The organism is Campylobacter sp. IFREMER_LSEM_CL2194, from assembly GCF_025771685.1.
GTDB lineage: Bacteria > Campylobacterota > Campylobacteria > Campylobacterales > Campylobacteraceae > Campylobacter_D.
On sequence record NZ_JAKMQS010000006.1, the window covers coordinates 1 to 55,868 of the forward strand.

Here is a 55,868-nt window from a genome sequence, read left to right on the forward strand (position 1 = left end):
ATTAAAAACTTTAAAATATAAACTATAACTTTGCTATAATTATATTTTATATTTTAGAGGTGTAAATGAATAAAATTTTATTACTAGCTGATGGGATTTTTGCTAAAGATTTTTTAAGGAAAATTCATAGCAATAAAACTTTTAAAGAGTCTTTGAGTGTTGTTTATTATAATGATGAAAGTGTGGATTTGGATTTAGAAAATGAACAAATATCTTTTTATAAATTTGATCCTACAAGTTTGGTTAAACTAGAAAATTTATTAAAGGAAGAATTCCATCAAGCTATCATCTATATGCAAGAAGAAGCAGATATGTTAGCTTGCTATAAAAATTTAAGAAAATTACACCCAAGATTAAACATAGTTATCATGGATTTGTGGAATAGTCAAATTGATGATAATTTTTGCGAAGTGATTAATATTTATGATACTTTAAGCACGAGATTAACAGGTTGTTTAGATAACATGCCTTCTATGGCACAATTTATAGGGCTTGGGCAAGGTGAGATAATGGAGGTAAAAATTCCTGCAGGATCAAGTTTTGCTTATAGACATATAAGCTCTATTAGCCAAAAACGCTTTAAAATTGTAATGGTTTATAGAAATAATGAATTTATCCTAGCAAGACCTGGGCTTATTTTAATGCCAAATGATAGTATTTTAATCGTAGGTGATCCTAAAGTTTTACAAAGTGTTTTTACTAATGTTAAAACAAGCTTAGGACGCTTTCCATCGCCTTTTGGTGATAATATACTTTGTATTATAGATATGAAAAAAATGAGTGAGTTTGCTATAGAAAAGCTTATTTTTGCAAGTTTACTTTTACATGTAAGGATTAATAGTAAAAAGCTTTATTTTAAAGTGATTAATCCTACTTTAACTCCTATGTATTATAAACTTAAAGCCTTGCATAAAAATAGCTCTGAAGTGATATTTGACTATGAAAGTACAAATGTAAAAAATATTAAGCCTTTTGTGGAAAATACTAGCATAGGTTTACTTGTAGTGGAAGATTATCTTTTTGAGAAAGAAAAAAGTTTTCTTTTTACTTTAAAAATTCCTGTGTTAAAAGCAGGTAAAGGGGATTTTGCTGACTTAAAATCATCGGTGGTTTTAAGCTCAAATTTTGAAGATGTGGAAGGTATTGCTTCTATTATGCTTGATTTAAATAAGCAAATCCAACTAGGGCTTGCTTTGTATTATTATGATTTAAAACTAAATAAAGCTGAAATTTTTGAGTACCATCAATATTTTGAAAGCCTTTCAAAACTCCATGATGAAAAATTACTTTTAATAGAGGAAAAAGAACATAACCCTATCAATAAATTTTCTTACAAACAAAATGTATTGCACTTTGTGCCATTTAATGAAAAAATTTTAGGAAGTAATTTCAATAAAATTTTAAAAACAGATTTAAATACGATATATTATAAGATGAGTAAAAATTATCAATTATTTATACCATCGCTGTGAGAAAACAATGCAAGTTAAGGTAAATTTAGAAAATAATACAAGTTATAATGTCTATATAAATGAGCTAGAAAAGTTAAATTTTGATACTAAAGTAGTGATTTTAACTAATGAATTAGTAGCAAAGCTGCATTTAGATACGCTTTTGGAAAAAATTCAAGCTAAAGAACTTTTTATCATAAAAATTAAAGATGGTGAAGAGTATAAAAATTTACAAACTATAGAATATATCTTAGATCAAATGTGTACTTATAAGTTAGATAGAAAAAGCTTGCTTATAAGCTTTGGTGGTGGGGTTATCTCTGATATGGGTGGTTTTGCAGCAAGTATATATCAAAGAGGGATAGAATTTATTAATATTCCCACAACCTTACTAGCTTGTGTGGATGCAAGTGTGGGTGGTAAAACTGGAGTGAATAATAAATTTGGCAAAAACTTAATAGGTGCTTTTTATCAGCCAAAAGCGGTGTATTGTGAAAGTAAGTTTTTAAAAACGTTGCCTTCAAGAGAACTAGCTGCGGGCATGGCTGAATTTATCAAAATGGCTGTGGTTTTTGATAAGGAAATTTTATCTTTTTTAGAAAATTTGAACGAGGATAAATTTTTAAATGCTAAATTAGATGATATTACCTTGGCTCAAATCATCCAAAAAAGCATAGAGCTTAAAGCTAGTGTGGTTTCGCAAGATGAAAAAGAAAGTGGTTTAAGAATGCTTTTAAACTATGGACACACTTTTGCTCATGTTATAGAAAATCAAACAGGATATAAAAAATACTTACATGGTGAAGCTGTGGCTATAGGTATGAATATGGCAAATATTTTAGCATTAAATTTAGGATTATTAAGTGAGAAAGAATGCCAAAGAGTGCAAAATTTACTTGTGAAATTTAAATTGCCCGTATCTTATAAAATTTCAAATACACAAGAGTTTTACAATGCCTTTTTCTTGGATAAAAAGACACATTTTCAAAAGATTAATTTCATTTTAGCTTGTGGTTTGGGAAAAGCTTGTATAAAAAATGATATAAACAAAGAAGATATTTTACGCACTTTAGAGGTGTTTGCATGAAAAAGATTTTTTTACTTTTATTTTTACCTTTTTTGATGCTTTTAGCACAAGATGATATAAAACATTTAGAGCAAAAACTCAATGAATTACATAATAATTTAACATACAATACTTGGGTGATTAAATATAATAATTTTAATATTTATAGAAAAACTCAAAATGAAATTTTAGCTTTAGAAAAAGAAAGTTTAAAGGCTAATGAGCGCAATAAAAGCATTATAGAAAGGCAAATTTTAATCTTAAAAGAAAGATTAGAGCTTTTAAGTGAGTATAAAAGTGCAAATTTTTCCAAGATGGTTTTAGCTCCTGAAGAAGTTGATAAAATAGATAAACTAACTAATCCTTTAGCCATCATTTCAGCATACTCACACATAAAAAAACTAAGACGTGATAAAGAAGAATATGTTAATCTCTTAAATAGTTTTAAGCAAACCTTGGATGAGCTTATAAAAGAAAATGTTTTAGTGGCTGAGATAGCTAAATTGGCCCCTAGTAAAGAACATGATGAGTATTTAAAAATATCCAATCAAATGGTAAGAGATTTTTCGCAAACCTTGCGTTTTGGAGAAATTTCTTATTCTGTTTATGAGAAAAAAATACAAGAAGAAATTGAAAAAACAACAGCTTCTATTAAAATTCAAGGTGTAAGAGCTTTTAATATAGTTTTGGCTATTATTATCGTTATAGCCATAGCATTTTTACTCAAATTTATAGCTAGAAAATACATAGGCGATAATGATCGCTTTTATACAGCAAATAAAATCATTAATTTTATTAATATCAATGTGATTATTTTGATTTTGCTTTTTGGATATATTGAAAATATTAGTTACTTAGTGACTGTGCTTGGTTTTGCTTCTGCTGGTTTAGCTATTGCTATGAAAGATATGTTTATGTCTATGCTTGGTTGGTGTGTGATAGTTTTTGGTGGAAGTTTTAGAGTGGGTGATAGAGTTAGAGTTTTTCAAAACAATACACATTATATCGGTGATATAATTGACATTTCGTTTTTAAGAATAACCTTATATGAAGATATTTCTTTGCTAACTTATACAGATAATCGAAGAAGTGGTAGGATAATTTTTATACCAAATAATTTTATATTTACTAATCTCATATCAAATTATACCCATCATGGTATGAAGACAGTTTGGGATGGACTTGATATTACTTTGACTTTTGATTCAAATCATCAAAAGGCCTTAGAAATAGTGGAAGAAATCGTTATAAAAGCTTCTAAAGGTTATACAAAAATAGCAAAAGAATCTATGAGTAAATTAAGAAATGAATACAGCATTAGAAATCCTAAAGTAGAGCCTAGGTTTTTTACATTTTTAGAAGGTTATGGTATGAGAATTTCTGCTTGGTATATGACAAATTCTTATGCGGCTTTGATTTTAAGAAGTAATATTAGCAAAGAAATCATTAATGAATTTAATAAGCATGATGATATAAAAATAGCTTATCCATCGCAAAATTTATATATGGCAAAGCATGAATTTATAGAAAATAAGGAAGATATTTGAAAAAAAAAGTATATTTTAAAACTTTTGGTTGTAGAACTAATATTTATGATACGCAATTATTAAAAACTTATATTAAAGATCATATTGTCACACAAAATGAGCAAGAAGCTGATGTGATAGTGATAAATTCTTGCACTGTTACAAATGGTGCTGATAGCGGGCTTAGAAGCTATATTAATAGTGTAAAGAAAAATGGAGTTAAGGTTATACTTACAGGCTGTGGTGCTGTAAGCAAGGGAAAGGATTTTTTTGATAAAAAAGAAATTTTTGGAGTTTTAGGGGCTTCTAATAAAGATAAAATCAATGAGCTAATCTCGCAAGATAAAGCCTTTTATGAGCTTGGAAATTTACGCTTTATTGATACAAAAATCGTAAGTAATTATGAAAATCACACTAAAGCTTTTGTAAAAATTCAAGAAGGATGTGACTTTGCTTGTAGCTATTGCATAATCCCAAGTGTTAGGGGTAAATCAAGAAGTATGCCGAGTGAGGAAATAATAAAGCAAATCAAACTTCTTGCGCAAAATGGCTATAGTGAAGTGGTTTTAACGGGTACGAATATAGGAAGTTATGGTTTAAAAGATAAAACTACACTTGGAAAATTATTACAAGAAATAGGTAAGGTTAGTGGCATAAAAAGAGTAAGACTTGGGAGTTTGGAGCCTGCTCAAATTGATGAGAGTTTTAAAGAAATTTTAGATGAGTCTTGGCTTGAAAAGCATTTGCATATTGCCCTACAACATACCCATGAAAAAATGCTACGCATAATGCGTAGAAGATCGCATACGCAAAATGATTTAGCACTGTTTAATGAGTTAAGTCAAAAAGGTTTTGCTTTAGGAACAGACTTTATTGTAGCACACCCTGGAGAAAGTGAATTAATATGGCAAGAAGCTTTAGAAAATTTCAAGCAATTTAAACTTACGCATATTCATGCTTTTATTTTCTCACCGCGTGATGGAACGCATTCTGCTTCTATGAGTGAGCGAATCAATGGTGAAATAGCCAAAGAAAGATTAAATATTTTAAAAGATATAGTTGCGCAAAATAATTATGAGTTTAGAAAAAATCAAAAAAATACTTTAGAAATTTTAGTTGAGAGTAAAAAAGATGGTTTTTATGAAGGCTATGATCAGTTTTTTAATAAAATCAAAATTACAAGCAAAGAAGATATTGCTAAACAATGGATAAATATTGAAAAATATGAATGCAAAGAAGATTGTAATTATGTAAGGTTAGGGGATGAAAAATAAAAAGATTATCTTAGCTTCATTTTTATTGCTTTGTGTTTTTGTAATAGTTGCGTTTATAAAAAATCAACCTGATTATATTAGCAAGGCTGCTTATGAAGAGCTTTTAGAGCAAAATTTAATCCAAAAAGCCATAGTAGAAAATAATGAAATATTATTAAAAAGCAAAGAAGGAAATTTTTTAATAGCTAAAGATGTAGTGGATTTAAATGCTTTGTGGCAAAAAATTCCTTTAGAATATGCTAAAGATTATAATTTAAGTGAGTTTTTTTTCATATTTATTTTGCTTGCTTTTCTTATAAGTTTTTTACTCTTTCTTAATAAAAAAAATAAAGATAGACAAAATTTACTTTCTTTAGAAAAAAATATTTTAGAAAAAAATGAACAAAATAACACTATACAAGATGTAGTAAGTGAAGTTAAATTTAAAGATGTAGCAGGTGTTGATGAGGCTAAGGTAGAGCTTTTAGAAATCGTTGATTTTTTAAAAAATCCTCAAAAATATAAAGATTTTGGCGTAAAAATGCCAAAAGGCGTTTTACTAGTAGGCCCTCCTGGAGTGGGAAAAACTTTGATAGCAAAAGCAGTAGCAGGCGAAGCTGGGGTGCCATTTTTTTATCAAAGTGGGGCTAGTTTTGTAGAAATTTATGTAGGTATGGGCGCAAAAAGAGTTAGAGAGCTTTTTTTAAAAGCTAAATCAAAAGCTCCAAGTATTATTTTTATAGATGAAATTGACGCAGTTGGTAAAAGTAGGGGGGATTTTTCTAATGTAGAAAGAGATAATACTCTAAATCAACTTTTAACTCAAATGGATGGATTTGAAGATAATAGTGGGGTTATAGTAATGGCCGCTACAAATAAAATCGATCTTATGGATAATGCGTTATTAAGATCAGGGCGTTTTGATAGAAGAATTTTTATATCTTTGCCTGATTTTAAAGATAGAATGCATATTTTGCAAAATTATATGAAAGAAAAAAAATCTAGCGTAGATTTAGAAAAAATTGCAAAAGCTAGTGTGGGTTTTAGCGGAGCAGCTTTAGAGACTTTAGTTAATGAAGCGGCTATTAATGCTATAAGAAGAAAATCAGATTTAATAGAAGAAAATGATTTTTTTGCAGTGCTTAATAAAGTTTTAATGGGTAAAAAAAAGATTTTCTCTCTAAGTGATAAGGAAAGAAAAATTCAAGCCACATACCAAGCAGCTAAAGCTTTGTGTGCTTTTTATTTTGATGTTAAATTTGAAAAAATTACTTTGATAGAAGATAGATTTAAAGAGTATGAAAATACCATCAAATCAAAATCAGAATTGCTAAATAAAATAAAAGTTTTTCTAGCAGGCTCAGTTGCCATGGAACTTATTTTTAATGAAAGCTATACTAATGCACAAAGTGATCTTTTGAAGGTTAAAGAATTGCTTACTTTCATGGAAACTTTTGCTATGGCAAATGAGGGTTTATTGCAAGAGCAAAAGCAAGAAGTGAAAGAATTTTTAGAATTAATGAAAGAAAAAGTAGTGAGATTAGCTAGCATTCTTTTAGAAAATGAAAAAATAGAAAAACAAGATGTAGAAAAAATCATAATGGAGTAAAAATGGTAAAAATAGGAATTTTAGTACTTTCAGATAGAGCAAGTAGTGGAGTTTATGAAGATAAATCCGGAGTAGAGATAGAAAAAATTTTAGATTCTTATATAAAAAATGAAAAAAGCTTTTATTATGAGCTAATTCCTGATGAGTATGATTTAATTATAGAAAAATTAGCTTATTTGGCTGATGAAGTAAAATGTGATTTGATTTTTACTACAGGGGGTACAGGGCCTGCTTTGCGTGATGTGACACCAGAAGCAACACAAGCAGTGTGCGATAAAATGCTTCCAGGTTTTGGGGAGTTAATGCGTGCAAAAAGCTTAGAATATGTACCAACAGCTATACTTTCAAGACAAAGTGCGGGTATAAAAGGAAAATCATTGATTATCAACTTACCGGGTAATCCAAAAGCTATAAGAGAATGCATTGAGCCTATATTTCCTGCTATTCCTTATTGTGTGGATTTGATAGGTGGAGCTTATATTGAAAATAACGAAGAAGTAATTTCTGTATTTAGGCCAAAGAAAAAGTAAGTCTAACTAGACTTACTTTGAGGTTTCATAGCCTTGTGATAAAAGTGCGTTCATACCGCCTTTTAAATTAGTAACTTCTATGCCATTTTGATCTAGTAAAGCAGAAGCTTTAGTGCTTCTTGAACCACTTCTACAAACTATAGCGATAGGTTTATTACTTGAAATCTTTTTAATTTCCTCAACGAAATTTTTATTTACACTGCCATCTTCATTATAAAAGCTAATTTTAATGGCGTTTTTTATTGTACCAGTTTGCGCCCATTCGCTAGGTTTTCTAATATCAATTACTTGATAATTTTCCAAAATATCCGCATTAATATCGATATTTTTAACTTCTGCTAAAACAAAACTAGCACAAAGTGCCAAAGATAAAAATATTTTCTTCATAATTAACTTTCCTTTTTTGTAGCTTCATAGCCTTGCGATAAAAGTGCTACCATGCCACCATCTAGATTAGTACATTCTATACCTAGAGCATCTTCTATCATCATAGCAGTGTGTTTGCTTCTTGAGCCTGTAGCACACACAAAGGCTATGTTTTTATTTTGATAATCTACTTTTTCTTTAAACTCTTGGATGAAATTTTCATTCATAAAGCCATTATCATCGCAAAGTGCGATGAGTATAGCTTCTTTTATGACTCCGCTTTTCCATTCGCTTGGGGTTCTTACATCTATAATACAAAATTCGTGCAAAATATCTTTAGAAATAGCTATATTTTTCATTTTTCTAAAGCCTTAGAAACGATTTTGCTTAAGGCATTGTTAAATTCGCTAGGGTTATCTATACCCATACCTTCACTAAGTTTAGCCATATTTAAAAGAATATGTGCCATTTCATTAACTAAGGCATCATTTTCTTTTAAGGCTTTTAAAATTTCATGATTAGGATTGATTTCAAGTATAGGTTTAACTTGTTGTTCTTGCCCCATTTGTTTAAGAATTTGTTGCATAGCAAAATCAGGTTTATTTTGATCATAAACAATACAGCTTGGACTATTTGAAAGTCTTTGGCTAAGTTTTACCTCTTCAACTTCATCTTTTAAAACTTCTTTTATTTTGATGAGTAAGCTTGCAAATTCAGCCTTTTGTTCTTCGCTAGTTTCTTCACTAGCTAAATGATTGATAGCACTAAATTTTAAACCTTCAAATTCATTCATCATAGGCATAACTATGGTGTCAATTTCCTCATCAAGCAATAAAACATTGATATTTTTTTGTTTATAACTTTCAAGAAGAGGAGAGTTTCTTAAAAGTTTTTCATTTTTTCCACTAATATAAAAAATTTCATTTTGACCTTCAGCTAAGTTTTGTTTATACTCTTCAAGATCAATTAATTCTTCTTTATTTGAGTTTTTAAAGTATAAAAGCTTAGCTATAGCGTCTTTATTTTCGCCAAAACCATATAAACCTTCTTTTAAAACTTTTCCAAAATTCTCATGGAATTTAAGATAGTTTTCTTTATCTTTTTCTTTGAATTTTTTAAGTTCAGCTAAGATTTTTTTAACACTTGCTTCTTGAACGCTTTTTAAAATTTTATTTTCCTGTAAAATTTCACGACTTACATTAAGCGGTAAATCTTCTACATCAATAATCCCGCGTACAAATCTTAAATAAGTTGGTAATAATTCTTTATCATCATCGCTGATAAAAACTCTTTTTATATAAAGTTTTAAACCACTTTTATAATCTACTCTATATAAATCAAATGGAGCTTGTGCAGGTATAAAGAATAAAGAATTATATTCTATAGAACCTTCAGCTTTTGTGTGGATATAAAGCATAGGTTTGTTTGAGTCATGGAAGTTTTGTTCATAAAATCTTTCATAATCTTCAGCTTTTAAGCTGGCTTTATTTTGTCTCCATAAAGCACTTGCTGTGTTAATTTGAGTGTTTTTTAATTCTTTTTTAGGTTCTTTTTCACCTTCTTCTAATGGCAAATATTCTTCTTTTTTCATAAAAATAGGAAATTGTATGTGATTTGAGTATTTTTCTACTATACTTTCAATGCGGTATGAGTTTAAAAATTCTTCATCTTTTAAATGTAAGGTTATGCAAGTGCCTTGCTCATCTTTATTTGCATCTTCTATTTCATAACCACTAGCATCAGAAGTCCAAAGATAAGCTTTATCATCTAATGCCTTTTTGCTTAAAACCTCTATTTTAGAAGCCACCATAAAAGCAGAGTAAAAGCCTACACCAAATTGTCCTATAAGTTGTGAGTCTTTTTTAGCATCACCACTTAAGTTTTCTAAAAAGCTTTTTGTACCACTTTTAGCAATGGTTCCAAGATGATTGATCAAATCTTCTTTATTCATACCTATACCATTATCACTTATGGTTAGGGTTTTTGCTTCTTGATTGAAGTTGATTTGAATTTTTGGTTCAAATTTTAAATTTTTATAAGCATCATCACTCACGCTTAGATAACTAAGTTTATCAAGTGCATCGCTCGCGTTAGAAATAAGCTCTCTTAAAAAAATTTCTTTGTTTGAATACAAAGAATGAATCATAAGTTGTAAAAGTTGATTGACTTCAGTTTGAAATTGCATTTATATCTCCTTTATTTAAAAATTAAAAAACCAATCCATACTGCCAAAAGACAAAGGATAACATTTAAAATAATATTTAGAAAAAAGTGAAAATAATCACCACTTTGCAAAAATAGCAAATTTTCATAAGAAAAAGTTGAAAAAGTCGTAAAAGCACTTAAAAAACCTGTGCTAATTAAACTTTTAGTAAAAATATGCACACCTTTAGAGTTTGCATAAGAAAAAAACAAGCCCATTAAAAAAGATCCTATGATATTAACAAGTAAAGTACCATAGGGAAAATCATGTGGAATGATTTTATTAAAAAAGCTACTAGTAAGCATTCTAGATATAGCCCCTAAAAAGCCACCAAAACCTACAGCCAAAACCGTACTAATCAAGCTTTTGACCTTTCATTATCTAAGATTGTTTGCATTTTTTCTCTAGTTTGCTCAAGCCAATCATCTTTACTTATATCAACAAGATCAAGAAATACTACTTTTAAAACGCCACTATTTGCACTAAAGTTTTGTGTGTCTAAAATTTTAGCTGAATCAACAATTACAACAGGTTGGACTTTTAGATTAAGTTTTTCACTTAAAATTTTAGCTCCAACTTTAAATTTTAAAAGTTTTTGTGTTTTAGATCTTGTACCTTCTGGAAAAATAGCCAAAATTCTATCTTCTTTTAGTCTTTCTTTGGCTTCTTTTAAAAGTTTTACTAGACCTTTTGGACTTCTATCTATACAAATAATTTTAGGTTTTTTAATCAAAGTTTTAAAAACGGGGAGTTCACCAAGTTCTTTTTTTGCTATCCAAGATATATTTTTTGGACATAGATCTTCCAAAACAACTATATCTAACAAGCTTTGGTGATTGATTAAAAGTAAATTAGCTTGAGGGTGTATAGAACCTTGAGTTTGGATTTTATAATTTATTACATATTTTTGCAGTTTTGACCATGCTTTTCTGATTTTCCAAATTTTTTCTTGTGATTGTAATAATAAAAAGGCAATGCATAAAAATATAATAGAAAAAATAAATTCAATCCAAAATATTAAAGCTTTAAATCTTTGATAAATCTTCACTTTTTACCCAGCCTATTTTTCCATTATTAAATAAAATTTTTTTATATTCATCTCTTGAATCTAGCACTTCTACTTCTTGTTTATATTTTCCAGAATAAAAATGAGTTGAGTTTAGAGTTGGTAAAATTTGCACTTTACTTTCAGCTTTTAATATAGCTTTATATATGTTATTTTGGGCTAAAAAACTTGCTATTAAAGCTAAAATTGCTAAGCCTAAAGCTACGTAGCTTTTCTTAAATACAAACCATAAAGCAAAAATACCACACAAGCTCCACAAAAACACTTGTTTATAAAAATTAAAATCATTAGTTTTTGGATTTAAATCACTTTGTGTGCTTATACTATCTTCTTTAAGTTCTATTTTTAAGGAAAAATCTTTTAGTTCTTTAGAATTTAAATTAAAATAAGAAAAATCAAAACGCGTTTTGCTTTTATCTAAAATAGCATAATAAAATCCACTTTGTTTTTCAAAATCGCCTTTAATAGCCTCTACACCTTGTTTTTGAATATCTTTTATATTAAAACTTGCTAGGTTTGTGTTTTCTCCTGCAAGTTCTATAAATAAAATCATATTATCATTATCAAAATGGCTTGCTTTTACTTGTTTTACTTCTAAATTACTTGCAACTATGTGTGAGTATTTGTTAGAAGGAGCGTCGATTTTTTTAAGTCTAATAGGTTTTATAATTAGTGATGAGCTTTGAAAAATATGATCATTTCTGCTTAAAGAAACGATGATTTTATTTAAATTGGCATTTAAACTTTTTGCTTCAAACCATAATTTTGTGTGATATGAATTAGCCTTTTGCTCCCAAATAGGATTAGGATTAATCCAAAGCATATCATCATTTTTTTCAAAGCTCACATTTAAATCAAAACTTACATTAGTTGTGGTGATAACCTCAAGATCTATAGCAAAAGCTTCATCTATATAAGCTTCATCAGTGTATTCTTTTGCATTTAATACTAAAGAACCTTGAGGAATAAAATTTTCATCATTGATTTTACTTTCATAATTACTCTCATCGCTTGGAGCGATAGTTTGATAAATTTGCTTAGCTTGATCGTCTAATTGATTGTAATTTTTTTCTAAGGTGTTGTAATCTTCAAAAACGCTATTTTCTTGAGCATATAAATTAAACGCTAGTAAAAAAACACAAAAAACTTTGAAGGTTTTTAGCAATTTAAAAATCCTTCAAACATTTTAAGTCCTACTTTTGAGCCAAGTATATCATCACACATTCTTTCAGGGTGTGGCATAAGTCCAAAGACTTTTTTATTCTCATCACAAATTCCAGCTATATCGTTTAAAGAGCCATTTGGATTATTGATATATCTTAATAAAATCATATCTTTATCTTCTAGCATTTTAATACCATCTTCGCTATTAAAATAATTTCCTTCTCCATGAGCAATAGGCAATTCTATAATGTCATTTTTTTGGAAATTTTTCAAAAAAGCATTATTGTTTGATACTACTTGCAATGCTTGCATTTTAGAAATAAAACTTAAGCTATTATTATGTTTCATAGCTCCCTTTAAAAGACCAAGTTCTAATAAAATTTGAAAACCATTGCAAATACCTAGGACATATCCACCTTTTTGTACATGTTCTTTAAGTGTTTTCATAGCAGGAGCAAGTTTTGCAATGGCTGCACATCTTAAATAATCTCCATAAGAAAATCCACCTGGTAAAACAATTAAATCTGCGCTAAAATCTTGTCTTTCATGCCAAATGATTTCAGTTTTTACACCTAGTTTTTCAAAAGCATAAGCTGTATCAAACTCGCAATTAGTTCCGGGAAAACGAATAATAGCTACTTTCATAATATTATCTCATAATCTTCTATCACAGTATTTGCAAGCAATTCTTTACACATTAAATCAACATGTTTTAAAGCTTCTTCTTTATTATTACAAGCTATATCAAAACTAATTTGTTTTGAGGTTTTAACATTTGATATGTTATTAAAATCTAAAGAATGCAAAGCCTTTTCTATGGCTTTGCCTTGAGGATCTAAAACCCCATTTTTTAGTGTGATATTTACAATTACTTTCATTATTTTTCCTAACTTAAAATTCTTTTTAATACTTCTTCATAGGCCATTTTTACATTACCTAGGTCTTGTCTGAAGCGGTCTTTGTCTAATTTTTCATTAGTTTTGCTATCCCAAAATCTACAACTATCAGGGCTAATTTCATCAGCTAGTATCATATTTCCTTCACTATCAATACCAAATTCTAATTTAAAATCAATTAATCTTAAACCTTTAGATTCAAAGAATTTAACCAAGATAGAATTGATTTGTCTTGCAATGTTTTTTATTAATTCTAAATCTTTTTCACTTTTTACTAAATTTAAAATCAAACAATGCTCATCATTGATAATAGGATCGCCTAAATCATCATTTTTATAACAAAACTCAACTACAGCAAAAGGTAAAATCGTACCTTCTTTAATGCCCAATCTTTTTGTTAAAGATCCTGTGGCTACATTTCTAGTAATAACTTCAATAGGTATAATATTGCATTTTTTTACAATTTGTTCTTTATCGCTGATAGTTTCTACTAGGTGTGTTTTAATACCTTCTTTTTCTAAAAGATGAAAAATTTCAGTACTAATTTTACAATTTAACGCACCTTTTCCCGCTTCATTACCTCTTTTTTCTGCATTAAAAGCAGTTAAATCATCTTTAAATTCCGTGATGAGTAAATTCTCATCATCAGTTTTAAACATTTTTTTACCTTTTCCCTCGTATAAAAGATCTAGTTTTTTTGCCATTTTACTCTCCTTTTGTGATGTTTAAAATTTTGATTGTATCTATTGCAGTTTTTAATTGTATATCATTATCAATTTGTTCTTTGGTGATGATATTTTTATCTTCTTTATTATCTTTTTTCTTTTCTTGATGTCCGATTTTATCAAGTTCAGCTTGTAAGTGTTTTTTTAGATCGCTTTCTTTGATTTCAAAGCCATGATTTTCTTCTTTACTTACTTTTCCTGGGAATACTTCTATATCAGGACTAACCCCGACAGCTTGTATGGTTCTACCACTTGGTAGATAATATTTTGCTATAGTAAGTCTTAAGCCTTCTTTGCCTTTTTCATCCATAGGTAATATAAGTTGCACACTACCTTTTCCAAATGTTTTTTCGCCTATGATAATAGCACGTTTGAAATCTTGTAAAGCTCCGCTTACAATCTCACTTGCACTCGCACTACCACCATTTACAAGCACTACCAAAGGTGCGTTGGTGATTTTTTTACTAGGATTTGCTTTAAATTCTACATTCTCATTTTCTATTTTTCCTTTTTGTGAGACAATGACTCCTTTATCTACAAAAAGATTTACTAAGCCTACAGCTTGATTTAAAATACCACCTGGGTTGGTTCTAAGATCTAGTATAATTCCTTTTACATTAGAATGTTTTTTGATAGCTTTACTAGCTTCATCTACGACATTTTTATCAAAATTAGTCACTCTTAAATAAAGCAAGTTTTCATTTTCGATTAATTTTGTATAAACGCTATCTACTTTTATGATATCTCTTTTTAAATTGACATCAAATGGTTTTGCATCGCCTTTTCTATAGATAGTTAGAGTGACCTTTGTCTTAGGTTCTCCGCGCATTTTAGAAACAGCTTCATTTAAAGTCATACCTAAGGTTGATTCGTTATTAATTCTTAAGATAATATCATCAGTTTTAATGCCTGCTTTATCTGCTGGACTTCCTTCTATAGGAGCTACAACGCTAATTGCTCCATCTTTTTGCGTAATAGTAAAGCCAAGTCCACCAAATTCTCCATTAGTTTGCTCTTTAAGTTCTTTATAACCTTTTTCATCTAAGAAAGAAGAATGAGCATCTAAATTTGTTAGTAAGCCTGCTATGGATTTATCAACCAAATCTGTATAATTAACATCATCAACATAGTATTGTTCTATGATGGACATGGTTCTTGTGAGTTTAGATAAAGCTTCTATTTTCTTTTCTGCTTCACTAGGAGCGGGGTTTTTAGCTTGTAAATTAGTAAAAATAAAAGAAGCGGTTACTAAACTACAAATGCTAGCTGCGATAATAAGATTTCTTTTTGTCTTCAAAGGAAAAACTCCAAAATAAATATGAATTCATAAAATAATTATCTAATTTTAGTTATTTTTGCTTAAAAAATCGTAAATAAAGTAAATATTTTTATTATATTAGTGTGTTTATATAAAAAATTATTTATAAATATAACTAAATAAACTTGACAATAATAGACTAAAGTTATATAATACATCTCATATAAAAGTAAAAAAGGAGTAAAAATGGCAAATATACAAGATTTTTTAACAGATTCTATGCTTTCAAATATAGAAAGTGCGATTTCTTTGGCCATTCATTCTAAGAATAGTGAAATAAAACCTTTGCATTTATTATGGGCTTTAAGTGTTGATAGTTCAAGTTTGCTAAATCAAGTTTTTAATAAATTAAATGTTTCTAAAGAGGCATTTGAGTTAGAAGTAAAAAGTAAAATTTCATCTTTTCCTACTAGCTCAAATGTAAATAAAGATAATATTAAATTTTCAAATGAATTTATTAATTCTCTAGAAAAAGCAAAAGGCTTGGCTCTAGAAAACAAAGATAGCTATTTGGCTGTGGATATGTGGCTTGTCTCAGAAAGTACGAGTGGGGTTATTAAAGAACTTTTATCTAAATTTGTAGATTTAAATGAGTTTAAAAAAGAATTAGAATTCATTAGAGCTGGAGCTAAAATAGAAACCAAAACAAGCGATGAAACGCTTGATTCTTTGTCTAAATTTGGTATTGATTTGACTATGAAAGCTAAAAACAATGAACTTGATCCTGTCATAGGCAGGGAAGAAGAAATTCAAAGATTAATGCAAATTTTAATTAGAAAAACTAAAAATAATCCTATTTTATTAGGTGAGCCAGGGGTAGGAAAAACTGCTGTAGTAGAAGCTTTAGCACAAAGAATAGTAAAAAAAGATGTTCCTACTTCATTGCAAAATAAAAAAGTCATAGCCTTGGATATGAGTGCTTTAATAGCAGGAGCAAAATACAGAGGTGAATTTGAAGATAGATTAAAAGCTGTTGTAAATGAAGTAATAAAACACAAAAATATAATTTTATTTATAGATGAAATTCACACCATTGTAGGTGCAGGTGCAAATGAAGGAAGTATGGATGCGGCAAATATTTTAAAACCTGCTTTAGCAAGAGGTGAGCTTCATACTATAGGCGCTACAACCTTAAAAGAATATAGAAAATATTTTGAAAAAGATGCGGCTTTGCAAAGAAGATTTCAACCTGTAAATGTAGCTGAGCCTAACGTGAATGAAGCTTTAGCAATACTAAGAGGTATAAAAGAGAAATTAGAAATTCATCATAATGTAACTATTAATGATAGTGCATTGGTAGCAGCTGCAAAACTATCTAAGCGTTATATAGCTAATAGATTTTTACCTGATAAGGCGATTGATTTAATTGATGAGGCCGCAGCAGAATTAAAAATGCAAATAGAAAGTGAGCCAAATTCTTTAAGAAAGGTTAGAAAACAAATTGAAAGCTTAGAAGTAGAAAATGAAGCTTTAAAAATGGAAGAAAATGAAACTAATGAAAAAAGATTAGAAGAGATTAAAAAAGAATTAGCAAATTTAAAAGAAGAGCAAATCAAACTTAATGCCAAATTTGAAAATGAAAAAGCAGTATTTAATGGTATAAGTGCAAAGAAAAAAGAAATCGATACTTTAAAAAATGAAGCTATTTTAGCTAAAAATAAAGGAGATTTCCAAAAGGCTGCTGAAATAGAATATGGCAAAATTTTAGAGTGCGAAAAAGAGGTATTAAATTTAGAGGAAAAATGGAAACAAATGACCCAAGAAGGAGTTTTGCTTAAAAACCAAGTAGATGAGGATTTAGTAGCTGGTATTTTAAGTAAATGGACAGGTATTAGCGTGCAAAAAATGCTTACTTCTGAAAAGCAAAAATATTTACACATTCAAGAGTATTTACAAGAAAGCGTCGTAGGACAAGATGAGGCTTTGAGTGCCTTGGCTAGAGCTATTAAACGTAATAAAGCAGGGCTAAATCAAGCAACTAAGCCTATAGGAAGCTTTTTATTTTTAGGGCCAACTGGAGTAGGTAAAACAGAAAGTGCTAAAGCTTTGGCTAAATTTTTATTTGATGATGAAAAAGCTATGGTGCGTTTTGATATGAGTGAATTTATGGAAAAACACAGCATATCAAGACTTTTAGGTGCACCTCCAGGATATATAGGGCATGAAGAAGGAGGGGAGTTAACTGAAGCTGTTAGAAGAAAGCCTTATAGCGTGATTTTATTTGATGAAGTAGAAAAAGCCCATAAAGATGTATTTAATATACTTTTGGGAATTTTAGATGATGGTAGGGCTACAGATAGTAAAGGCGTAACGGTTGATTTTACTAATACTATTATTATCTTAACTTCTAATATAGGTGCAAATTTTATTATGGAGTTAAAGGGCGAAGAAAGAGAAAAAGCTATCAAAGAAGCCCTTAGAAGCTTTTTTAGACCCGAGTTTTTAAATCGTTTAGATGATATTATTACTTTTAATCCTTTGGGAGAAAGTGAAGCTGAAAAAATAGTTAAATTACTTTTTAATACCTTGCAAAAAAGTCTTGAAAATAGAGGTATTAAAGCAAGTTTGAGCGATAATGCTGCTAGGTTAATAGCAAAGGTTGGTTTTGATGTAGATTTTGGTGCAAGACCATTAAAAAGAGCTTTATATGATATGGTAGAAGATAAATTAAGTGATATGATATTATCGGATGAATTAAATGAAAATGATGAGATTATTATAGATTCTAAAGATGATGAGATTGTCATCATTAAACAATAAGCAAGTGCAATACTTGCTTATTTTAGAGTAAAATTATCCTATTAACATTAAATTGTAAATACTTCGTATATTTGTTTAAAAAAATATTATTTTTTTATCTATTCTTAACAATAAATGTTTTAAAATCTTTAATGATATTTCTATATTTAAGGAACAACAAATGAGTGATTTAGATATTTTTAATCGCCGTTTAGACGCATTAGAAAAACTTCCTCTTTTGAAAAATGAGATTTCTATCTCTAAAGCCTTAGAACAATCAGGTTTTTCAAGAAGAGATTTTATGAAATGGGCTAGTGCAATGACTGCATTTTTGGCACTACCTGCTAGCTTTACTCCAGTAGTTGCAAGAGCTGCTGAGCTTAGTGATAGACTTCCAGTGATTTGGCTTCATATGGCTGAATGTACAGGATGTTCTGAGAGTTTATTAAGAAGTGATGCTCCTACTATTGATAGTTTAATTTTTGATCATATTTCTTTAGAATATCATGAAACTATAATGGGTGCAGCAGGTTGGCAGGCTGAGCATAATCTTGAAGCTGCTATGGAAAAATATAAAGGTAGATATATTTTAATGGTAGAAGGTGGTATACCAACAGGTGCTACAGAAAACTTTTTAACCATAGGACCACACGGTAAAACAGGTAAGCAAATAGCAGTTCAAGCTTGTGATAATGCTTTGGCTATTTTTGCTATAGGTACCTGTTCAGCTTTTGGTGGTATTCAAGCTGCTAGACCTAATCCAAGTAATGCTGTGAGTTTAAGTAAAGTTACAAATAAAACAGTTATTAACGTTCCAGGTTGTCCTCCAAGCGAGAAAAACATTATAGGTAATGTGATTCATTATATATTGTATCAAACATTGCCAGCACTTGATGCTTATAATAGACCAAAATGGGCTTATGGATTAAGAATTCATGATCTTTGTGAAAGAAGAGGACGCTTTGATGCGGGTGAGTTTGTGCAACAATTTGGTGATGAAGGGGCAAAAAAAGGATATTGTCTTTATAAGGTAGGTTGTAAAGGACCTTATACTTTTAATAATTGCTCAAGAGAAAGATTTAATCAGCATACTTCATGGCCAATCCAAGCTGGACATGGTTGTATAGGTTGTTCTGAACCAGATTTTTGGGATACTATGGGGCCTTTTGAAGAAGTGATGGCAGGAAGATTATTTGATACTGTTTATGGTTTGGGTGCTGATAGTATTTCAGATAAAATTGGTATAGGTGTGCTTTGTGTAACAGGTGTTGCTGTTGCTGCGCATGCTGTGATTGCTTCATTAGAAAAGAATAAGGATTAAGAATGTCAAAAAGAATTATTATAGATCCACTTACTAGAATAGAAGGACACTTAAGAGTTGAAGTGGTGGTTGATGAAAATAATGTCATTAAAGAAGCATATTCAGGATCAACTCTATGGAGAGGTTTGGAAACTATTGTAAAAGGTCGTGATCCAAGAGATGCAGGCTTTTTAACTCAAAGAATTTGCGGTGTTTGTACTTTTTCACACTATAGAGCAGGGATTATTGCGGTAGAAAATGCTTTAGGTATTACCCCGCCATTAAATGCTGTTTTAACCAGAACTTTAATGAATGCAGCTTTATACATGCATGATCATGTGGTGCATTTTTATCAACTTCATGGGCTTGATTTTGTTGATGTTGTAAGTGCTTTAAGTGCTGATGTAAAAAAAGCAAGTGATGAAGCGTTTAAATACACTGATATGCCTTATGCAACAGGTGCAGATAAGCTTTTAGAAGTACAGCAAAGGCTAAAAACCTTTGTAGATAAAGGAAATCTTGGACCATTTGCAAATGCTTATTATGGACACGCAACTTATCGCTTTACTCCTGAGCAAAACCTTATTGCGCTTTCACATTATTTAGAATGTTTAAGAATTCAAAGAACAATAGCTCAAGCTATGGCGATTTTTGGTGCTAAAAATCCTCATCCACAAAGCTTAACGGTAGGTGGTGTGACTTGTGTTATGGATCTTTTAAACCCATCAAGAATGGCTGAATATATGACTAAATTCCAAGAAGTAGCTGATTTTATTAATCGTGCTTATTATCCAGATATCATAATGGCTGCAAAAGCTTATTCTAAAGAAGCAAGTGTGTTAAATGATGTAGGGGTAAATAATTTCTACACCGAAAAAGAATTCCAAGTTTCTAGCGATGAGTGGCTGTTTGAAGGTGGTATTATTAGAAATGGTGATTTGAGTAAGGTTGAAGAAGTAGATGAAGCTAAAATCACTGAAGAAGCTACAAGATCATGGTATGCAGACAATGAAGCTTTACATCCTTATGATGGCAAAACTAATCCAAACTATACAGGCTTAATTGATGGTGAAAGCATTGATGATAAAGGTAATATGGTTCATAGTAAGGTATTTGATACTAAAGGTAAATACAGCTGGATTAAAGCTCCAAGATATGAAAATTTACCTATGCAAGTTGGACCATTAGCAAATATTTTAGTAAATTATGCTAAGGGTAATAAAATCGTAGTAGAAGCAGTTGATTCATTCTTAAAAACCACAAATTTACCACTTAAAGCACTTATGAGTACTTTAGGAAGAACAGGTGCTAGAGCGATTGAAGCTAAAATCATTGCTGATCATGGTTTAAAAGCATTTAATTCTTTAGTTGAAAATTTAAAAACAGATGAAAGCACTTGTGCTACTTATGTAATCGATAAAAATAAAGAATACAAAGGTAGATTTATGGGAAGTGCGCCTCGCGGTGCGTTGAGTCATTGGTGTAGAATTAAAAATGGTGTAATTGAAAATTGGCAAGCAGTGGTACCTTCTACTTGGAATGCAAGTCCAAAAGATGCAAATGGAGTAGGCGGTAGCTATGAGCAATGTCTTATCGGTATGAAACTAGCTGATGTTAAACAACCTTTAGAAATAATAAGAGCTATTCACTCTTATGATCCTTGTATAGCATGTGCTGTACATGTAATGGATACTAAAGGTAATAATCTTAGCGAGTATAAAGTTAATGTAAATTTATAAGGAAAGGACTTTAGTATGGATTCTAAACATTCCTTAAAATCAAACAGAAAGGCTGAATACGAATTTAGTATTGGCCTTCGTTTTACACATTGGTTAAGAGCAGTTGCGATCGTGATTTTAGTAGGGACTGGATATTATATTTCTTATGTGTTTCAATCTCCATCTATTTCATCTGAACCAACTTTATTTATGCAGGCAAAATATCGCATGGTACACCAAATTTTTGGTTTTATCATGATAGCTTGTGTGCTTTTTAAAACATATTTGTTCTTTTTTGATCCAAAAAGTGCAAATGAAAGAAGAAGTATCAAAGATATTTTTAATGTAAAATTATGGATAGATCAGGTTAAATTTTACATTTTTTTAGGAAAGCACCCGCATTTACAAGGTGTATATAATCCTTTGCAATTTGCAACTTATTTTTTCTTTTATCTTGTTATGTTTGGGCTTATTTTAACGGGATTGATCCTTTATATGCATGTATATCATGAAGGCTTAGGAGGATTTTTATACAATATCTTAAGACCTATTGAGGTAATGCTAGGTGGATTAGCCGATGTTAGAACCTACCATAGAATTTTAATGTGGGTTGTGTTGATTTTTGTTCCAGTGCATATTTATATGGCTGTATTTAACTCAGTTAAAGGTAAAGATGGTGCTTTAGATGCTATCTTTAGTGGTTATAAATTTGTAAGAGAAAATCATTGAAACTTCTAATCTTAGGCATTGGTAATATTATGTTTGCAGATGAGGGCTTAGGCGTTCATCTTTGCAAACTTTTAGAAAAAAATTATAAGTTTTATCACGAAAAAGACTCAGTGAGCTTTGTAGATGGTGGAACTTTGGCTTTGCAACTTAGCTATATTATAGCTGAATATGATGAAATGGTTGTGATTGATTGTATTGCAGCAGATGATGCTAAGATCGGAGATATTTTTTTCTTTCCTTATGATGCAATGCCCAAAAAAGTTAATTGGAGTGGTAGTGCACATGAGGTTGAAATGCTTCAAACTTTACAATACATGGAGCTTATGGGAGATTTGCCTAAAACTCAAATTTTAGCCTGTGTGCCAAAGCGCATAGAACCATTGAGTTTTGAACTTTCAAAAGAAGTTTTGAATGCTTTAGAAAAAATGGAGAAAATTTTACTTGATTTTTTAGAGAAAAAAGGCTTTACTTATGAGAGAGTTGCTAATTATAATATACAAGAGCTTGCTCTAAATTCTTATAAAAGCTAAGCAAAAGCTTAGCTTAATCTTTAATCATCAAATTTTTGTCCTAAGAAATTTCCATTTACATCAGTATAAATTTCCATCATATTATTTAGTTTAAATTTATAACCTTGAATTTCTTTTTCAACTTTAATTATACTTGCATTTGGATGCATTTTTTTAATCGTTGCTAAAACATTTGGACTTAAAAAAGAAGTATCAATTGGTCTGTATTTTGCATCAATTTCTTTCCAATCTCCATTGATGAAAAACTCAAGTTCAGTTCCATTGTCCAAATAAACATCAAAACTATCAATATCTTGTTTAACTAAAGCTATGTTTGAGCCTGTAAAGTGTTTTTGTATAAAATTTTTAGAATTTGCTGGTAAAGCATTTATACCTACAACCATATCTCTTGCAAAAACACAACTTGCTAGAGCTAATGCCATTAAAGCTATTTTTAATTTCATTTTTTGTCCTTTAAATTGAATTATTTGTGAAATCATATAAATATTGAGTGAATTTTGTGTGAACTTTGTTTTTTTAAAATAAATAGCAAGTATTTAATTGTATAATGATAAAAAAGTTTTAAAAGGATAAATAATGTATAGGTTTGCACCATCGCCTACTGGAGATATGCATATTGGAAATTTAAGAGCAGCTTTGTTTAATTATATTAAAGCAAGACAAGAAAATACAGATTTTATTTTGCGTATTGAAGATACGGATAATGCTAGAAATATTGCTGGAAAAGAAGAGGAAATAAAAGCTATTTTGAAAGAATTTGGTATAACTTGGCAGCATTATTATGTACAAAGTGAGAATTTGAAATTTCATCGTCAAATGGCTTTAAAGCTAGTAAGTGAAAAAAAAGCTTTTGCTTGTTTTTGTACTGAGGATGAGTTAGCGCATAAAAAGGAATTAGCTAAAAGTAAAAATCAAGCATATAGATATGATGGCACTTGTGAAAAATTAGCAGATATTGATGTGTTAAATTGTGAAAAACCTTTTGTAATTCGTCTTAAAAAACCTCAATCTCAAATGAAATTTACTGATTATATTAAAGGCGAGATTAGTTTTAATCCTGAAGATATTGATAGTTTTGTGATTATGAGAGCGGATAAAACCCCAACTTATAATTTTGCTTGTGCGGTTGATGATATGCTAGAAGGCGTTACTTGTATTATAAGGGGAGAAGATCATGTTTCAAATACTCCTAAGCAAGAGCATATTAGAGCAAGTTTGGGTTATGATAAAAGCATGACTTATGCACATTTACCTATCATTTTAAATGAAGAAGGTGTTAAAATGAGTAAAAGAGAGGCTCATTCTAGTGTAAAATGGATGCTTGATAATGGATATTTAGCAAGTGCTATTGCAAATTATTTAATCCTTTTAGGTAATAAAACTCCAAAAGAGATTTTTACTTTAGAAGAAGCTATAGAATGGTTTGATTTGAAAAAAGTTTCAAAATCTCCTGCTAGATTTGACACTAAGCGCTTGATGCAAATTAACCGTGAGCATATAAAAATGCTTGATAATGATAAATTAAATTCTTTGTTAAATTTAGGCAAAGATGTAGCAGAGCTTGCAAAATTTTATACTCAAGAAGCTAGCACGCTAAATGAGATAAAAGAAAAAATACAAGCTATTTTTGCAGTCAAAAATTATAATGAATTTGAAAATGAGTGTAAGTTGATTAAAGAGATTTTAAAAGATTTGGATTTACCTCAAGAATATGATGAGTTCAAAAAGATTTTAATGGAAAAAACAAATTTAAAAGGTAAAAATTTCTTTATGCCTTTGCGTTTAGTATTAACAGGGGTTACTCACGGACCTGAAATGAGTGAAATTTATACTTTAATCAAGCCTTTTATTAAAGAAATTATAAAGGAGTAAAATGGGAGTTGGAACAAGTTTGATTGTGTCTTTGGTGCAAATTTTTTCTTTAGTGATTGAAATTTATGTATGGATTGTAATTATTGCTGCTTTAATTTCTTGGGTAAGGCCTGATCCGTATAATCCTATAGTACAAATTTTATATCGTTTAACTAATCCTGCTTATGCTTTTGTAAGAAGATTTATCCCTACTACTATAGGAAGTATTGATTTAGCACCTTTGATTATTATTTTAGGGCTTAAATTTATACAAATATTTTTATCAAATTTAATTTTAGGAAGTTTATAAGTGTTGAAAAAAAGTGTGGTATTACTCTTAGCTGGAGTAGTTTTTGCAAATAGTGCTATGTATTCTTATAAAGAATTAGAGCAAAAACCAAATTCTTTAGCTAAGGATTATTATTTATATCGTTTATTAGAAAAAAATGAATTTAAAAAAGAAGAAGTTGAAGGTTTAAAAGAGCATATTTATCGTTATGCAGGGCGTATTAAAAATGCTATTGAAACGATCATTCCACCTTTGGGATATAATAAAGAATATGAAGTTTGTTATAAATTTAATGCGCAAAATATCTTAGATGCTAATGCTACTTGTCAGCTTATAAGATTAAACAGTTTAACTTTTATACAAGATCTTAATACTTCAACGCGTAATGAGATGAAAAAAATTATTCCACAGGATAACCCAAATTTAGTAAAGCTTTTAGAAGCTTTTAATGCTAAAGATCCTCTAAGTTATGCGGTTTTAAATTATGATAGTGCAAATTTTTATAAAATTTATGGCTTTTTAAAAGATAAAAAGGATTTTTTCTTAGAAAAAGATTTTGCTGATGAATTAGCAAAAGAAAAAGAATTTACAAATTTTGTAAAAGAAATCATCATTAAGAAAAAAAGTCCATTGATAAGAAAATCTTTGGTTAATGTAGATGCAAATTTAACTTTTCAAGATAATGCTTTTTACTTAGGTGTGAATGCTATTTTAGAAAATGATGATAAAAAAGCACTGGAATTTTTCCAAGTAGCAAAAGATACTTTTAAAAGTAAGCCTTTAGTAGATAATGCAAATTTTTGGATTTATTTAATCACTCAAGATAAAAAGTATCTTGATGAGCTTGCTCAAAGTGATTCTTTAAATATTTATAGTCTTTATGCAAGGGAGTTAAAGGGCTTGCCTTTGCCTAAAATAGAAGAATTAAGTCCAAAAAAACAAAAAAATGATTTTGATATGAAAGATCCTTTTGCTTGGCAAAAACTTGCAAAAGAAATTGCAAAAGGTACTCCTAATGAGCTAGAAAAGCTTGCAAAAGATTTTTATACTAAAGAAAATATCGCTATTTATGCTTATATTAAAGAAAGAGCTGAGGGTTTTAAAAAACATTATTTTATTATGCCTTATTTTGAGTATTTAAAAGATTATTCTACACAAAGAAAGGCTATGATTTTAGCTTTAGCTAGACAAGAAAGTCGTTTTATACCAACAGCAATTTCAACTTCTTATGCTTTGGGTATTATGCAATTTATTCCATTTTTGGCTAATCATATAGGCAATAAAGAGTTACAAATTCCAAATTTTGACCAAGATATGCTTTTTGATCCAAAAACAGCTTATACTTTTGCAAATCATCATTTGGATTATTTAGAATCTAAACTTAATTCTCCAGTATTTGTGGCTTATGCTTATAATGGAGGTATAGGATTTACCACTAGAATGCTCAAAAGAGAAGATATGTTTAGAGCAGGAAAGTATGAGCCATTTTTATCTATGGAGCTTGTTCCTTATGCAGAAAGTAGGGTGTATGCTAAAAAGGTTTTAGCTAATTATATTGTGTATTTGCATCTTCTGAACGATAATACACCGATTTCGAAATTTTTTGAAACTTTAACTCAAAACACTGATTCTCAAAACACAAATCAAGTTTCAAAATAGGTTTTTGTATTAACTCATCAAGGGTGATTTTGTAATAACTTGCATAATCACTTTTGATGATATACTTAAACAATTCATCATTTTGATCTAAGGTTTTTAAGTTAGTTTTTTCTCCATCTATGAGTATTGAAATTTGTTCTTGTTTGATATTGATATTTGGTAAAAAACTAAGCACAAAAACTTCTTGTTGACTTTTTTCATCTAATACAGGATTTAGATAACTTAACAAAGCAACTACTCTATTATCTTTATAATTAAAATTGATTTTTTGTGCATACATAAGAGTTTGGCTTTTTAAATCGATTTCACTTTGTTTTTGGGTTTTGTTTGAACATGCAGTAAAAATAAGTGTTAAAAAAATAATCATATAAATTTTTTTCATATTTTATTCCTAATTTTTTTATAATTATAAGCTTTTAACTTTTAAAAAGATATAATTTTGTTTATTTTCTTTGATTTAAGGAAGTTATGAAAAGATTAGCAATGGCTTTTAGCGGGCCTTCCAATTCAGGTAAAACAACTTTAATAACTCAAGTTGCTAAGTATTTTATGGAGCAAAATTATAAAGTATGTATTATAAAACATGATCCAAAAGATAAAGCAAGTTTTGATATAGCAAAAAAAGATAGTTTTAAATTTTTTCAAAGCGGTGCTGATGTAATGGTTTTAAGTCCTACGAGGACAACTTTATTTACACATTCTCCAAGCACTTTAGATGAAGCTATTTCTAAACTAGGGGATTTTGATTTTTTATTTATAGAGGGCTTAAAAACCTTAGATATGCCAAGAATTAGTGTTTTTTGCAAAGAAGTAGATGAGAGCTATTTTGCTTATTCTAAGGCTATTGCAAGTTATGAGAAAATCGAAAATGAAAATTTAACTTGGCTTTATTTGGATGATTTAGAAAGTATTTGTGATTTTATATTAAAAAATTCAAAAAAAGTATAGGGGTAAAATATGCAAGAATTAATTAACGATATACAAAAAGCAGTGATTGAAATTTCAAAAGAACTTAGATATTTAAAAGATTTCGATTATACTACTTCTCAAAATGCAACCGGAGATAATCAATTAAAACTTGATGTAAAAAGCGATGAGATTATCACTAGAATTTTAAAGCAAAGCAAAGGTATAAAAAGCTTAATTAGCGAGGAAAAGCAAGAACAATTATTAATCAATGAAAATGAAAAATACATTGTTGCTTATGATCCTTTAGATGGCTCATCTTTGGTAGATGTAAATTTTGCTATAGGTTCTATTTTTGCTATTTATGAGCAAGAAGCTAGTGTAAAAAATCTAAAAGCAGCAGTTTATGCTATTTATGGTGTGCGCTTAGAGCTTATAGTATGCATAGATACTCCTAAGCTTTATAGGTTAAATGAAAATGATGAATTTATTTTTGTTAAGGATTTAAAATTAAACGAAAAAGGCAAATTAAATGCAAGTGGTGGGACACAAAAAAATTGGTCAAATACTCATAGAGCTTTTATAAAAGCTTTATTTGATGAAGGATATCGCTTAAGATATTCAGGTGCTATGGTGAGTGATTTACACCAAATTTTACTCAAAGGTGGAGGATTATTTTCATATCCCGCAACAAGCGATGCACCAAATGGAAAATTAAGAGCATATTTTGAGGTATTTCCTTTTGCTTTTATTTTTGAAAAAGCAGGAGGGCTTTCTACTAATGGAGAAAATAACTCTTTACTTGATTTAGAATTTGAAAAAATCCATGCAAGTACACCATGCTTTTTGGGCTCAAAATATGAAATTGAAAAACTAAAACAAGCTTATAAAGGGCTTTAATGACTGAAGTTAAAGATGAATTTGAACTAGCTTTAGAAGTTAAAAAAAACGAACTTCAAGCTTGTCAAAATGATAAAAACTTAAAATCTTGTTTACCTTGCTCTATGATTTTTGAGTGCTCTTTAAGAAAAGAGTATATTGATGCAGTTTATAAGAGTATGTCTAAAGGTAAAGAAGGTGGATTTGATTTTTAATTAAAGGTTTAAAATGCGTTATATTACTACTCCGATATATTATGTAAATGATGTGGCACACATTGGTCATGCTTACACTACGATTATAGCAGATACTTTGGCTAGATTTTATCGCTTGCAAGGAGAAAAAACATTCTTTTTAACAGGTACAGATGAACATGGCCAAAAGATAGAGCAAGCTGCTAGTGCTAGAAATTTTACCCCTAAAGAATATGCAGATGAAATTAGTGCTAAATTTAAAAAACTTTGGGATGAGTTTGAGATTTCTTATGATTATTTCATTAGAACTACAGATGAAAATCACAAATTAAGCGTACAAAAAGCATTTAAAAAAATGTTTGATAAAGGTGATATTTATAAAGGAACTTATGAAGGCTTTTATTGTGTTTCTTGTGAGAGCTATTTTACCCAAACTCAGCTTGTAAATGAGTGTCATTGTCCAGATTGTGGTAAAAAAACACAGCTTTTAAAAGAAGAAAGTTATTTTTTCAAGCTTTCTAAATATCAAGATCAAATTCTTAAATGGTATAAAGAAAAAGAGCCGATTTTACCTAAAAATAAGGCCAATGAATTAATCCACTTTGTAGAAGGTGGTTTAAAAGATCTTTCTATTACAAGAACGAGTTTTGAATGGGGTATAAAGCTTCCAAAAGAACTAAATGATGAAAAACATGTGGTATATGTTTGGCTTGATGCTTTGATGAATTATGTGAGTGCTTTGGGTTATGGACTTGATGATAAAAATATGGATCTATGGCCTGCTCATATTCATTTTGTAGGTAAAGATATCTTGCGTTTTCATGCGGTGTATTGGCCTGCGTTTTTGATGAGTTTAGAACTCCCTTTGCCTAAATTTGTAGCAGCGCATGGCTGGTGGACTAAAGATGGTGAAAAAATGAGCAAATCTAAAGGCAATGTAGTAGCACCTAAAGAAGTAGCAGATACTTTTGGTTTAGAAGCTTTTAGATATTTTTTACTCAGAGAAGTTCCTTTTGGCAATGATGGGGATTTTTCACAAAAAGCATTAATCACTAGAATCAATGCAGAATTAAGCAATGAGCTTGGAAATTTATTAAACAGAATTATCGGTATGAGTGCTAAGTATTCTCAAAATATTATTGATTGTAAAGATGTGAATTTGTATTTTAATCAAGAATTAAATGAATGTAAAGAGTATTTAGATAATGCAATCAATGCTTTAGAAAATATCCAGCCAAATCGCTATTTAGAAGAGCTTTTTAAGGCTTTATCTTTAGCAAATTTAAGTATTAGTAGGTATGAGCCTTGGAATTTAATTAAAAATGATCAAATGCAAAAAGCTAATGCCTTAGTAGCTTTATGTGCTAATATTTTAACAAAAGTTACTATTTTACTTTCAGCTGCTATGCCAAAAACAGCTTTAAAAATCGCCAAAGCTTTAAATTTTGAAATTTCAAACGAAAACTATCAAAAACTAATTTTAAATAATCAATTATGCGATTTAAAATCAAGTGCATGTGAAGCTTTATTTCCAAAAGTTGAATTAACCCAAGAAAACAAAAAAGAAGAAAAAGTAGAAGAGAAGCCAAGTTTAGCTCAAATTAAAATTGATGATTTTAAAAAAATTGAAATTAAAGTAGCACTAGTAAAAGATTGTCAAAATATAGAAGGCAGTGAAAAGCTTTTAAAATTTCAACTTGAACTTGAAAATGGCGAACTAAGACAAGTGCTTTCGGGTATTGCTAAATTTTATAAAGCTAGTGAGTTAATAGGTAAGCAAGTTTGTGTCATTACCAATCTAAAAAAAGCTAAAATTTTTGGCCATGAAAGCCAAGGTATGATTTTAAGTGCAGAAAAAAATGGTAAATTAGTTTTAATTAGCCCACAAAGCTTTATCGAAAATGGAGCTTTAATAGGCTAGATGAATATTTCTAATTTTATTGAGCTTATTAATGCTCAAGTTTTAAACTATGGAGCAACTTCTAGTGTTTATGATTTTAGTATAGATTTAAACAAAGTCAAACAAGCAAGTGTATTTTTTGCTAAGAATAATGAACAAGCTAGTTTTGCTATAAAACTTGGAGCTTATGTTATAGTAAGCGAGGAGAAATTAAATCTTGAAGATAAAGATGTGTTTTATCTTCAAGTTGATGATCTTGAAGAAGCTATTTTTAGGCTTTTTAGATTTTTATGTGAAGAAAAATCTTATGAATTTATATATTGCAATCATGTAGAATTAAAATTTGCAAAAGCCTTTAATTTTAAAGTCTTAAATTCAAATATTTTATTAGATTTTGATCTTTTAAAAAATTCTAAAGAAAAAACTTTCTTTTGTTCTGATGATGAAAAATTTATTTTAAAATTAAAATCAAATTTTCATACCTTAAAAGCTTGTAAATATGAAATTTTAGGCTCAAAATCTTTATTTCAAACGAGCTTACTTTGTAAAAATTTGTATTTTAAAGATTTAAAATTTGCATTTTTTTATGCAGATATTTTTGCTAGTTTTATTGAATTTATAGAAAGTCAAAAATTACCCTTTAGTTTTAATGATAAAAAATTAGAACTTTTTAAAGCCTATTTTTTAAACTCAAAAAATGAAATTTGTGTTTTTGGAGGTAGCTCTAGGGTGATTTTACTCGTGGAAAATGATGAGGATTTTGACTTTATAGCACAAAAACTTCAAGACACTAAGGGTTTTAAAACCGCATTAAAAAATTCTTTATTTTGTGATTTTTCTTATACAAATTTAAAAGAATTAAAAAATTTTCTTGACTTTAGATATTGCTTGATAAAAGAAAACATAGAAGACTTTTTAGAATGTTTTTTTGTCTATGAAAAAAATATTAATTTATTTGATTAAAAAAATATATACTTTAAAAAGCTATATTTCTAATTTTATTTTATTAATTTAAAGGAAAAATATGAAAAAATTTTTATTTTTAAGTTTATTTGCTGCAGCTGCATTGAATGCTGAAATTTTAGTTTATGGCCCAGGCGGTCCAGCTCCTGTTTTAAAAGAACTTGCTAAACAATTTGAGGCAAAAAGCGGAGAAAAAGTTATCGTTAATGCAGGGCCAACACCTAAATGGATCAAACAAGCCAAAATGGATGCTGATATCATTTATTCTGGTAACACATCTATGATGGATGGATTTGTTAAAGCTATGTCAAAACAAATCAAAATACAAGATGTTCAGGTTTTAAATGCTAGAGGATCAGGTATGATAGTAAGAGCTAATAACCCTAAAAAAATTAAAAAATTTGAAGACCTTTTAAAAGATGGTGTTAATGTTATGGTAGTTGATGGAGCAGGGCAGGTTGGCTTGTATGAAGATATGGCTTTAAAAACAGGAAAAATCGAAAACCTAGAAAAACTTAGAAAAAACATCAAAGTGTATGCTAAGAATTCAAAAGCAGCAGTTGATGAGTGGAAAAATAATCCAAATATCGATGCTTTAATTATTTGGACACATTGGATTAAAGCAGTTGGTGAGAAAGAAAATAAATTTATAAAAGCAGATAAAAACTCAATTATTTATAGAGCTGCTGAAATAGTACCAACACAAAAAGGTTTAAAAAATCCAAAAGTAACTGAATTTATAGAATTTACACAAAGCAAAGAAGCGCAAAAAGTATGGGAAAAAGAAGGTTGGTTAGCTAAATAAATTAAAAGCATTTTACTTTAATGTAAAATGCTTTTTAAATTATTTTTCGTTAATTTCTGCTTCTATATTTATTTGCACTTCATCGCTAAGTGTCAAGCTAGAGGTATCTGGAGCAAATTTAAAATCACTTCTTTTAATTTGTCCTTGTAAAGTAAATCCCGCCTTTTCTTTACCACTATCTGTTTTAATAACCCCACCAATTTCAGTATCTAAAACAATATCTTTACTTACACCAGCAATATTTAAAGAGCCATACATCTTACCTTTTTCATTAGAAATTTTTTCATATTTGCTCATAGTAAAAGTGATGTTTGGGTGAGTTTTTGCTTTGAAAAAATCATCTTGTTGTAAATGGGCATCTCTTGCTTTATTTTCAGTATTTATAGAAGCAACTTTTACATTTGCTTGAAGTTTATTAAATTCAAATTTAGTACTATCAAAATCAACCACTGCATCATAGTCTTTAAAATTTCCATTTACATTACTAATTTGTAAATGCTTGATTTTAAAAGCTACATTTGTATGAGCTTTATCTAGAATAAATTCTTTACTTAAAGCATTGCTTGCTAAAATTGAAGCAGCTAAAAATGAACCAAGTAGTATTTTTTTCATTAATTCTCCTTTTTTAATTTGTAAAATCTATTATACAAACAAAAATAAAATGAAAGTAAATTTTAAATGTACTCTATAAAATCTTTCATATGGGCTTCTTTAAAACCTTTTAATCTTAATAAACAACTATCACATTTACCACAAGCTTTATCTTCTCTTTCATAGCAAGACCAAGTGTATTCTAAGGCTACCTTTTCTTTTAAGGCTAATTCAACTATTTGTCCTTTGCTTAGATGAACTAATGGGGTTTTAATTGTAACATTACAAGTTTTTGTTGTGCCTTCATTGATAAACTCACTTGCTTTTTGTATGAAATTTGCACTACAATCAGGATAACCACTGCTATCTTCTTGCACTACTCCTATGAAAATACTTTCGCATTTTTCTTTTTCAGCTATGGCTCCTGCAATAGATAAAAAAATGCCATTTCTAAAAGGAACATAAGTATTTGGAACTTCTTTTTCGTGTAGCTTTTCTTTAGGAATTTCTAAATTTAAATCCGTTAAAGAATTACCACCAATATTTGCTATAAATGAAACATCTAAAATATATTTTGTTTTTATATTAAGTTTTTCACAAATTTTATTAAAACATTCTCTTTCTTTAAGCATGGTGCGTTGATTGTAATCAAAATGCAAAGCAATGATTTCATATCCTTCTTTTTTGGCTAAATATGCACATAAAGTACTATCCATACCACCACTTATAATACAAAGAGCTTTTTTCATACTTTTCCTTAATTTTGATATAATTTGAAATTATAAAATCAAAAGGATAATAATGATTTTTTGCGAAGAAGAAATGGATATTTCTTTTCTTGAAAAAATTGCTCAAAAAATGAGTGATCAAAATATAGAACTTGTTTTAGTAGATGAAAAAACCATGCATGAAATTAATCTTAACCAAAGAGGAGTAGATAAAACTACAGATGTTTTGTCTTTTCCTTTAGTGCAAAATTGTGAAAATTTGCTTGGCAGTATTGTGATAAATTTAGATGAAGTAAGTAAAAAAGCAATGGAATATAAACACAGCAACGAAGAAGAGATGGCATTGCTTTTTATACATGCTATGCTTCATTTGCAAGGTTATGATCATGAGGTAGATCAAGGACAAATGAGACAAAAAGAACAAGAATGGATTGAGTATTTTAAACTACCAAAAAGTTTAATTATAAGAACACAAGAAGAGGGGATTGAATGATTAAAAAAATAATATTAAATTTAGGTTTATGTGTGAGTTTATATGCATATAATGAAAATACATTTACATTAAATATTTTAAAAGGAAAGGAATTTGATATTCACTTATATAGTTCCATTAAAAGTAACACTAGTTATGGTTTTGTCCAAACAAAACAAAAACAATACAGTTTTTGGGGTAGTGCTAAGAATGATGAGTATTATATAGATATAGCAGATTTTGGAACTTGCGTTTTAAAAGATATGCATAAAAATAAATTTGATGCTTTATGTAAAATAGATGAAGTAAAAAAAGAATTTAGTTTTTTAGCCAGCAAGACAAATACGATGATTAATCAGCTATCACTTAAAGAACAAAAACAACTAGATGCTAATAAAACTATAGAATTTGACTTTAGTGAGGATATTTTAAAATTAACAAGTAAAAATGAAAAATTAAATAAAATTATTGATGACTTTAATGAGAATTTAGATAAAAATTCATTAAAACAAAAAGCAAAAGAAAGCTTCGAAAAATGGAGTAAAGAAAACATTTCTAATAATGAGTTTTTTTCTCAAGCTTATATGTTTTACCAAGATGAGCATATTATCTCTTTAGGAAAAAATATTTATGAATATAAAGGTGGCGCTCATGGTATGACTAATTTTTTAAGAAAAACTTATAGTATTGATGATATGAAACTTATAAATATAAAAAATGAGTTAAAAATAGAAAGTGAAGATTTTCAGAATATGATTAAGCAAAAGATTTTAAGTTTATACAGTGAAAATGAATTATTTGATATTAAAGAACTTAAAATGAGTGAAATTTTTGAAGTAAGAAAAGATGGATTAAATTTTATATGGGAACCTTATGAGATAGCTCCGTATTCAACAGGAGCAGTTGAAGTTTTTATAAGTTTTGATGAATTAAAACCTTTTTGGAAGAAAAATTCAAAACTTGCTTATTTGAGTAAAATCAAATAAGCATTTAATCATCAAATTTTTGTCTTAAAATTGTTCCATTATCGTCTATGTAAAGCTTCATTTGATTGTTTAGTTTGATTTTATAATAAGAAATTTTTCTTTCTATTTCTATGATTGCTGTATTAGGGTAGATATTTTTGATGGTATTTTGTATTGTTAAAGGTAAAATCGCATAATTTAACGAGCTAAAATTTTCAGCCTCTTTAAATTCTCCATTAAGTGAAAACTCAATCTCGCTTCCATCGCTTAAATAAATCTCATAAGAATAACCATCTTGTTCTACTAGGCCTATTTCTGCATTAAAATAATCTTTGATAAATTGTTTGATATTTACCGGTAAAGAATCAGGTGCTATAACTATACCTGCATTAAGGGTATTTAGAGTGATCAAAAAAGCAAAAGCTAGTTTTTTCATTTTTAACCTTATTTTATTTTTTGACGATATTGTATCTTATTAGTGTGAATTTTATGTGTAAGCTAGAATTTAAATAGCTTTTTGTTATAATTATTAAAAATACAAAGTAGGGTAATGATAGCTTCTTTTTTAATCGCTTTAAATATTGTGATATTTGTCTTTGTGAATTATCTTTATTTTGGATCTTTAAATTTAGATGCTATTTTAGGTTTAAATTTATTTTTCTTTCAAGGATTTTACTGGCAAATTCTAAGCTCAATGTTTATGCATGGAAATTGGCCTCATTTGATTTTAAATATGATAGTGCTTTTTCAATTTGGCTCTATGCTGGAAAAATACTTAAAAAGCTTTAAATTTGCTTTGCTTTACTTAATTGGCGGAATTCTTTGCTCTTTGCTTAGTGTTTTTTATGTGTATTTAAGCTTTGATGGCAGTTTTGTAAACATAGTGGGTGCAAGTGGTGCTATATGTGTTTTAATGGGATATTATGCATATTTGGATAAAACTGCCACTAAAGGACTTATCGTAGCTATATTACTAATGAGTTTTGTACCTATTTTTATGGGTGTAAATATAGCTTGGTATGCACATATTTTTGGCTTTATATGTGGATATGTTTTGGGTAAATTTAAGGTTATAAGATGAAATATATCTATTTTATCCGTCATGCCAAGGCTCAAAAAGAAAACTGCGAACAAGATTTACAACGAGAGCTTAGTTCTAGTGGAAAAGATGATCTAAAGACTATGATTTATAGGATTAAAGATTTAGAATTTAAAGCTCAAAGCATTATTTCAAGTCCTGCTAGGCGTTGTATAAAAACAGCACAAAAACTTTGCAAAAGTTTTTCTTTAAAAGAAAAAGATATTAAGATAGAAAAAAACTTTTATGATGGTAATTTAGAAGATGTATTAAAATTTATAAAAGAATTAAAAGAGAGTAGGGTAGTGCTAATTATGCATAATCCTTTATTGCAAGAACTTTGTGAATATTTAGCTCATATAGACTTAGAAAACTTTCCAACTTCTGCTATTTTATGTATGCAATTTGATATAAAAGAATTTAAAGACATAAAAGAACACAGCGGAGAAGTTGTATTTTTTGATTATCCTAAAAGTCAAGAAAATAACTAATCTACATTTTTAAACTTCAATTTTATTTAAGCAAAAATACAAACTAAAATTTAGTTTAAATAAAAAATATACATCTTTAGTCTTTCATAGCTACATAAAATAACTTATAATATTTTTCAAAAAATTATACTTATTTTTTTATGGATAAGTTATGTTCACTCAAAAATTAAAATGCTTTAAAATACTATAATATAGATATTTTAAAATATATTTTACTTATGAAAGTGTAGATAAATATAAAAGTTTGAAAATTATAGTTTTCAATACAAAATATATATAATTTCAAGATTTTATTATTTATCATATAATTTTACATATATATTAAGTTTAAGTTAAAATATTTTTATAGACTAAAAAAGTTAAAATGATGAGTAAAAAAAGAAATTAATACAAAAGTTTAGCTTGTATGGAATTTTTGGTTTTATTTGGATTTTAGGATTAATCTTGAAAGTTGTTTTGCTAAAAGTTTAGCACTATTTTCATCTTTGCTAAGTTTTTTCATATTTTCTCTAAATTCATAAAGTCTTTTTTCTTGTGCAAAGTCATTATTTAAAGTATTATCTTGTTTTGAAATATTGTTTTGGTTTACTTGCTTTTGTATGGTTTTTTTCTTAAAAAACATGTCATCACCCTATTTTGTTTTTATAATTATAGCTTGATATTTTTTAAGTAAGATTTTTTTATAATTTTTATATTAATTTTAAAGGAAAAAAGTTTGAAAACCATAGGTTTAATAGGTGGAATGAGTTATGAAAGCACACTTAGCTATTATGAAATAATCAATAAATTAACAAATGAAAAATTAGGAAAATTACACAGTGCTAAGATAGTTTTAACTAGTGTTGATTTTGAAGAAATAGAAGAATGCCAACGTAAGAATGATTGGCAAAAAGCAAGTGAAATTTTAACCCAACATGCCCTACTTTTGCAAAAATGCAGAGTTGATTTTATATTAATTTGTACTAATACTATGCATAAATGTTATGAAAATATACAAAAAAATATTCAAATTCCTATCTTACATATAGCTAAAGCTATGCTTTTAGAGCTTCAAGAGCAAAATATCAATAAAGTATTATTGTTAGGGACAAAATACACTATGCAAGAAGATTTTTATAAACAACTTTTAATTAACTCAAAGATTGAAGTTTTTATTCCCAAAAATGATGATATTTTAAAGCTTAATGATATTATTTTCAATGAGCTTTGTAAAGGTGTTATAAATAAGGACTCAAAAAAATATTTAGATAATTTGATTGCTCAATTTCCACAAGTTCAAGGAGTTATTTTGGGTTGCACTGAACTTGGATTGATTGTAAAAGAAAGCTCTAAAAAACTATTTGATAGTGCTTATATCCATGCTAAAATGGCTACTTTGAAAGCCTTGGAGAATGAGTGATGAAATATCCTCTAGATTGTGAAGAAAATTTTGAAAAGTCATTTTTATTTTGGCTTTGTAGGTATGTGAAATTTAAGCTTAATTCTTTATCAAATAAGGAATTAAAAGACCCTCAAGTCTTGGCTGTAGTAAATTTAGCTCTAAGTAAGGGTGTTAAAAATATACAAGAGCTTGATGCTTATGTAAAAAAAGCAAGAAATGCAGGACTTAGCGGTGTAAATACGTATTTTAATCCTTTGAAAAAACTTTATGAATATTTGTTGTTTTACAAGCTTTATTCGCTAAAACAAATTGATGAAGAGCTTTTAGTGGAAATTTTAGCAAGTATTAGCGCTTCTTTATCTGATGCGAGTAAAAAAAATTATCGTATAGCTGTGATTAATTTTTTTGCATTTTTAGATAAACAAAACGAAGAAGATCAAAAAGCACATATTTTTGATATCAACCTTAAAAATTGGGCAGGTGTAAGTGGCTCTAAAGGAGTTAAACTGCCTGAGTATATGAGCGAAGATGAAGTGAGTAAATTTTTAGATGCTATTGATAATACAGATTTTAAAAGTAATACCATACGTAATCGTTTGATTATTAAAATCATCATTTTTACAGGAATTAGGGTTAGTGAGGCTATTAATATAAAATTAAAAGATATTAGCGAAGAAAATGATCTTTATATTATACGCATTAGAGCTAAAGGCAATAAATATCGCGTTGTGATGATTAAAAAAGAGCTTATAGAACATCTTTTAAAAGATGTAAGAGTAAATTATCTTTCTTGTGATGGACTTTTATTTGTCAATCGCAATGGTAAAGCCCTAACCCAAGCTTATATTTCGCGTATAGTAGAACAAATTTTATTTAAAGCAGGAATTCGCAAGCAAAAAAACGGAGCTCATATGTTAAGACACACTTTTGCTACCCTACTTTATAAAAAGCAAAAAGATTTAGTTTTAGTCCAAGAAGCACTAGGTCATGCAAGTTTAAATACTTCAAGAATTTACACACATTTTGATAATGAAAAGCTAAAATTAGCCGCAGAAGTAGCAAAAAAACTTCACGATAGAACTTAAATTTTTATAAAAAAATCCGATATATCCTTAAAGAAAGGATATATCATGCAAATAAATGATTATATTAGTAAAATTAATCCTTATGTTTTAAACACTCAAAAAGAAGAAAAAGAAAGCAAAGAAAATAAGAATTTTATAGAGTTTAAATTCACTCAAGGTATAAAAGAGCTTGAAAAAAGCGTTAAAGAAAGTCAAAATGGAGAAAAATCAGAAGATGAGTTAAGTAAACTTTATAAAGAACTTTCTAAAATACAAGCTAAAATAGCAGAATTAAATGCTAAATTACAATCAAGCCAAGATCCACAAAAAGCTCAAATGATCAATTCTCAAATTCAAAGTTTAAATTCGCAAATGCAAAGTATATATGCAAGGATAATGCAAATGCTAGATCAAGCTATGCAAAGTATGCAATGATTTTAATGCTTTCTAGCGTTTAAAAATACACTAAGAATAACCAAAGCAAAAAGATCAATCATGCCATAAATAGCCCTTAAAAATAAAAAACTCACAAAAGCAGCAGCCACAGGTTTTATACAAGCTATCATGCTAGCTAAAAGCCCCTATTGTATCTATAAACACAATCGCGCTCATAGCTAAAAGGAATTTAAAGAAAAATCATGTTTTGGGATATTTCCTTGTAATAATACAAAAAGCAAAAAAGAAGCAAATAAACTAGCTAAACCCATGATTAAAAACAAGCCATATTTTATTATGATAAGCTTAGTACTCAAAGAAAAATGCCACTTCAAGAGCTCAAAAAAGTCCAAATAACACCTTTAATCTTATTAATTTATATAATATTTGTAGTAAAATATTATTATATCATTATGTATATATTTTAAGGAAAATTAATGACTTATTTAGAGATTGATGGTGTTGAAAAGTTAAATGGAGAAGTGATAATAAGCGGTGCAAAAAACGCTGCGCTTCCTTTGATAGCTTCAAGTATTTTAGCTAAAAATGAAGTGCAAATTTCAAATTTACCAAATGTAGCAGATATTTGTACCCTACTTTCTTTGCTTGAAAACTTAGGAGCAAATTATACTTTTAAAGACAATTTTGCGAAAATAAATACAAAACATCTAAATAAAACCATAGCAAAATACGACATCGTGCGTAAAATGCGTGCTTCTATACTTACCTTAGGGCCTTTACTAGCTAGATTTGGAAATTGTGAAGTTTCTTTACCAGGAGGTTGTGCTATAGGCCAACGCCCTATTGATTTACACCTTTTAGCTTTAGAAAAAATGGGAGCTAATATTGAGATTAAACAAGGTTATGTAGTAGCTAGTGGAGGGCTTAAAGGTGCTGATGTGATGTTTGATAAAATCACTGTTACAGGTAGTGAAAATATCATCATGGCAGCAGCCCTAGCTCATGGTAAAACTAGACTTTTAAATGTCGCTAAAGAGCCTGAAGTGGTGCAACTTTGTGAGGTTTTAGCTAGAGCTGGGCTTGATATACAAGGCATAGGATCTTCTGAGCTTGAAATTTATGGCACAAGTGGAGAGCTTTTAGAATTTAAACCTTTTGAAATCATTCCTGATCGTATTGAAGCAGGAACTTATCTGTGTGCAGGAGCTATCACTAACTCAAAAATCACTCTAAAAAAAGTCAATGCAAGCCATCTTAGTGCAGTTTTGGCAAAGCTAGAGCAAATGGGTTTTAGCTTTGATATTAATGAAGATAGTATTAGTATAAATCCTGCTAAAGAAATCAAACCAGTTGAAATTTTAACTAGCGAATACCCAGGCTTTCCAACGGATATGCAAGCACAATTTATGGCTTTAGCTTTAAAAGCAAATGGCACAAGTATTATTGATGAGAGATTATTTGAAAATCGTTTTATGCATGTAAGTGAGCTTTTAAGAATGGGAGCTGATATAAGATTAAACGGGCATATTGCTACTATAAATGGCACTAAAGAGCTTTTGGGGGCTGATGTTATGGCTACTGATTTGCGTGCGTCTTCTGCTTTGATTTTAGCGGCTTTAGCAGCTAAAGGAACTAGTAAAATTCATAGAATTTATCATCTTGATAGAGGGTATGAAAATTTAGAAGAAAAATTTAAAAAACTAGGTGCAAGTATAAGAAGGCTTGAAGAATGAGAGATATTTTTGCAACTTTAGATTTTTTAAAAGAACAAATCAAAGCAAAAAATGAATTTCAAAGAGTAAATTTGACGCAAGCTTTGGGGTGTATTTTATATGAAGATGTTTTTGTGAAAAAAAACCTACCAGCTTTTGATAATTCAGCCCTAGATGGTTATGCATTAAATTATACACATAAGAATGAATTGCTAGAAATAAAAGGAAGCATTTTAGCAGGCGATAAAAATGATTATATTATAGAAAAAAATGAATGCTATAAAATCATGACAGGGGCTAAAATTCCTCAAAATGCAAATACCATTTTAATGTTTGAAGAAGCTTTGCTTGAAGATGAAAAGCTCAATGCTAAAAACGCTAAAGAAAACAATGCCATCCGTTTTAAAGGCGAGGAAGCAAAGCTTGGAGAGCTTTTGTTTAAAAAGGGACAAAAAATCACCTCAGGTATGATAGCTATGCTTGCTGCTCAAGGAATTTATGAGCTAAAAGTAGTTAAGAAAATGCGTATTGGGATTTTTTCAAGTGGAGATGAGCTTGTAGAGCCTTGGGAAAATGCTGATGAATACAGTATATATAATGCAAATGCTTTTGGAATTTATGCTATTTTGCAAGATTATGCTGATGTTGAATATTTAGGACTTATAAAAGATGATTTAAATGCATATAAAAAGCTTTTAGAAAATAAAGAATTTGATATGCTTATAAGCAGTGGTGGAGCTAGCGTGGGTGAGGCTGATTTTATCAAACAAGCTTTGCTTGAGTGTGATTTTAGCCCTATTTTTGAAAAAGTAAATGCTAAACTTTGCAAGCATGTAAAACTTTTTAGCAAAAGCGATATGCTTTTTCTAGCCCTACCAGGAAATCCTTTGGCCTCTTTAGTTTCAACACATATTTTTGCAAAAAATATACTCAATTTACTTTATGGTAAAGAACTTTTGGAATTTGATAAAGCAAGATTGACTAAAGATTTAAATTTCAAAGGCCAAAGAAATGATTTTGCTTTTGGAAAATTAGTCGATGGGTATTTTAAACCAAGTGAAGCTAAATTTGGCTCAGGTATGCTAAAACCTTTATGTGAAAACACGCATATTTTAATCACGCAAATAGATGACACAAAATTAGCAAAAGATCAAGAAATTAAAGTTTTAAAAATTTAATAGGGTATTACACTACCCTATTTTGAATGATTAACTTCTTGCTTTATCTAAGGTTTTAAAAAGATTATTTAAGATATTTTCTTCATTTTTTTGGTATTTACTTTGACGTAATTTCTCCCAAGCATATACGCTATAATCTTTAGAAATCGAACCTATATTTAAATCTGTATTACTAAAAGCATTGTTGCTATCTTTTTTATACTCTTTTTCTTCTTTATCTTTAAGTGCATTAAGTGTAGCTTGAAATTCATCTGAAGATGTGTTTTTTTCTTTGATTTTTGTCATATTATTTAGGGCTAACGGGCTATTTTTATCATTTACTTGCATGAGAACTCCTTTTTTAAAATTTAATAACTATAAGCAAAAAACATTCCTTAATTTTAAAAACTTGACAATAAAATAAAGTTTTGATAAAATCACACTCTACTTTCAAAATGCGGGAATAGCTCAGGGGTAGAGCACAACCTTGCCAAGGTTGGGGTCGCGAGTTCGAATCTCGTTTCCCGCTCCATTTTTTACACCCTAGTTTGACTCATGAGATTATTTAATCTATCCATTATAGAATTTGTATAAGAATTAATTGTGTTGCTTTGTGGTTTCCAACCATTAGCAAAATATTTTTTCATGTCGAAGTCTAATTGAGAATTTCCCATTGCTTCATTTTTTGAAATTCCATGTTCATAAAGATAAAGATGTATGTTTTGAAAACTTTCTTCAGCATAATACTTAAACAAAGATTGAAAATCGATTTTTTTTGTCATTATATCATCCAAGTGCATACTTGGGCTTCCAAAGCTTTCTTTTGCTCTAACTGCATTATGCATTTGTGCTTTTGGGTTTAAAGTGGTGTTCGGGCTATATAAAATACGCCCTTCTTGAGATTTTAAAAAACTCATAAATAAAGCTTCTTTAGGATAACTCCCATCTTCATTTTTCGGATAAACAGACATATCAGGCTTGAATTCATACTCACCGCCTTTATTGATGTTGTTTAAGTCTTTCATAGATAGTCCTAGAGTTTCGGGCTTGATACCTGTGATTAACCCCCAAGAATCATCATAAATATTATTTGCCTCATTAAATTGCTCTGATGTTTTATATACATTTGAAATTTTTACATCAGAATAATCTGCCAAGAATTTAATGCGTATATCATTATTTCTTATTGTGTCTGAATGTTGAAAGCCTATGCCATATCCATTATAAAACCCATCAATAGCATAACCTTTTGGCATAGAATTAATATCTGCTTCACTAAAGCTTATTTTATCATTTGGAAAATTTTGATCTAAAGCACTAGAAAAAATATTATAATATTGTCTTATAGTATCAGCCATATCTATGTTTGTATAGTAATTTGAAATGCCTAGATATTCTTTTTCGCCCGCAATAATAGGATTGTTTTCAGCTACTCTATACAACTCATCTAAAGTAGATTTATGTATCTTAAAATCTTCAGGTAATCCCGCTGCTTTGTTAAAATCACTACCCATATAGCCACTAGAATCAACACTATAACCATAAGCCATAGAAGCAGGATTATTAGCTTGTCTATATTTTAAAGCATAAATAGAATTTTTAAAATCGCTTGATATATGATAATTAGGAGAATCGCTTTTAATACTATTTTGATTTAATATTGTTTCATTGAGTGCTAATGTTTGAGTATTATTACTTTGAATTTCAATTAATTTACTAGCATTTTGTTTAACAAAAGTATTTGCAAAATTTGTTTTTGAACTTGTTTTATTTTCTTTATTTGCTTTTGTTTGTGAAATGATAGAACCATAAGAGGAATTATCATTTATACTAAATATACTCATTAGGCATTCCTTAAGGTTTAGATTTTGCCCTCAATCTTCAATCTTGCATTTTTACAAGCAAATTTTATTCCATTTATTTTAGCAATTTTCAACTAAATTCAAACTTTTTTTATGTATGATATATTAGTTTAAATTTATTACAGAGGTTGTATTATTTGAGATATATTATATTGTTTTTATTTTTCTATACTTTAAGCTTTGCTTCGAATTTTGATGAAGTAAAATTAGCTTTGATTAAAGAATTTAAGACAAATTATCCGCAACTAGAAATCATTTCTTTAGATCTTAATACTCAATCAAGTTTACCTGCTGATTTTAATCAATACATTTTTTTAAAACTAGGTAATCATAATTTTGATAGAGCAGATGGTTTTGTAAAGGCTGAATTTAAAACTCCAGAGCAGTTTAAAAAAAATATATTTTTTAAGTATTTTTTAAAGGCAAAATTGGAAGTTTTACAAACCACGCGCCCTATCGCGCGTAATGAAAATTTAAGTCCTGCTAGTTTTAAAATTTTAAAAATTCCTTTTGATAAAGCTCCCCAAGGTGTATTAAAAAAAGATGAAATCGCAAATTTAATAGCCAAAAGTAATATAAGAGAAAATATGATTTTAAAATATAATATGTTTAAAACCAAAACCCTTATACAAAGAAATGATTCTGTTTACGGGGTTATCAAAGATGGGGATTTAAGCATGATAATAGAATTAAAAGCCTTACAAAGCGGGAATTTAAGCCAAAGAATTCGCCTTAAAAACAAAGATGGAAAAGTCGTGCATGGTAAAGTTATTAGTAAAAATTATGTGGAGCTAAAATGAAAAAAATTTTAGTAGGTATTAGCGGGGCTAGTTCTTGTGAACTTGGTTTTTTATTGTTAAAACATTTAAAAGAAAAAGGGCAAATTTATGCCATTGTGAGTAAAAATGCAAAAATAAGCTTTACAAAAGAAAATTCTCCTTTAGAAAATATAGACTTTTTGCAACACATAAAAGATAAATTTGAACTTGAACATGTAAATTTTTTAGATAATGAAGATATTAGTCAATGCGTTGCAAGTGGATCTTTTGGTATAGAAACGACTTTTATCACGCCTTGCTCGATTAATACTTTGGCAAAAATTGCTTGTGGTATAAATGATACTTTACTTACAAGAGCTGCAGGAGTGGCTTTAAAAGAACGCAAAAAACTCATACTTGGGGTAAGGGAAATGCCCTATTCTACTTTAAATTTAGAACAAATGGCTAAACTTTCTAGCTATGGAGTTATCATTGCTCCTCCTGTAATGGCAAGTTATGCTAAGATTGATAATTTGGAAAAATTATATGAATTTATCATAGGAAAATGGCTTGATCTAGCAAATATTGAGCATAATTTATATCAAAGGTGGCAGTGATGGCTAGTTGTATATACCCAGGGACATTTGATCCTATCACTAATGGACATTTAGATGTGATCGTTCGAGCTAGCAAGATGTTTGAAGAAGTAGTTGTTGCCATAGCTAAAAGTGAGAGTAAAAAGCCTATGTTTAGCTTAGAGCATAGAGAAAAAATGGTAAAAATTGCTACAAAAGACTTAAAAAATGTTAAAATTACAACTTTTGATAACTTACTAGTAGATCTTGCTAAAAATTTGCAAATAAATATCATTATAAGAGGCTTAAGAGCGGTGAGTGATTTTGAGTATGAATTGCAACTTGGCTATGCAAATCACATGCTTTGGGAAGATTTTGAAACTATATATCTTATGCCAAATTTAAAAAATTCTTTTATTTCAAGCTCCATAGTAAGATCAATTTGTGCTCATAATGGTGATGTGAGCAAGCTTGTGCCAAAAGAAATTATACCTTTATTAAAGGAGAGAGATTGTATATAGCTTTTGAAGGGGTTGATTGTGTGGGTAAAAGCACACAGATAGAACTTTTAAAAAAATATTTTCATAATGCATTTTTTACTAAAGAACCAGGTGGAAGTGAGCTTGGAGTGCATTTGAGAAAAATTTTATTAGAAAGCAAAATACATTTTTCTAAAAAAGCTGAGCTTTTGCTTTTTTTAGCAGATAGAGCAAATTTAATCGACATGCATTTAGCACAAAATAAAAACAAACTTATCATTTCAGATCGTAGTTTTGTTTCTAATATGGCTTATGCAAGATGTGATTTTGATCAAAATATTTTATTTGAGTTAAATTCTTTTGCCACAGGCGGGGTTTTTCCGCAAAAGGTTGTGTTTTTGCATGGCTCTAAAGAGCTTATTGAACAAAGACTTTCTAAAAAAGATCTAGATAGTATTGAAAAAAGAGGGGTTGAATATTTTTTAAATATACAAAATGCCCTAGAAGAAACTTTAGAGTTTTTAAAAACTAAGATAGATATAAAAATTTTAAAATTAGATGCTTCTTTGAGTATTGAAATTTTACATGAAAAAATTAAGGATTTTATAGATGATTAATGCTTTAAAAGGAATGAAAGATTTACAAGATGATCAAGCTACTCTTTATGAAAAAGTGGTAAAAACTTGTGAAAAAGTAGCTAAAAACTATGGTTTTACTTTTATTAATTGTCCGCATTTAGAACTTACTAAGCTTTTTAAAAGAAGTGTTGGAGAAAGCTCTGATATAGTTGGCAAAGAAATGTATGAATTTGTTGATAAAGCAGGCAATGATGTGTGTTTAAGGCCTGAAGGGACAGCTGGGGTGGTAAGATCATACATAGAAGCTAAAATGGACAAGGCTCAAAGTGTTAAAAGATGGTTTTATCATGGCTCTATGTTTCGCTATGAAAGGCCACAAAAAGGAAGATTACGTGAATTTCATCAATTTGGAGTAGAAAGCTTTGGTATAGCAAGTGTGTATGAGGATGCGAGTATTATTTTAATGCTAAATGAAATTTTTAAACGCTTAGAAATTCATACAAGTTTGAAAATTAATTCTTTAGGCTGTAAAGAATGTATGGGTGTATATAAAGAAAAACTCATAGCTTTTTTAAATTCTAAAGAAGGTTTTTGTGAGGATTGCTTAAGAAGAAAAGACTTAAATCCTATTAGAGTGCTTGATTGTAAAAATGATCATTGTCAAAGTTTAATCAAAAATGCACCAAAACTAAGTGAAAATTTATGCCCATGTTGTAAAAAAGATTATGAAAAATTACAAAAACTTTTAAAAGAAAATGATGTTGAGTTTGAATGTGATGAGAAATTAGTACGCGGGCTTGATTATTATTCTAAAAGTGCATTTGAGTTTGTTAGCGATGAAATCGGTGCAAAGGCTGCTGTGGCAGGTGGTGGAAGGTATGATAGATTGATTGAATACTTAGATGGTAAAAGTGGTTATGGCGTGGGTTTTGCTATGGGTATAGAAAGGATTATGGCCATTTTAGAGCAAAAACAAAGCGTAAAATCAAGAGAAGGAATTTATCTTTGTGCTATGGATGAAGCTTATATAGATACTATTTTTAAATTAGCAAATACTTTAAGAAAAAAACATAAGGTATATTTAAGTTATGAAGCAAAAAAACTTGCAAAGCATTTAAACCAAGCAGATAATGCTAATGCTAAAATCTTTTTATGTATAGGTGAAGATGAAATGCAAAAAGAAGAGATTTTTTATAAAAATTTAGATAGTAAAGAAAATAAAAATATAAAATTAGCAAATTTGGAGAATGAGTTATGATTGATTATGGTATTAATATTTGGGGTGCGAATAATTTTATTATCGAAAATGGCAAAGTATGTGTAAATCATGGTAAAAAACCTGCCATTATAGATATAGTAAATACTTTGCGTGATGATGGTTATAAGGGGCCATTATTGCTTCGTTTTCCTCATTTAATCCATAAGCAAATTGAGCAAATTTATGATAAATTTGCTAAAGCAAAAAAAGAATTTAATTATAAAGGTTCTTTTAATGCTGTATATCCTTTAAAAGTCAATCAATACCCAGGTTTTGTAAAAAATTTAGTTAATCTAGGTAAAGAATATAACTATGGCTTAGAAGCAGGAAGTAAGGCTGAGCTTTTACTAGCTATGGCTTATAATAATGAAGGCGCTCCTATAACGGTTAATGGTTTTAAAGATAAAGAACTTATAAACATGGGCTTTATAGCGTGTGAAATGGGTCATAATATCACTTTAACTATGGAAGGACTTAATGAGCTTGAAGCAATGATTGAAATTGCTAAAAATCGTTTTAAACCAAAGCCAAATATAGGCTTAAGGGTGCGCTTGCATTCAGCTGGAGTAGGAATTTGGGCAAAAAGTGGTGGTATAAATTCAAAATTTGGTTTAACATCCACTGAGCTTATTGAAGCAGTAAATCTTTTAAAAGCTAATAAGCTTTTAGATCAATTTACTATGATACATTTTCATTTAGGCTCACAAATTACTGAAATTCATCCTTTGAAAAAAGCTTTAAATGAAGCGGGTAATATCTACACTGAGCTTAGAAAAATGGGTGCAAAAAATTTAAAAGCTATTAATCTTGGCGGGGGTTTAGCAGTAGAATACTCTCAGTTTAAAAACGAAACAAGCAGAAATTACACCTTAAGTGAGTATGCAAACGATGTTGTATTTATTTTAAAAAGTATAGCAGAACAAAAAAAAGATTTAGAGCCTGATATTTTTATAGAAAGTGGGCGTTTTGTAGCGGCTAATCATGCTGTTTTGGTAGCACCTGTTTTAGAGCTTTTTTCTCAAGAATACACAGAAAGTAAGCTTTTATTAAAAGATAAAAATCCAAAACTTATTGATGAACTTTATGATTTGTATAAAAACATTAAAGCTTCTAATGCGCTTGAGTATTTACATGATAGTATTGATCATATGGAGAGTATTTTAACCTTGTTTGATTTGGGTTATGTGGATTTACAAGATCGCTCTAATAGTGAAATTTTAGTGCATTTGATTATGAGAAAAGCTATTTCTTTAGTGGGTGATCAAGCTGATTTGTCGAGTTTGCAAAATGAAGTACAAGAAAAATATTTAGTGAATTTTTCAGTATTTCAGTCTTTACCTGATTTTTGGGGTTTGGAGCAAAATTTCCCTATCATGCCACTTGATAGACTCAATAAAAAACCTACAAGAAGTGCAAGTATATGGGATATAACTTGTGATAGTGATGGAGAAATTTCTTATTCTAAAGATAATCCTTTGTTTTTACATGATATTGATGTAGAAGCTGAAGATTATTTTTTAGGATTTTTCCTAGTAGGAGCTTATCAAGAAGTCCTTGGTATGAAGCATAATCTTTTTACACATCCAACCGAAGCTTGTATAAGTATTAATGAAAAGGGTTTTGAAGTAGAAAGCGTGCTAGAGGCTCAATCTATTTTAGATACCTTAGAAGATCTTGACTATGATATTCATGCAATTATGGATAATATTAATGAAAAAATTTATGCTTCAAAACTTGTTAATGAAAATCAAAAAAAGCATATTTTGGGTGAAATTTATTTATTTTTAAATGATAATGGATATTTAAAAAGCATAGGTTCTAAATGAATATTTTTAAACTAATCAAAGAAGATTTTTCTATGCCAAAGCAAAAAGATCCTGCATATAGATCTTGCGTGGAATTAGTTTTTAACTATCCTGGTGTTTGGGCAGTGGTAAATTATCGCTTTGCGCATTTTTTTTACCAAAAAGGTTTTAAAAAAATAGCAAGGATTATTAGTGGAATTTCTCAGTTTCTTACTGGAGTTGATTTACACCCTGGAGCACATTTAGGTAGAAGGATATTTATAGATCATGCAAGTGGGGTTGTGATTGGTGAGACTTCTATTATAGGTGATGATGTTTTGATTTATCAAGGTGTTACTTTGGGTGGAACGAGTTTAGATAAAAATACCAAAAGACACCCTACTATAGAAGATGGCGTGATCATAGGTTCTGGTGCTAAAATTTTAGGCAATATTATCATAGGTAAAAATGCAAAAATAGGCTCAAATGCAGTTGTATTAAAAGATGTTGGGCCAAATTTAACAGCTATTGGTATACCTGCTTATATTAAAAAACATGGTAAGATTGATTATGAAGAAAAAATCGCTAAATTAGAAGCAAGACTTGCTATTTTGGAAGAAAAGCTAAATAAAGAGGATAAATGATAGTAATTACAGGTGGAGGCACAGGAGGACATTTAGCTATAGCTAGATGTTTATTGCAAAGTGCAAGAAAACAAGGTATAGAATGCATTTACATAGGAAGTGAAAATGGCCAAGATAGACTTTGGTTTGAAAATGAAAATGGTTTTTATAAAAAATACTTTCTAAGTTCCCAAGGCGTTGTTAATAAAAAAGGCTTAGCTAAGGTTCAATCGTTTTTGCATATTGTAAAACTTGCAAGAAAAACAAAACAAATTTTAAAAGAACATAATATTAAAGTAGTTTTTAGTGTGGGTGGATATAGCAGTGCTCCAGGCGCTTTTGGTGCTTTAATGGCAAATATCCCACTTTTAATCCATGAGCAAAATTCAAAAATGGGAAGTTTAAATTCACTTTTAAAGCCTTTTTCTAAAGCTTTTTTTACTGCTTTTGATGATCAAGTTAATAAAGCAAATACTTTCTTTTGTCCTTATCCTATTAGTGAAATTTTTTCACAAAAAGCAAGAGTGAGAAAAGAATTAAAAAATATTATTTTTCTTGGTGGCTCTCAAGGGGCTAAATTTATAAACGATCTTGCCTTAGAAAATGCTTTATACTTTAAAGAAAAAGGCATAAATATCATTCACCAATGTGGTAAGAATGATTATGAAAGATGTAAAAAAGCTTATGAGGATTTAAATGTCAATGTAGAGCTTTTTGACTTTGATAAAAACATTATAGATAAAATTTCTAAAGCAGATTTAGCCATATCAAGATCAGGTGCAAGTAGTCTTTTTGAGCTTAGTGCAAATTTACTTCCTTGTATTTTTATTCCTTATCCATATGCGGCTAAAAATCATCAGTATTTTAATGCTTTGTATTTAAAAGAGCGTAATTTATGTGAAATTTTAACTCAAGAAGAAAAACATCAATTTTTAAATTTGGTAGAAAATTTCTCACTAGAAGAAAAATCTATAGCCTTACAAGAGTTAAAAAGTGAAAATGGTGCAGATTTTATGATAGAAAAAGCAAAGCAAATGGGGTTTATTTAAATAAAATACTCCCCAAACGCACCATATTTGAGCCACATTTTATAGCTAGTTCAAAATCCCCACTCATGCCCATAGAGCAAATTTTTGCCCCGTGTTTTTGTAAATTTTCATAGATTTTAAAAGTTTGCTCAAAACTTTCTTGAACTTTTTCCTCATCCATAGAACCTATACACATAATGCCTACTAGATTTAAATTTTTACACTCTTCTTGTATTTGCAAATACTCTTCTATGGCTTTATTTTGCTCTATGCCACTTTTAGAACTTTCATTAGCAGTATTTACTTCTAATAAAGTATCTAATTTATAATCAAGTCTTTTATCTACAGCTTTGGCGCTTTTTAAGCCATTACAAGATTGCCAAAGTAATGGGTTTTGTTTGATTAAAAGATTGATTTTATTGCTTTGAAGATTACCTATAAAATGCCACTTGATTTCTAAGTCTTGAAGTTTTTCTTTTTTTAAAGCTAAAGCTTGGACTTGATTTTCTCCAAACTCTACAACACCTTGCTTAAAAAGCTCTCGAATTTGCTCATCTTGAACATACTTGCTAGCTGCTATTAAACGCACATTTTGTTTTATGGTTTTTTCAAAAATACTTTCTAAATTCATCTTTTCCTACATTAATTCATATAATTTTTTACGCTCACTTGAGCTTCCTATGCCAAGTTGCATACGATATTTAGTGATAGTTCTGCGCCCTAGTTGCACACTTGGGAATTCTTTTTGAGTGAGTTCAAGAATTTTCAAATCACTCAAAGGCTTTTTAGGATTTTCTTTTTTAATTAAATTACTAAGAAAATCTTTAATAGTTGCATTAGAAGTTTCACCATCATCCACTGCAGTGGTAAAGAAAGACTTTAAGGGTATTAAACCTCTATCACAACTTAAGTATTTATTTGCAATTGCCCTTGAGATGGTAGAAGCATTTCTTTCAAGATCTTGTGCTAAGTCTTTAAGCTGCATAGGTTTAATATCCCCGCCCATGAAAAAATCATATTGATATTCTATAATCATAAGCCCTAGTTTATAAAGGGTAGCTTTACGCATGGCTAGCGCGTCAATTAAATTTTTAGCATCTTTTAAATAAGCACTTAAAAACTCATGATCTAAACCATCTGCTTCAAAAGCAATTTCAGGGTAATAATCATCATTGATTTTAATTTTAATTTCACCATTTTCTTGATAAATAAATATATCAGGAATGATTTCCATGCTCTCTTCAAAATACTCTAAAAAAGGCGGAATAGAGATTTTTTTAATTATCGCTATAGCCTTTTTATACAAAGGATCTTTGATAAAATCTTTTGCATTTTCTAAATTTAAAATCAACATTTTGCAAAACTCATAAAGCTCATCATCTAAGTCAAAATGCTCTAATGCAAAAATAAAAGCTTCTTGATTGTCTTTTGCCCCTACTCCAACGGGATCAAGGTATTTAAATCTTTGCCTGATTTTTTCTACTTCCAAAGGATCAAATTCACCTAAAATTTCCTCATCATACTCAAAATAACCTTCATGATTTAAACATTCTATGATTTTTTCAGCAATGGTTTGGGATTTTTTAGTAGGAAAAAATGGTGGTATGATTTGCTCGCTTAAAAGTTCATACACATTTTTTACTTCCAAGCTTTTTGCATCAATCATTTGTGTTGTGGTATTTTTACTAAAATATTCTTGATAATATTTGTTTTGATTGTTTGTAATACTTGAGTTTTCTTTGATCTCTATAAAAGGATTTTCTTTAGCAAATTCATCTAAGCTTTCTTTTAGATCTTCAATGTTAGCTTGCAATATAGGAAGCCAAGATCTTAAGGTTTGTGATAGTTTTGCTTTTTGTGTTATAGAGGTTTTTTGTTTAAGCATTATTCAAGTCTAAACTCACTTCCAAGATAGTATTTTTTAACATCTTCATTATGCGCAATTTCATTAGCATTGCCACTAGCTAGCAACCTTCCGCTTCTAATTACATAAGCTCTATCGCAAATTGCTAAAGTTTCTCTTACATTATGATCAGTGATTAAAACACCTATATTCATAGCTTTTAAGTCATTAATCAAGCTTTGAATTTCACTCACTGCTATAGGATCAACCCCAGCAAATGGTTCGTCTAAAAGTAAAAATTTAGGATCACACATAAGCGATCTTGCGATTTCACAACGCCTTCTTTCACCCCCACTTAAACTCATACCTTTTCTGTGTCTAATAGGTTCTATGCTAAGTAATTCTAGCATTTGTTCTATCTTTTGTTCTAATAAATTTTTATCCTTATATATTACTTGGGCGGCTAAAAGTAAATTTTCTTCTACGCTTAAGTCTTTAAAAACACTACTTTCTTGAGGTAAATACCCAATGCCAAGCTTTGCTCTTTTATTAAGTGGTTCTTTTGTGATATCTTGTGAGTCTAAAAACACCTGTCCACTTGTTGGCAAAATAAGCCCACATATCATATAAAAACTCGTAGTTTTTCCTGCTCCATTAGGCCCTAAAAGTCCTACAACTTCCCCACTTTGTACTTCTAGTGAAACATCGTGTATGATTTTAGTTTTTTTAATGATTTTTTCTAAATTTCTAGCTTCTAGCTTACTCATGTATTATATACTTTCTTTTATTTTCATAAGGAATGATTTGTAAAATTATATTAAAAATTTGATATTTATCTAAGTATTTTTTTAATTTTTCATCACCCCACTCTACCAAATGCAAACCCTCTTCAAAAAAATTTTCAATCAAGCCATTTTTTAAAAGTCCATCAAAACCTTCTTGATAAATATCATAATGATATATTTTACCTTGTTGAAAATCATATGCTTGCATGATAGAAAATGTAGGAGAGTTAAGCGTTTTTTCTACTCCAAGAAATTGAGCATAATTTTGCACCAAAGTGGTTTTACCGCTTGCTAAATCCCCTTGAAGTAAAATAACTCCATTTTTAGGTAAAATTTCACAAAGCTTATAAAGCTCATTTTGACTTAAAATCATTTCTTTCATTGAATTTTTACCACATATTTTTCTTGCATAACTTTTGGTATACTTTTAGTTGTTGGTATGTCTAAAACTTTATAAATATTGGTATATTCTATAAATTTAATGCTTATTTCATCGCCAATTTTTACTTCTTTACTAGCTTTAACCACTTGATTGTTTATACTTACTACGCCACTTTTGCACATATCCTCTGAAATAGCACGACGCTTAGTAATATTAACTACATTTAAAAACTTATCTATTCTCATAAAAATATTTTATCAAAAAATACAAGAAAATGTTATAAAATGTCTAAATATTTTACATTATATTAAGCTAAATTCGTTAAATTTTAAAATTATTTTTACAAAGAGGAAAGACAATGAAAAAAGATATCAAAAAAGTGGTTTTAGCATATTCTGGTGGACTTGATACAAGTATAATTTTAAAATGGTTACAAGATGAGTATAAATGTGAAGTGGTAACTTTTACAGCAGATATTGGACAAGGTGAAGAGCTTGAGCCTGCTAGAAAAAAAGCACTTTCTTTGGGTGTAAAAGAAGAAAATATTTTTATTCAAGATTTAAAAGATGAATTTGTAAAAGATTATGTATTTCCTATGTTTAGAGCAAATGCTATTTATGAGGGAGAATATTTACTAGGTACAAGTATAGCAAGACCTTTGATAGCAAAAGCTTTAGTAGAAATAGCAAATAAAACAAAAGCAGATGCTATTAGCCATGGGGCAACAGGTAAAGGAAATGATCAAGTGCGTTTTGAATTGGGTGCTTTGGCGCTAAATCCAAATTTAGCCATCATTGCTCCTTGGAGAGAATGGGATTTAAATAGCCGTGAAAAACTCTTAGCTTATGCGCAAAAACATGGTATTGATATAGCTAAAAAACCAGGTAAATCACCTTATTCTATGGATGCAAATTTATTGCATATTTCTTATGAAGGTTTAGTGCTTGAAGATCCTGCGGCTAAACCCGAAGCAGATATGTGGCGCTGGGTGAAAGATTTAAAAGAAACTCCAAATGAAAGTGAAGTGATAGAGCTTGAGTTTAGCAAAGGCGATTTGTGTGCTATTAATGGAGAAAAAATGTCTCCTGCACAGCTTTTAGCAAAGCTAAATGAACTTGGTGCAAAACATGGTATAGGTCGTCTTGATATTGTTGAAAATCGCTATGTGGGTATGAAAAGTAGAGGTTGTTATGAAACTCCAGGTGGAAGTATACTTTTAAAAGCACACCGTGCTATAGAAAGTATCACACTTGATAGAGAAGCAGCACATTTAAAAGATGAATTGATGCCAAAATATGCAAGTTTAATTTATAATGGCTATTGGTTCTCACCTGAAAGATTAATGCTTCAAGCCTTAATTGATGAGTCACAAAAATACGTTAATGGTAAAGTTAAACTTGAATTATACAAAGGTAATGTAATGGTAATAGGCAGAGAAAGTGCGAATGATAGTTTATTTAGCGAGGCTTATTGTACTTTTGAAGAAGATGCTGTGTATGATCAAAAAGATGCAGCAGGTTTTATAAGATTAAATGCTTTAAGATTTATCATTGCAGGTAAAAATGGAAGAAAATTTTAAAAAAGGAAAACAATGAAAGTATTATTGATTAAAGATGTAAAAAGCTTAGGAAAAGCAGGAGAGGTTAAAGAAGTAAAAGATGGATATGGACAAAATTTTTTAATTGCCAAAGGTTTTGCTAAGGCTGCTACACATGAAGTTTTAAAACAATATGAAGCAGAGCAAAAGAAAAAGGCAGAAAATTTAAGATTTGAGCTTGCAAATTTGGAAAAATTAAAAGAGGAATTATCTAAAATCACTATTTGTATAGCTAAGCCTGTGGGAGCTAATGGAAGCTTGTTTGGTGGGGTTACTAAAGATGAAATCGCTCATGCACTAAAAGAGCAAAAAGGCATAGAGCTTGATAAAAAAAGCCTAGAATGTGATACTATAAAAGAACTTGGCGTGCATGAAATTTCAGCAAAATTAGGCCATGCGATTCATGCTGTATTTAAGCTAGAAGTTAAAGGAGAATAATGTTTCACGCAACTACAATTTTAGCTTATAAAGGTAAAAATAAGTCTGTAATTGGCGGAGATGGACAAGTAAGTTTTGGAAATACTGTTTTAAAAAATAATGCAGTTAAAATTAGAAAATTAAACAATGGAAAAGTATTAGCAGGCTTTGCAGGAAGCACTGCTGATGCTTTTAATCTTTTTGATATGTTTGAAAAACTACTTTCTAG

General features: G+C 29.2%; 65 protein-coding genes and 1 tRNA gene (1 of these 66 running past the window's edge). 41 read left to right on the top strand and 25 right to left on the bottom strand.

Annotated elements, in window-relative coordinates; genetic code table 11:
• Positions 1-65: 65 nt before the first annotated feature.
• Genes L8V79_RS03915 through mog form a run of 6 tightly spaced genes read left to right on the top strand, consistent with a single transcriptional unit; the run spans position 66 to position 7,435 of the window.
• Positions 66-1,472: a COG3400 family protein gene (locus L8V79_RS03915; protein ID WP_263702568.1), complete on the top strand. Its 1,407-nt coding sequence runs from the start codon at positions 66-68 to the stop codon at positions 1,470-1,472.
• Between the two features lie 7 nt (positions 1,473-1,479).
• On the top strand, positions 1,480-2,538 hold the full coding sequence (gene aroB, locus L8V79_RS03920; protein ID WP_263702569.1) for a 3-dehydroquinate synthase: 1,059 nt from the start codon (positions 1,480-1,482) through the stop codon (positions 2,536-2,538).
• Positions 2,535-4,064, top strand: coding sequence for a mechanosensitive ion channel family protein (locus L8V79_RS03925; RefSeq protein ID WP_318529919.1), 1,530 nt, complete (start codon positions 2,535-2,537; stop codon positions 4,062-4,064). Before aroB ends, L8V79_RS03925 begins: the two co-directional genes overlap by 4 nt.
• A complete protein-coding gene (gene mtaB, locus L8V79_RS03930) occupies positions 4,061-5,317 on the top strand; it encodes a tRNA (N(6)-L-threonylcarbamoyladenosine(37)-C(2))-methylthiotransferase MtaB (protein ID WP_263702570.1) in 1,257 nt (418 codons plus the stop codon). Before L8V79_RS03925 ends, mtaB begins: the two co-directional genes overlap by 4 nt.
• Positions 5,307-6,905: an AAA family ATPase gene (locus L8V79_RS03935; RefSeq protein ID WP_263702572.1), complete on the top strand. Its 1,599-nt coding sequence runs from the start codon at positions 5,307-5,309 to the stop codon at positions 6,903-6,905. Before mtaB ends, L8V79_RS03935 begins: the two co-directional genes overlap by 11 nt.
• A 2-nt stretch (positions 6,906-6,907) precedes the next feature.
• Entirely contained in the window at positions 6,908-7,435 is a 528-nt protein-coding gene (mog, locus tag L8V79_RS03940) for a molybdopterin adenylyltransferase (RefSeq protein WP_039618174.1), read from the top strand.
• 12 nt (positions 7,436-7,447) lie between these two features.
• Here mog and L8V79_RS03945 read toward each other — a convergent pair whose 3' ends face one another.
• Genes L8V79_RS03945 through L8V79_RS03990 form a run of 10 tightly spaced genes read right to left on the bottom strand, consistent with a single transcriptional unit; the run spans position 7,448 to position 15,152 of the window.
• Entirely contained in the window at positions 7,448-7,822 is a 375-nt protein-coding gene (locus L8V79_RS03945) for a rhodanese-like domain-containing protein (RefSeq protein ID WP_263702573.1), read from the bottom strand.
• A 2-nt stretch (positions 7,823-7,824) separates the two neighbouring features.
• The gene (locus L8V79_RS03950; RefSeq protein WP_263675485.1) at positions 7,825-8,160 is read right to left on the bottom strand and encodes a rhodanese-like domain-containing protein; all 336 of its coding nucleotides are present in this window, start codon (positions 8,158-8,160) and stop codon (positions 7,825-7,827) included.
• Positions 8,157-9,986: a molecular chaperone HtpG gene (gene htpG / locus L8V79_RS03955; RefSeq protein WP_263702574.1), complete on the bottom strand. Its 1,830-nt coding sequence runs from the start codon at positions 9,984-9,986 to the stop codon at positions 8,157-8,159. Before htpG ends, L8V79_RS03950 begins: the two co-directional genes overlap by 4 nt.
• An 11-nt stretch (positions 9,987-9,997) precedes the next feature.
• A complete protein-coding gene (crcB, locus tag L8V79_RS03960) occupies positions 9,998-10,366 on the bottom strand; it encodes a fluoride efflux transporter CrcB (RefSeq protein ID WP_039668336.1) in 369 nt (122 codons plus the stop codon).
• Positions 10,363-11,052, bottom strand: a complete 690-nt coding sequence (locus L8V79_RS03965) for a lysophospholipid acyltransferase family protein (protein WP_263702575.1) — start codon at positions 11,050-11,052, stop codon at positions 10,363-10,365. The genes crcB and L8V79_RS03965 overlap by 4 nt, the downstream gene beginning before the upstream one ends.
• Complete coding sequence (locus L8V79_RS03970; RefSeq protein ID WP_263702576.1) at positions 11,030-12,235, bottom strand: hypothetical protein; 1,206 nt, start codon at positions 12,233-12,235, stop codon at positions 11,030-11,032. Before L8V79_RS03970 ends, L8V79_RS03965 begins: the two co-directional genes overlap by 23 nt.
• Positions 12,229-12,879 carry a phosphoribosylformylglycinamidine synthase subunit PurQ gene (gene purQ / locus L8V79_RS03975; RefSeq protein WP_257396888.1) on the bottom strand — a complete coding sequence of 217 codons (651 nt, stop codon included), beginning with the start codon at positions 12,877-12,879 and terminating at the stop codon, positions 12,229-12,231. The genes L8V79_RS03970 and purQ overlap by 7 nt, the downstream gene beginning before the upstream one ends.
• Positions 12,876-13,112: a phosphoribosylformylglycinamidine synthase subunit PurS gene (purS, locus tag L8V79_RS03980; RefSeq protein WP_263702577.1), complete on the bottom strand. Its 237-nt coding sequence runs from the start codon at positions 13,110-13,112 to the stop codon at positions 12,876-12,878. The genes purQ and purS overlap by 4 nt, the downstream gene beginning before the upstream one ends.
• 8 nt (positions 13,113-13,120) lie before the next feature.
• The gene (purC, locus tag L8V79_RS03985) at positions 13,121-13,834 is read right to left on the bottom strand and encodes a phosphoribosylaminoimidazolesuccinocarboxamide synthase (RefSeq protein ID WP_263702578.1); all 714 of its coding nucleotides are present in this window, start codon (positions 13,832-13,834) and stop codon (positions 13,121-13,123) included.
• A gap of 1 nt (position 13,835) precedes the next feature.
• On the bottom strand, positions 13,836-15,152 hold the full coding sequence (locus tag L8V79_RS03990) for a S41 family peptidase (RefSeq protein ID WP_318529920.1): 1,317 nt from the start codon (positions 15,150-15,152) through the stop codon (positions 13,836-13,838).
• A 207-nt stretch (positions 15,153-15,359) separates the two neighbouring features.
• Here L8V79_RS03990 and L8V79_RS03995 point away from each other — a divergent pair, with 207 nt between their 5' ends.
• From L8V79_RS03995 to L8V79_RS04015, 5 genes are all read left to right on the top strand, one after another.
• Positions 15,360-17,933, top strand: a complete 2,574-nt coding sequence (locus L8V79_RS03995; protein ID WP_263702579.1) for an ATP-dependent Clp protease ATP-binding subunit — start codon at positions 15,360-15,362, stop codon at positions 17,931-17,933.
• Positions 17,934-18,093: 160 nt separating this feature from the next.
• Positions 18,094-19,233, top strand: coding sequence for a hydrogenase small subunit (locus tag L8V79_RS04000; protein ID WP_258107370.1), 1,140 nt, complete (start codon positions 18,094-18,096; stop codon positions 19,231-19,233).
• Between the two features lie 2 nt (positions 19,234-19,235).
• On the top strand, positions 19,236-20,951 hold the full coding sequence (locus tag L8V79_RS04005) for a nickel-dependent hydrogenase large subunit (RefSeq protein ID WP_263702580.1): 1,716 nt from the start codon (positions 19,236-19,238) through the stop codon (positions 20,949-20,951).
• Between the two features lie 15 nt (positions 20,952-20,966).
• Entirely contained in the window at positions 20,967-21,659 is a 693-nt protein-coding gene (gene cybH / locus L8V79_RS04010; RefSeq protein WP_263702582.1) for a Ni/Fe-hydrogenase, b-type cytochrome subunit, read from the top strand.
• On the top strand, positions 21,656-22,189 hold the full coding sequence (locus L8V79_RS04015) for a [NiFe] hydrogenase maturation protease HydD (protein ID WP_039625977.1): 534 nt from the start codon (positions 21,656-21,658) through the stop codon (positions 22,187-22,189). The genes cybH and L8V79_RS04015 overlap by 4 nt, the downstream gene beginning before the upstream one ends.
• Before the next feature lie 20 nt (positions 22,190-22,209).
• On the opposite strand, the gene L8V79_RS04020 is transcribed toward L8V79_RS04015, so the two are convergent.
• Positions 22,210-22,632 (bottom strand): PepSY-like domain-containing protein, encoded by a 423-nt coding sequence (locus L8V79_RS04020; protein WP_263702584.1) that lies wholly within the window; start codon positions 22,630-22,632, stop codon positions 22,210-22,212.
• A 133-nt stretch (positions 22,633-22,765) separates the two neighbouring features.
• Between L8V79_RS04020 and gltX the strand changes: the two genes are divergently transcribed.
• The 3 genes from gltX to L8V79_RS04035 are packed head-to-tail and all read left to right on the top strand — an operon-like array spanning position 22,766 to position 25,988.
• Positions 22,766-24,061, top strand: a complete 1,296-nt coding sequence (gltX, locus tag L8V79_RS04025; protein WP_263702585.1) for a glutamate--tRNA ligase — start codon at positions 22,766-22,768, stop codon at positions 24,059-24,061.
• 1 nt (position 24,062) lies between these two features.
• Positions 24,063-24,350, top strand: coding sequence for a YggT family protein (locus tag L8V79_RS04030; RefSeq protein ID WP_263676784.1), 288 nt, complete (start codon positions 24,063-24,065; stop codon positions 24,348-24,350).
• A complete protein-coding gene (locus tag L8V79_RS04035) occupies positions 24,351-25,988 on the top strand; it encodes a lytic transglycosylase domain-containing protein (protein WP_263702586.1) in 1,638 nt (545 codons plus the stop codon).
• On the opposite strand, the gene L8V79_RS04040 is transcribed toward L8V79_RS04035, so the two are convergent.
• The gene (locus tag L8V79_RS04040) at positions 25,876-26,370 is read right to left on the bottom strand and encodes a hypothetical protein (RefSeq protein ID WP_143297039.1); all 495 of its coding nucleotides are present in this window, start codon (positions 26,368-26,370) and stop codon (positions 25,876-25,878) included. The two genes, L8V79_RS04035 and L8V79_RS04040, sit on opposite strands and share 113 nt — an antisense overlap.
• An 86-nt stretch (positions 26,371-26,456) precedes the next feature.
• On the opposite strand from L8V79_RS04040, the gene mobB reads away from it, so the two are divergent.
• The 6 genes from mobB (at position 26,457) to L8V79_RS04070 (ending at position 31,635) form a co-directional block, all read left to right on the top strand.
• The gene (mobB, locus tag L8V79_RS04045) at positions 26,457-26,936 is read left to right on the top strand and encodes a molybdopterin-guanine dinucleotide biosynthesis protein B (RefSeq protein ID WP_257938731.1); all 480 of its coding nucleotides are present in this window, start codon (positions 26,457-26,459) and stop codon (positions 26,934-26,936) included.
• Between the two features lie 9 nt (positions 26,937-26,945).
• The gene (locus tag L8V79_RS04050; RefSeq protein ID WP_263702587.1) at positions 26,946-27,794 is read left to right on the top strand and encodes a class 1 fructose-bisphosphatase; all 849 of its coding nucleotides are present in this window, start codon (positions 26,946-26,948) and stop codon (positions 27,792-27,794) included.
• Positions 27,794-27,988 carry a hypothetical protein gene (locus L8V79_RS04055; protein WP_263702588.1) on the top strand — a complete coding sequence of 65 codons (195 nt, stop codon included), beginning with the start codon at positions 27,794-27,796 and terminating at the stop codon, positions 27,986-27,988. The genes L8V79_RS04050 and L8V79_RS04055 overlap by 1 nt, the downstream gene beginning before the upstream one ends.
• Before the next feature lie 13 nt (positions 27,989-28,001).
• A complete protein-coding gene (metG, locus tag L8V79_RS04060) occupies positions 28,002-29,888 on the top strand; it encodes a methionine--tRNA ligase (RefSeq protein ID WP_263702589.1) in 1,887 nt (628 codons plus the stop codon).
• Positions 29,889-30,830 carry a hypothetical protein gene (locus tag L8V79_RS04065; RefSeq protein ID WP_263679386.1) on the top strand — a complete coding sequence of 314 codons (942 nt, stop codon included), beginning with the start codon at positions 29,889-29,891 and terminating at the stop codon, positions 30,828-30,830.
• A 61-nt stretch (positions 30,831-30,891) separates the two neighbouring features.
• Entirely contained in the window at positions 30,892-31,635 is a 744-nt protein-coding gene (locus tag L8V79_RS04070; protein WP_263702590.1) for a substrate-binding domain-containing protein, read from the top strand.
• 39 nt (positions 31,636-31,674) lie between these two features.
• On the opposite strand, the gene L8V79_RS04075 is transcribed toward L8V79_RS04070, so the two are convergent.
• Positions 31,675-32,247, bottom strand: coding sequence for a YceI family protein (locus tag L8V79_RS04075; RefSeq protein WP_263663344.1), 573 nt, complete (start codon positions 32,245-32,247; stop codon positions 31,675-31,677).
• A 62-nt stretch (positions 32,248-32,309) separates the two neighbouring features.
• Complete coding sequence (gene queC / locus L8V79_RS04080) at positions 32,310-32,975, bottom strand: 7-cyano-7-deazaguanine synthase QueC (RefSeq protein WP_263679388.1); 666 nt, start codon at positions 32,973-32,975, stop codon at positions 32,310-32,312.
• A 52-nt stretch (positions 32,976-33,027) separates the two neighbouring features.
• On the opposite strand from queC, the gene ybeY reads away from it, so the two are divergent.
• Both ybeY and L8V79_RS04090 read left to right on the top strand, forming a co-directional pair.
• Positions 33,028-33,447, top strand: a complete 420-nt coding sequence (ybeY, locus tag L8V79_RS04085) for an rRNA maturation RNase YbeY (protein ID WP_263702591.1) — start codon at positions 33,028-33,030, stop codon at positions 33,445-33,447.
• Complete coding sequence (locus L8V79_RS04090) at positions 33,444-34,412, top strand: DUF3298 and DUF4163 domain-containing protein (protein WP_263702592.1); 969 nt, start codon at positions 33,444-33,446, stop codon at positions 34,410-34,412. The genes ybeY and L8V79_RS04090 overlap by 4 nt, the downstream gene beginning before the upstream one ends.
• Before the next feature lie 4 nt (positions 34,413-34,416).
• Here L8V79_RS04090 and L8V79_RS04095 read toward each other — a convergent pair whose 3' ends face one another.
• Positions 34,417-34,827, bottom strand: a complete 411-nt coding sequence (locus L8V79_RS04095; protein WP_263663340.1) for a PepSY-like domain-containing protein — start codon at positions 34,825-34,827, stop codon at positions 34,417-34,419.
• A 114-nt stretch (positions 34,828-34,941) separates the two neighbouring features.
• Here L8V79_RS04095 and L8V79_RS04100 point away from each other — a divergent pair, with 114 nt between their 5' ends.
• Together L8V79_RS04100 and L8V79_RS04105 are read left to right on the top strand one after the other, a co-directional pair.
• Positions 34,942-35,472, top strand: a complete 531-nt coding sequence (locus tag L8V79_RS04100; RefSeq protein ID WP_263702594.1) for a rhomboid family intramembrane serine protease — start codon at positions 34,942-34,944, stop codon at positions 35,470-35,472.
• Positions 35,469-35,960, top strand: coding sequence for a phosphohistidine phosphatase (locus tag L8V79_RS04105; RefSeq protein ID WP_039618241.1), 492 nt, complete (start codon positions 35,469-35,471; stop codon positions 35,958-35,960). Before L8V79_RS04100 ends, L8V79_RS04105 begins: the two co-directional genes overlap by 4 nt.
• Positions 35,961-36,381: 421 nt before the next feature.
• Here the strand turns inward: L8V79_RS04105 and L8V79_RS04110 are convergent, their stop codons facing one another.
• A complete protein-coding gene (locus tag L8V79_RS04110) occupies positions 36,382-36,582 on the bottom strand; it encodes a molybdenum cofactor biosynthesis protein (RefSeq protein ID WP_263702596.1) in 201 nt (66 codons plus the stop codon).
• A gap of 93 nt (positions 36,583-36,675) precedes the next feature.
• On the opposite strand from L8V79_RS04110, the gene L8V79_RS04115 reads away from it, so the two are divergent.
• From L8V79_RS04115 to L8V79_RS04125, 3 genes are read left to right on the top strand one after another with little or no spacing between them, the layout of a single operon-like run.
• Entirely contained in the window at positions 36,676-37,359 is a 684-nt protein-coding gene (locus L8V79_RS04115; RefSeq protein WP_263702597.1) for an aspartate/glutamate racemase family protein, read from the top strand.
• Positions 37,359-38,426, top strand: coding sequence for a tyrosine-type recombinase/integrase (locus tag L8V79_RS04120; RefSeq protein WP_263702598.1), 1,068 nt, complete (start codon positions 37,359-37,361; stop codon positions 38,424-38,426). The genes L8V79_RS04115 and L8V79_RS04120 overlap by 1 nt, the downstream gene beginning before the upstream one ends.
• A 45-nt stretch (positions 38,427-38,471) precedes the next feature.
• Complete coding sequence (locus L8V79_RS04125) at positions 38,472-38,840, top strand: hypothetical protein (RefSeq protein WP_039618247.1); 369 nt, start codon at positions 38,472-38,474, stop codon at positions 38,838-38,840.
• A 2-nt stretch (positions 38,841-38,842) separates the two neighbouring features.
• On the opposite strand, the gene L8V79_RS04130 is transcribed toward L8V79_RS04125, so the two are convergent.
• Positions 38,843-38,971 carry a hypothetical protein gene (locus L8V79_RS04130; RefSeq protein WP_257938740.1) on the bottom strand — a complete coding sequence of 43 codons (129 nt, stop codon included), beginning with the start codon at positions 38,969-38,971 and terminating at the stop codon, positions 38,843-38,845.
• Between the two features lie 48 nt (positions 38,972-39,019).
• Positions 39,020-39,193, bottom strand: coding sequence for a hypothetical protein (locus L8V79_RS04135; protein ID WP_263702599.1), 174 nt, complete (start codon positions 39,191-39,193; stop codon positions 39,020-39,022).
• 84 nt (positions 39,194-39,277) lie between these two features.
• Between L8V79_RS04135 and murA the strand changes: the two genes are divergently transcribed.
• Together murA and L8V79_RS04145 are read left to right on the top strand one after the other, a co-directional pair.
• Positions 39,278-40,534 carry a UDP-N-acetylglucosamine 1-carboxyvinyltransferase gene (murA, locus tag L8V79_RS04140; protein ID WP_047208267.1) on the top strand — a complete coding sequence of 419 codons (1,257 nt, stop codon included), beginning with the start codon at positions 39,278-39,280 and terminating at the stop codon, positions 40,532-40,534.
• A complete protein-coding gene (locus tag L8V79_RS04145; RefSeq protein ID WP_263671947.1) occupies positions 40,531-41,691 on the top strand; it encodes a molybdopterin molybdotransferase MoeA in 1,161 nt (386 codons plus the stop codon). Before murA ends, L8V79_RS04145 begins: the two co-directional genes overlap by 4 nt.
• Positions 41,692-41,721: 30 nt before the next feature.
• On the opposite strand, the gene L8V79_RS04150 is transcribed toward L8V79_RS04145, so the two are convergent.
• Positions 41,722-42,018: an invasion antigen C gene (locus tag L8V79_RS04150; RefSeq protein ID WP_039668370.1), complete on the bottom strand. Its 297-nt coding sequence runs from the start codon at positions 42,016-42,018 to the stop codon at positions 41,722-41,724.
• Positions 42,019-42,127: 109 nt separating this feature from the next.
• Here L8V79_RS04150 and L8V79_RS04155 point away from each other — a divergent pair.
• Positions 42,128-42,202: transfer RNA gene (locus L8V79_RS04155), tRNA-Gly, on the top strand.
• A 4-nt stretch (positions 42,203-42,206) separates the two neighbouring features.
• Here the strand turns inward: L8V79_RS04155 and L8V79_RS04160 are convergent.
• Positions 42,207-43,514: a Cj0814 family flagellar-dependent secreted protein gene (locus tag L8V79_RS04160; RefSeq protein ID WP_263671948.1), complete on the bottom strand. Its 1,308-nt coding sequence runs from the start codon at positions 43,512-43,514 to the stop codon at positions 42,207-42,209.
• Positions 43,515-43,669: 155 nt separating this feature from the next.
• Between L8V79_RS04160 and flgA the strand changes: the two genes are divergently transcribed.
• The 8 genes from flgA to murG are packed head-to-tail and all read left to right on the top strand — an operon-like array spanning position 43,670 to position 50,636.
• Positions 43,670-44,332, top strand: coding sequence for a flagellar basal body P-ring formation chaperone FlgA (gene flgA / locus L8V79_RS04165; protein WP_258108646.1), 663 nt, complete (start codon positions 43,670-43,672; stop codon positions 44,330-44,332).
• A complete protein-coding gene (locus L8V79_RS04170; RefSeq protein ID WP_263702600.1) occupies positions 44,329-44,907 on the top strand; it encodes a UbiX family flavin prenyltransferase in 579 nt (192 codons plus the stop codon). Before flgA ends, L8V79_RS04170 begins: the two co-directional genes overlap by 4 nt.
• Entirely contained in the window at positions 44,907-45,386 is a 480-nt protein-coding gene (coaD, locus tag L8V79_RS04175) for a pantetheine-phosphate adenylyltransferase (protein WP_263682282.1), read from the top strand. The genes L8V79_RS04170 and coaD overlap by 1 nt, the downstream gene beginning before the upstream one ends.
• The gene (tmk, locus tag L8V79_RS04180; protein ID WP_263692455.1) at positions 45,377-45,961 is read left to right on the top strand and encodes a dTMP kinase; all 585 of its coding nucleotides are present in this window, start codon (positions 45,377-45,379) and stop codon (positions 45,959-45,961) included. The genes coaD and tmk overlap by 10 nt, the downstream gene beginning before the upstream one ends.
• Positions 45,954-47,180 carry a histidine--tRNA ligase gene (gene hisS / locus L8V79_RS04185; protein ID WP_263702601.1) on the top strand — a complete coding sequence of 409 codons (1,227 nt, stop codon included), beginning with the start codon at positions 45,954-45,956 and terminating at the stop codon, positions 47,178-47,180. The genes tmk and hisS overlap by 8 nt, the downstream gene beginning before the upstream one ends.
• Positions 47,177-49,006 (top strand): biosynthetic arginine decarboxylase, encoded by a 1,830-nt coding sequence (gene speA, locus L8V79_RS04190; protein WP_261545203.1) that lies wholly within the window; start codon positions 47,177-47,179, stop codon positions 49,004-49,006. The genes hisS and speA overlap by 4 nt, the downstream gene beginning before the upstream one ends.
• Positions 49,003-49,608, top strand: coding sequence for a serine O-acetyltransferase (gene cysE, locus L8V79_RS04195; RefSeq protein WP_263702602.1), 606 nt, complete (start codon positions 49,003-49,005; stop codon positions 49,606-49,608). Before speA ends, cysE begins: the two co-directional genes overlap by 4 nt.
• Positions 49,605-50,636 (top strand): undecaprenyldiphospho-muramoylpentapeptide beta-N-acetylglucosaminyltransferase, encoded by a 1,032-nt coding sequence (gene murG, locus L8V79_RS04200; RefSeq protein WP_263702603.1) that lies wholly within the window; start codon positions 49,605-49,607, stop codon positions 50,634-50,636. Before cysE ends, murG begins: the two co-directional genes overlap by 4 nt.
• On the opposite strand, the gene L8V79_RS04205 is transcribed toward murG, so the two are convergent.
• From L8V79_RS04205 to L8V79_RS04225, 5 genes are read right to left on the bottom strand one after another with little or no spacing between them, the layout of a single operon-like run.
• Complete coding sequence (locus tag L8V79_RS04205; protein WP_263702604.1) at positions 50,629-51,246, bottom strand: YggS family pyridoxal phosphate-dependent enzyme; 618 nt, start codon at positions 51,244-51,246, stop codon at positions 50,629-50,631. The two genes, murG and L8V79_RS04205, sit on opposite strands and share 8 nt — an antisense overlap.
• 6 nt (positions 51,247-51,252) lie before the next feature.
• Entirely contained in the window at positions 51,253-52,500 is a 1,248-nt protein-coding gene (locus L8V79_RS04210) for an RNA polymerase factor sigma-54 (RefSeq protein ID WP_039641436.1), read from the bottom strand.
• The gene (lptB, locus tag L8V79_RS04215) at positions 52,500-53,225 is read right to left on the bottom strand and encodes an LPS export ABC transporter ATP-binding protein (RefSeq protein WP_039618272.1); all 726 of its coding nucleotides are present in this window, start codon (positions 53,223-53,225) and stop codon (positions 52,500-52,502) included. Before lptB ends, L8V79_RS04210 begins: the two co-directional genes overlap by 1 nt.
• On the bottom strand, positions 53,218-53,625 hold the full coding sequence (gene tsaE, locus L8V79_RS04220; protein WP_263702605.1) for a tRNA (adenosine(37)-N6)-threonylcarbamoyltransferase complex ATPase subunit type 1 TsaE: 408 nt from the start codon (positions 53,623-53,625) through the stop codon (positions 53,218-53,220). Before tsaE ends, lptB begins: the two co-directional genes overlap by 8 nt.
• Complete coding sequence (locus tag L8V79_RS04225; RefSeq protein WP_263702606.1) at positions 53,622-53,870, bottom strand: RNA-binding S4 domain-containing protein; 249 nt, start codon at positions 53,868-53,870, stop codon at positions 53,622-53,624. Before L8V79_RS04225 ends, tsaE begins: the two co-directional genes overlap by 4 nt.
• A 113-nt stretch (positions 53,871-53,983) precedes the next feature.
• On the opposite strand from L8V79_RS04225, the gene L8V79_RS04230 reads away from it, so the two are divergent.
• The 3 genes in view from L8V79_RS04230 to hslV are tightly spaced (at most 12 nt apart) and all read left to right on the top strand, a layout consistent with a single transcriptional unit that may run on beyond the window.
• Positions 53,984-55,204, top strand: coding sequence for an argininosuccinate synthase (locus tag L8V79_RS04230; protein WP_039628318.1), 1,221 nt, complete (start codon positions 53,984-53,986; stop codon positions 55,202-55,204).
• Positions 55,205-55,216: 12 nt separating this feature from the next.
• Positions 55,217-55,660 (top strand): 50S ribosomal protein L9, encoded by a 444-nt coding sequence (gene rplI, locus L8V79_RS04235; RefSeq protein ID WP_114640308.1) that lies wholly within the window; start codon positions 55,217-55,219, stop codon positions 55,658-55,660.
• Positions 55,660-55,868 carry the 5' portion of an ATP-dependent protease subunit HslV gene (gene hslV, locus L8V79_RS04240; protein ID WP_039618282.1) on the top strand. Its footprint extends 334 nt past the window's final position, so the window shows 209 of its 543 coding nt (coding positions 1-209); it begins with the start codon at positions 55,660-55,662; its stop codon lies beyond the right edge, outside the window. Before rplI ends, hslV begins: the two co-directional genes overlap by 1 nt.

Excerpts from the sequence above, each read along its gene's own strand:
- L8V79_RS04130 (WP_257938740.1), bottom strand. The coding sequence starts at position 38,971 with ATGATAGCTTGTATAAAACCTGTGGCTGCTGCTTTTGTGAGTTTTTTA.
- L8V79_RS04050 (WP_263702587.1), top strand. The coding sequence starts at position 26,946 with ATGCAAGAATTAATTAACGATATACAAAAAGCAGTGATTGAAATTTCA.
- L8V79_RS03945 (WP_263702573.1), bottom strand. The coding sequence starts at position 7,822 with ATGAAGAAAATATTTTTATCTTTGGCACTTTGTGCTAGTTTTGTTTTA.
- L8V79_RS04110 (WP_263702596.1), bottom strand. The coding sequence starts at position 36,582 with ATGTTTTTTAAGAAAAAAACCATACAAAAGCAAGTAAACCAAAACAAT.
- L8V79_RS04065 (WP_263679386.1), top strand. The coding sequence starts at position 29,889 with ATGAATATTTCTAATTTTATTGAGCTTATTAATGCTCAAGTTTTAAAC.
- purS (WP_263702577.1), bottom strand. The coding sequence starts at position 13,112 with ATGAAAGTAATTGTAAATATCACACTAAAAAATGGGGTTTTAGATCCT.
- L8V79_RS04105 (WP_039618241.1), top strand. The coding sequence starts at position 35,469 with ATGAAATATATCTATTTTATCCGTCATGCCAAGGCTCAAAAAGAAAAC.
- murG (WP_263702603.1), top strand. The coding sequence starts at position 49,605 with ATGATAGTAATTACAGGTGGAGGCACAGGAGGACATTTAGCTATAGCT.
- L8V79_RS04000 (WP_258107370.1), top strand. The coding sequence starts at position 18,094 with ATGAGTGATTTAGATATTTTTAATCGCCGTTTAGACGCATTAGAAAAA.
- L8V79_RS03915 (WP_263702568.1), top strand. The coding sequence starts at position 66 with ATGAATAAAATTTTATTACTAGCTGATGGGATTTTTGCTAAAGATTTT.
- metG (WP_263702589.1), top strand. The coding sequence starts at position 28,002 with ATGCGTTATATTACTACTCCGATATATTATGTAAATGATGTGGCACAC.
- ybeY (WP_263702591.1), top strand. The coding sequence starts at position 33,028 with ATGATTTTTTGCGAAGAAGAAATGGATATTTCTTTTCTTGAAAAAATT.
- L8V79_RS03995 (WP_263702579.1), top strand. The coding sequence starts at position 15,360 with ATGGCAAATATACAAGATTTTTTAACAGATTCTATGCTTTCAAATATA.
- speA (WP_261545203.1), top strand. The coding sequence starts at position 47,177 with ATGATTGATTATGGTATTAATATTTGGGGTGCGAATAATTTTATTATC.
- L8V79_RS04040 (WP_143297039.1), bottom strand. The coding sequence starts at position 26,370 with ATGAAAAAAATTTATATGATTATTTTTTTAACACTTATTTTTACTGCA.
- L8V79_RS04100 (WP_263702594.1), top strand. The coding sequence starts at position 34,942 with ATGATAGCTTCTTTTTTAATCGCTTTAAATATTGTGATATTTGTCTTT.
- lptB (WP_039618272.1), bottom strand. The coding sequence starts at position 53,225 with ATGAGTAAGCTAGAAGCTAGAAATTTAGAAAAAATCATTAAAAAAACT.
- L8V79_RS04055 (WP_263702588.1), top strand. The coding sequence starts at position 27,794 with ATGACTGAAGTTAAAGATGAATTTGAACTAGCTTTAGAAGTTAAAAAA.
- L8V79_RS04070 (WP_263702590.1), top strand. The coding sequence starts at position 30,892 with ATGAAAAAATTTTTATTTTTAAGTTTATTTGCTGCAGCTGCATTGAAT.
- L8V79_RS04170 (WP_263702600.1), top strand. The coding sequence starts at position 44,329 with ATGAAAAAAATTTTAGTAGGTATTAGCGGGGCTAGTTCTTGTGAACTT.
- L8V79_RS04230 (WP_039628318.1), top strand. The coding sequence starts at position 53,984 with ATGAAAAAAGATATCAAAAAAGTGGTTTTAGCATATTCTGGTGGACTT.
- L8V79_RS03925 (WP_318529919.1), top strand. The coding sequence starts at position 2,535 with ATGAAAAAGATTTTTTTACTTTTATTTTTACCTTTTTTGATGCTTTTA.
- L8V79_RS04150 (WP_039668370.1), bottom strand. The coding sequence starts at position 42,018 with ATGCAAGTAAATGATAAAAATAGCCCGTTAGCCCTAAATAATATGACA.
- L8V79_RS04160 (WP_263671948.1), bottom strand. The coding sequence starts at position 43,514 with ATGAGTATATTTAGTATAAATGATAATTCCTCTTATGGTTCTATCATT.
- aroB (WP_263702569.1), top strand. The coding sequence starts at position 1,480 with ATGCAAGTTAAGGTAAATTTAGAAAATAATACAAGTTATAATGTCTAT.
- cysE (WP_263702602.1), top strand. The coding sequence starts at position 49,003 with ATGAATATTTTTAAACTAATCAAAGAAGATTTTTCTATGCCAAAGCAA.
- L8V79_RS04095 (WP_263663340.1), bottom strand. The coding sequence starts at position 34,827 with ATGAAAAAACTAGCTTTTGCTTTTTTGATCACTCTAAATACCCTTAAT.
- htpG (WP_263702574.1), bottom strand. The coding sequence starts at position 9,986 with ATGCAATTTCAAACTGAAGTCAATCAACTTTTACAACTTATGATTCAT.
- hisS (WP_263702601.1), top strand. The coding sequence starts at position 45,954 with ATGATTAATGCTTTAAAAGGAATGAAAGATTTACAAGATGATCAAGCT.
- coaD (WP_263682282.1), top strand. The coding sequence starts at position 44,907 with ATGGCTAGTTGTATATACCCAGGGACATTTGATCCTATCACTAATGGA.
- mobB (WP_257938731.1), top strand. The coding sequence starts at position 26,457 with ATGAAAAGATTAGCAATGGCTTTTAGCGGGCCTTCCAATTCAGGTAAA.
- L8V79_RS04125 (WP_039618247.1), top strand. The coding sequence starts at position 38,472 with ATGCAAATAAATGATTATATTAGTAAAATTAATCCTTATGTTTTAAAC.
- rplI (WP_114640308.1), top strand. The coding sequence starts at position 55,217 with ATGAAAGTATTATTGATTAAAGATGTAAAAAGCTTAGGAAAAGCAGGA.
- purC (WP_263702578.1), bottom strand. The coding sequence starts at position 13,834 with ATGGCAAAAAAACTAGATCTTTTATACGAGGGAAAAGGTAAAAAAATG.
- L8V79_RS03950 (WP_263675485.1), bottom strand. The coding sequence starts at position 8,160 with ATGAAAAATATAGCTATTTCTAAAGATATTTTGCACGAATTTTGTATT.
- L8V79_RS04145 (WP_263671947.1), top strand. The coding sequence starts at position 40,531 with ATGAGAGATATTTTTGCAACTTTAGATTTTTTAAAAGAACAAATCAAA.
- queC (WP_263679388.1), bottom strand. The coding sequence starts at position 32,975 with ATGAAAAAAGCTCTTTGTATTATAAGTGGTGGTATGGATAGTACTTTA.
- L8V79_RS04075 (WP_263663344.1), bottom strand. The coding sequence starts at position 32,247 with ATGAAAAAAATACTACTTGGTTCATTTTTAGCTGCTTCAATTTTAGCA.
- L8V79_RS04030 (WP_263676784.1), top strand. The coding sequence starts at position 24,063 with ATGGGAGTTGGAACAAGTTTGATTGTGTCTTTGGTGCAAATTTTTTCT.
- L8V79_RS04225 (WP_263702606.1), bottom strand. The coding sequence starts at position 53,870 with ATGAGAATAGATAAGTTTTTAAATGTAGTTAATATTACTAAGCGTCGT.
- L8V79_RS04120 (WP_263702598.1), top strand. The coding sequence starts at position 37,359 with ATGAAATATCCTCTAGATTGTGAAGAAAATTTTGAAAAGTCATTTTTA.
- L8V79_RS04210 (WP_039641436.1), bottom strand. The coding sequence starts at position 52,500 with ATGCTTAAACAAAAAACCTCTATAACACAAAAAGCAAAACTATCACAA.
- murA (WP_047208267.1), top strand. The coding sequence starts at position 39,278 with ATGACTTATTTAGAGATTGATGGTGTTGAAAAGTTAAATGGAGAAGTG.
- tsaE (WP_263702605.1), bottom strand. The coding sequence starts at position 53,625 with ATGAAAGAAATGATTTTAAGTCAAAATGAGCTTTATAAGCTTTGTGAA.
- L8V79_RS04020 (WP_263702584.1), bottom strand. The coding sequence starts at position 22,632 with ATGAAATTAAAAATAGCTTTAATGGCATTAGCTCTAGCAAGTTGTGTT.
- L8V79_RS04005 (WP_263702580.1), top strand. The coding sequence starts at position 19,236 with ATGTCAAAAAGAATTATTATAGATCCACTTACTAGAATAGAAGGACAC.
- gltX (WP_263702585.1), top strand. The coding sequence starts at position 22,766 with ATGTATAGGTTTGCACCATCGCCTACTGGAGATATGCATATTGGAAAT.
- cybH (WP_263702582.1), top strand. The coding sequence starts at position 20,967 with ATGGATTCTAAACATTCCTTAAAATCAAACAGAAAGGCTGAATACGAA.
- mog (WP_039618174.1), top strand. The coding sequence starts at position 6,908 with ATGGTAAAAATAGGAATTTTAGTACTTTCAGATAGAGCAAGTAGTGGA.
- L8V79_RS03935 (WP_263702572.1), top strand. The coding sequence starts at position 5,307 with ATGAAAAATAAAAAGATTATCTTAGCTTCATTTTTATTGCTTTGTGTT.
- L8V79_RS04090 (WP_263702592.1), top strand. The coding sequence starts at position 33,444 with ATGATTAAAAAAATAATATTAAATTTAGGTTTATGTGTGAGTTTATAT.
- L8V79_RS04205 (WP_263702604.1), bottom strand. The coding sequence starts at position 51,246 with ATGAATTTAGAAAGTATTTTTGAAAAAACCATAAAACAAAATGTGCGT.
- purQ (WP_257396888.1), bottom strand. The coding sequence starts at position 12,879 with ATGAAAGTAGCTATTATTCGTTTTCCCGGAACTAATTGCGAGTTTGAT.